We start from the raw sequence: 56,574 nt of genomic DNA on the forward strand, positions 1-56,574 counted from the left end.
TCGCGGTGGGGGGGCGGGCTCCCGGGGGGGGGGGCCGCGGCTTCGGCGGCCCCCCCGGGGGGGGGGGGGGGGGGGGGGGCGGGGGCGCCGCCCGCGGCGCGGGGGGGGGGGGGGCGGGCCCCCCCGCGGGGTCCTGCGGCGCCGCCCGCCGGGTGGCGGGCGGCGCGCGCCTCACAGGTAGTCGTCGCTCCCACCGGTCGTGGCCACCGGGTCGGGCCGCCCGGGGGCGGTGGTGCGTACGGAGTCCTCGCCGAGGGAGAGGCTCAGCCGGTCGGTGAGATCGACCCGCCCGGTCGCCGTGAGCCGCTCCCGGGTGCGGCCGCCGTTCCTGCGCAGCACCGCGCCCCCCTCGGGGCTGCGCTGCACGGCGTACCGGCCGTTGGTGCGCCGTTCGATGCGCGGGTTGCTGTGCGCCTCGGCGATGTCGAACGCGTACCACTGCTTCTGGCCGTGTCCGGCGGTGTGGACGCCGAGCACGTCGCCGTCCTCGGAGAGTAGATGGAGCGTCAGCCCGTGCGGGTCGCGGCGGCCCCGCCGCTGCCGGAGCCAGGCCAGCGCCACCAGGACGCCGACGACGATCAGCGCGACGGCGCCGACCAGCACCCACCAGTACCGGTCCAGCAGGCTGGGTTCGGGGGTGACCTGGACGGACAGCGGGGTGCGCACGAGGGTGCGGTCGCCGTCGGTGGCGTCCTGGACGGTGACGGTGCCCCCGATGCCCAGGGGGCCGTCGTCGAGCCGCCCGTCGAAGGACTTCTCCGGCCCGATCCGGAGCCTGATCTCATGGGTGGAGGACGCGCCGGGCTTCACCACGATCTCGGCGGGGCTCACGGTGAGCAGCCCGGCCCGGACGTCCGCGAGGGACAGCTTCAGGGTGTGCGGGGCGTCGGTGGTGTTGGTGACGGAGAGGTTCGCGGTGACCGTGTCCCCGGGGTGGCCGTCGCCGCGGACCGGGCCGAGGGCGGTGGTGACGGGCAGGGCCCCGGGGGCGACCTGGCCGCCCTCGCTCCGGGTGTCGGCGCTGAGCCCGGAGGCGGTGAGGGTGCCGCTGACCTTCAGGGCCCCGTCGGCGCTCTTCGGGACGGTGACCGTACCGCTGAAGGAGCCGTCGCTCCTGGTGGGGTCGGGCCCCTTGCCGTCGTCGGTGAGCCGCAGGGGCAGCGGGGCGAAGCCGTCGCCGGTGAGGCTGCTGCTGACCTTCAGTCCGGCGTAGTCGGCCGGGTCCTTGATCTCGTAGCCCTCACGGGTCTGGAGCCGCATGGTGACGGTCGCCTTCTCCCCGGCCTGCGGGGAGGGCGGGTCCATCGTGATGGAGCCGCGCAGCTCCCCCTGCCACAGGACGCTGACGCCGACGGGCAGCGAGCGGTGGCCCTCGGGGGCCTTCACGTCGACCTTCCACCGGCCGGGCACCGGGTCGACGATCTTCAGCGCCTCCACGGTGCCGCCGCCGCCCGCGAGTTCGAAGGTGGAGTCCTCGAACTTCCCGGCGGTGGGCACCTTGTTGCCGAGCGGGTCGGTGTAGGTGACGGTCACCTCGGGGGTGCCCTTGTCGACGACGATGCTGCCCACGGTCGCCAGCGGCGAGATGGTGATGGGCAGGGTGGCGGGCGGGCGCTTGCTCGGACCCGCCTCGTAGCGCAGGCAGTGCGCGGCGGCGAAGATCTTCTCCAGCGCCCGCCCGACGTCCTTGGCCCCGGAGACCTTGCGGGCGGTGGGGCGGGCGGACGGCAGCTCGACGCAGCCCTTCTGGAAGCCGCCGGCGGCGATCTTGTCGAGCTGCTCCTTGTCCGGGTCGGGACCGAAGCCCAGCGGCCAGATCTGTACGTTCTTGGCGGCGGCGTTCTTCAGCTCCAGCTCCAACTGCCGCTTCCCCTCGGCCTCGCGGTGCGCCGGGTCGCCGTACTGGGGGCTGCCGGTGACGTCCATCTCCCCGTCGGTGAGCAGGAACAGCACCCGGGGGACCGACGGGTCGGTGCCCGAGCTCAGTTCGTGCACGCCTTGGCGGATCGCGCTCGGGAAGTCCGTCCCCGTGCCCTCGCTCTTCTTGCGGCCGCGCAGTTTCTCCACGCAGCCCCCGACCGACTCCCGTCCTGCCGCGTCCAGTCGGGTACGGGGGCACACGGGGTCCACCGCCCGCTGGTCGGCGGATTCGGCGGCGGCGAAGCCGAACACGCTGATGTGGGAGGTCGCCGAGACGTCGCCGAGCGCGATCCGGGCGGCGGCGGCCTTCTCCGCCTTGATGTCCGCGGGCGCGAGGCTCGCGGACTGGTCGACGGCCACCGCGTAGTTGACGGAGGCGAAGGCGGGCGCGGCGGCCGCGGCGGGCTCCGGATCGGCGGCGGCCGGTGCCGTCAGGGAGGTGAGCAGGGCCGCACCGGCCAGGACGGCGAGCGCCGCCCGCCCGGCCCGGCCGGTGCCGGTCGGGCCTCTTCTTCGGTCATTTCGCACGACCGTCCCCTTTTACTGTCGTTGCCGTGTCTGCGTGTCTGCGTGTCTGCGTGTCTGCGTGTCTGCGTGGCGTGTCTGCGTGCCTGGTGGTGTCGCCAGGTGCTTGCATGATCACTCTGTGTAGTCGTCGGTGGTGTGCCCCTGGACGCGGCACACCCGTGCGGGGCGGTCAGCGCCCGGCCAGGCTCCAGGCGAGAGCCAGCGCGGCCGCCGGGGCGAGCGTGGCGACCGCCCAGCGGATCGCCCGGTACTTGGCGGACAGGATGGCGCTGACGTCCACGGCCTGGACGAGCAGCCAGCCGACCGGGTCGCGGCCGGCCTCGGTGACGCGTGCGGTCAGCACGTCGTAGTCGAACGGGGCCAGCAGGTCCCCGAAGTAGGTCACCCCTTCCCGGTCGCGGACCGTGCCCGTACGCGGCAGGAGCGCGCGGACCAGGGCGGCCACCGCGACCACCCACAGCACGCCCGCGGCCACCAGCGCCAGGTCGCCGGGGCCCCGCCAGTCGGGCGAGCCGTGCCGCCCGATGAGGAAGGCGGGCAGGGCGAGCGCCCCCGAGAGCAGCACGGCCGCCTTGGAGTCGGCCCTGCCGAGGTCCTCCCGGACGGTGACCAGGAGCCGTTCCGCGATGCGTTCCCCCGCCCTGTCCGGCCCGTGCTGACCCCCGTCCGGCACCGGCACGGTCGGGGCGGGGGAAGTCCGTGTGGTTCCGTCGGCGCTCATCCGTCGCCCTCCACCCAGCCCCAGCCGTCGTCGCGGTTGCGGTCGCGCGGCGCGGGCGGTTCCGGTTCGGCGTCCCGGACGGGCGGGCGGGGCTGCCGCACGGGAGGCTCGTCCGACACCCACTCGGGCGTGAACGGCTCGTCGCGGGCGGGCGCCAGCTGGCGGGGGGCGCGGCGGGCGGGCCGGGTGCCGATGGCACCCTGGATGCCGAGGTGCTGCCGGCTGAGGTCTTCGAGTACCTGGGTCTCGATCCCGTCGGAGTGGATCTGACCGTTGGCGATCATGGAGATGAGCCGGTCGACGCGGTCCTTCTCGTCCTGCCGGCCCTCCTGGCGGATCTTCTCCAGGAAGTTGTTGGCCTCCTTGGGGTTCGCGGCCAGAATGTGGCTGAGTTGGTCCAGATCACCGCCGCGCAGCATCCTGAGGTAGTTCTCCTGCCGCATCCGCGCCAGTTCGTCCTCGCTCCGCTGGCTCCGGACCTTCTCCTCGTGGCCGATCGTCCGGTCGTCCACCCGCAGCCGTACGTACAGGCGCACCCGCAGTCCGAGGTCGGTGCCGAGGTCGTTCCATTGGCCGGAGACGCACGCCTGGGTGATGGCGGTGCGGGCCTGCTCCGCCTGGTGCACCGGGTGCTGGGCGGAGATCTCCCACAGCCGCTCCAGGGTCGGCGCGGTGAGCCGCTCGGCGACGTCGGTGACCACCTGCACCGCCACCAGGTGCGGGTCCTCGACGGTCCACTGGATGTCCACCTCGGCCTTGAAGAACGTCGCGCCCCCGGACGCGGGCAGCTCCATCTTCAGGGTGGTGACGAAGGTGCCGGTGGCGATCTCGCAGATGGTGTGCGGCCGCGCCAGCGGCGGCTTGTCGTAGTGGTCGATGCCGGAGACACCGGCCACGCTGTAGCCCCGCCGGTAGAACAGCACCGACGTGGTGCGGGCGCCGCCCTGCCGGAACGGGCCCGTCGGCGTGTACTCCCGCAGGAACGGGCCCGCGGGCCGCGAGGGGTCCACCGCCCCGTTCTCCGCCCCGCCGTTCTCCTCAGCCATGACTCTCCTCCTCTTCGGACCGCCGCTGCCGGGCGGGCACGGCGAGCCGCCACAGGGCGCGCGCCCGTTCCTCGGCGAGCGGACGGTCCTGATCCCTCATCATTCGGCGCAGCAGCCAGTCCAGCCGCCGCCGGTCCTGCTCCTCGGCGGTCAGGGCGGGCAGCAGCACGGCCAGCCCCTCCCGCGTCCACGCGCGGCCGTCCTTGCGCGAGGCGGAGCGCAACAGGGTCTCCAGGGCGTCCAGCGCGACGTCCCGGGACCGGGCGGTGTTGAGCGCCGTCCAGAACAGGTCGGCCAGCTTCCCGGTCAGTTCGGGCCGGGTCGCGGCCAGCGCGAGCAGCAGTGGCCAGTCGCCCCGGTCGCCCAGCGGGGTGCCGGGCTCGTCGTCGAGGACCTCGTCCACGTCGGTCAGCGCCAGCCGGACGATGCTCACCAGCGCCAGGTCCTGGTACTCCTCGCCGCGGTGCCCGGTCCAGTCGGCCAGCCGCCGCAGCACGGTGGCGCACTCCGGGAGCGTCAGCAGCCGGACGACGTTCAGCGAGGCCACGGCCAGCTGCTCCCCGTCGTCGCGGACCCCGATCCCGGCCAGCGTGTCCAGGGTGTCGTCCATCGAGTCGGCGGAGCGGCCGTAGCCCAGCGCCATGGCCGCCGTCCAGCGCAGGGCCGGTGTGCCGTGCCGCGACCAGTTGTCGACCACCTTGCGCACCGCCCGGCGGTGCGAGGCGTGGCCGGCGGCCTGGTCCAGCGCGGTGGCGGCGAAGACCCTGCGGCGGGGCGAGGGAGCTTCGGCGAGCGGCCGGATCAGCTCCGCGTACCCGTGCTCGAAGTCGCGTACGGACAGCTCCCCGGCGGCCACCGCGGCGCGCATCGACACCTGGGGCCGGGGGTCGTCGGCGAGCAGGCGCAGCCAGCGGACGACCGGGGCGCGGACGGGGAAGTGCCGGTCCCAGAGCTCGGCGAGCACGGCGGCGGGCAGCGCGGCTCCCCGGTAGAAGATCAGCCGCCCCGTCACCTCGCTGCCCGCCACGTCGACGACCCCGTCGGCCGGACGGGCGCGCGAGAGCGCCAGGTCGGATTCCGGATCGTCGCAGAACAGGGGGCGCGCGGGGGTGCTGTCCGGATCGCTCTGTACGGACAGTTCCCAGGTCAGCAGGTGGGCGGCGGCGGACACCGCGCTGTGCGACGCGCCGCCGAGGACCGCGAGCGCGATCCGGAACGCCACCGGGTGGAACAGGGCGGCGGTTCCGGAGCGCACGGGCGTCCGGCCGTCGCCGGGCGGCGGGGCGGCCAGGGCCCGGTCCACCCCGGCGAACCACTCGTACGCCTGGACGGCCGCGAGACCGCGGCAGCCGGACAGCAGCTCCTCACGGCCGACGGAGCCCAGGAGATGCCCGGCCAGCAGCGAGGCGAACAGCTCGGCCTCGGCGGGCCGCAGGTCGTCGAGGCCCACCGCCTCGGTGACCTCGGGATCCTCACGGAGCTCCGCCGCACGCTCCAGCAGCCGGGAGAGCGACCCGTCGTCGTCGGGTCGGCGGCCCTGGCTGCGGCCTCCGCCCTGGCTGCCGTCCAGGCTCCGGCCGCTGTCCCCGCCCTGGCTGCCGTCCAGGCTCCGGCCCCGGTCCCCGTCCCGGTCGGCGTGCCCGTTCCGGCCGCTGTCCCCGTCCCGGCCCCGGGCGGAGTCCCGGTCCCGGGCGCTGCCCCGGGCGGAGTCCCCGTCCCGGTCCCGCTCCCGGGCGGAGTCCCCGTCCCCGACCCGGTCCCCGTCCCGGCCCCGGCCCCGGGCGGAGTCCCCATCCCGGTCGGAGTCCCCGTCCCGGTCCCGGTCCCGGCCCCCGTCCCGGTCGGCGTGCCCGTTCAGGCCGCTGCCCCCGTCCCGGTCCCGGTCCCGGTCCCGGGCGGAGTCCCCGTCCCGGTCCCCGTCCCGGTCGGACTCCCCGTCCCGGTCCCGGGCCCCGTCCCGGGCGCCGCCCCCATCCCGTGCCGGATCGCCGTGTTCCTCCTCCAGCCGCTGGCGCAGCCGGACGGCGACCAGTTCACGGGTGGGGGCGGGCGGGCAGATCGCCCCGTACCGCCCGGCCAGCAGCGGGTTGGCCGCCGAGCCGACGCTCACCACGACCACCGCGTACGAGCCCTGCTCGGCCAGCGCCGAGGCCAGCTGGTCCAGGTCCATGCCGTCGGGCGGCAGGGTGCCCGGCCGGTCAAGGGACGCCTCCAGCAGATACCCGGTGCCGCGCGGCCGGCCGCCCTCCCCGCCCACCACCTGCGTGGTCAGCCCGCGAACCCCTCGCTCCGGGTCGGCACGGCGCACCCGCTCGCTGTTCTGCCCGCCCCCGCCGTCGCGGGTGACCTCCTCCAGGAGCGCCAGCGCGGTGCTGGCCCGGCCGGTGCCGGGGGCCCCGCCGAGCACCAGCAGCCGACGGGCTTCCAGCGCCCGGCGCAGCCGTACGTACCCCTCCGGCTCGATGTGGGTCCGGCGGATCCGCAGCAACTCCTCCTCCAGGACCGGGCCGTCGCGCATCGAAAGGCCCGAACGGCGGGCGTCGAGGCCGATGTTGATGTCGCCGATGTGGAGCCGGCCGACGTCGGAGCGGTCGAAGCCGATGAGGTCCCGGCCGCTGGCGAGGAGCTTCTGTCCGGACCGCCGGGCGCGCGTGGCGGCGGCGGCGTCGGTCGGCTCCTCCTCCCCCTGCTCCTCGGCGAGCGGGTCGCGGGTCCGGTCCTTGAAGCGGTCCGCGGCGCGTTCGCGCTCCTTCTCCCGTTCGGCGGCCTCGTCGTCGGCGGAGTCGGACGAGCCGGACGAGCCGGACGAGCCGGAGGCGTCGGAGGCGTCGGAGGAACCGGGCGCGTTCGGGCCGTCCGGGGCGTCCTTGGCCTTGTCGTCCCCCCGCGCCCCACCGCGCGGCGGGGCCTCGGGGGAGCGGGCGTCCTTCGCCTTCGGTGCGGCGGGCTCGGCGGGACGCTCGGCCACTGCTTCGTCGGCCATGCTCAGTCCTTCCGGGGGTCGGCGCCGGTGACGCGGCCGATGTGCACGGGCTGCTGGTAGACGTTGTGCTGGTGCACGGACAGGTCACCCCGCGCGGTGTACCGGGCGGACGCGTCCCCGTCCTCGTCCTCCTCGTCGTCCCGGTCGTCCCGTGCGCGTTCCGGAGCGGCGGCGGCCGGAGAGGCGTCCGCCCCCGCGGCCGGAGCCCCGGCCGGTCCGGATGCCGTCGGGCCCGGCTCCTCCGGGGCGATCGGCCCGATGCCCGGCGCGGGCCGACCCGGCAGGTGGAACCAGGCGGAGACCTCCCCCTCCTTCAGGGCGAGCCGCGCCCGGGAGAAGCGCGCGGGCTCGATGAACTTGCCCCCGGCGGAGACCACGTCGACGTAGAGGGAGTCGGAGACGGCGAGCACCAGATCGGCCTGTTCGCGGTCCAGCAGCTGCCGGGCGACGGACGAGTCGGCGAGCCGGCAGGTCAGATCGACCGCACGCCCGCTGATGCCCCGGCTGTCATGGCGTACGGGACCGACGTGCATGGCCACCCGCAGCCCGAGCGGCACGAGCAGGGAGCGGTTCTCCTCCCGCAGGTTCTCGTGGACCTCCACCATCCACAGGCCGAGCAGCCGCGTCACCGCGATCCGGCCCGGGACCGACACCAGCACGCCGTCCCCGCGGTCCTCCATGTGGACGGCGTCCCGGCCCACCCCGGCCTGGGCGAACGCGGTCTCCAGGACCCGGTAGATCCGCTCCCTCATCCGCGGCTTGTCCGCGTCGCCGTACTGCCCGGAACGTCTGGCGTCCACGCTGATGACCAGCTCGTAGCGTGCCTCTCCGGCATCCAACGCGTCGTGCTCCACCGCGTGTCCCCGTTCTCTCTGCGCTTGCCGTCCCGTACAGCTTCCGGCCCGGGACGAAGGCCGTCTGTAGCCGTTTACACACGGCGGGGCGTTCAGTCCCGGTGTCCCTCCGCGAGGAGAGCGAGCAGCGCGGGGTCGAGGATCTCCACCATGCGCGTACCGGTGCGCACGATCTTCTGGGTGCGCAGCAGCCGCAGCGCCTTGGCGACCGCTTCACGGGTCGCCCCGACGGTGGCGGCCAGTTCGTCCTGGGCGAGGTGGACGACGGCGCCGGTGGCCCCGGGGCCGGGTGCGGACGGCGCGTAGGGGCCGGTGGGAGCGGTCCGGGAGAGCTCGTTGAGCCGGCTCGCCAGGCGCTGGAGGACGGTCAGGGAGGCGAGGGCGGAGCGCTCCTGGTCGGCGCTGCGCAGCCGGAAGGTCAGCTGCCGGATCACCAGTCCGCTGACCCGGGGGTGGGTGGCGAGGAACCGGCGGAACGCGTCGCCGCCGATGACGGTCGCCTCGACGGTCCCGAGGGCCCGTACGGTGGCGCTGCGGGGATGCTGGTCCAACGCGGCCATTTCTCCCAGGAGTTCCCCGGGGCCCCGTAACCCGAGTATGAGCCGGGGGGCGCCGCGGTCGGTGACGTGCGAGACGGTCACCCAGCCGCGCTCCACGATGACCACATGGCCGGTCCGGTCGCCCTCGGTCAGGAGCGGGGTGTCGGCCGCGTACTCCTTGCGGTGTCCCAGGGCCATGACGCTCTCGTACTCCGGGGCGGTCAGAGCCCGCCCGAACGCCAGCTCATCGCCGAGCAGCCCCATGGCCACTCCCCCCGCGGCGGTATGTATGGCCCGATCTCGTTGGCGTAGATGTTTGCAGAACCACCCCTTGAGGGGAGTGAATTGCGCCACACGTGCACTACGCATGAGTAACCGATGCGTTGCCTGGTCGGCGGCGGTGTCCGCCGAAAGTGCCTTCTCCGCATCCGCGTGGTGGAGGGGAACCGCCCGTGGGGCCCCGGACACCGTGGGTGCGCCGGGTCGAGTCCCTGACCGGCGGAGTCGTGGCGGGGCGGGGGCGCGGCCACGGAGCCGCGGTGGGGCGGGGCCGGGGTTACGGGTGCACGGGCGAGTTGGCGAGAACTAAGGTTTCGTCCCGGCATGCCGACGGCCCCGGGAACACCTTCCCGGGGCCGGCGGAACGTACGGTGCGGAGCGCTTCAACGCGCAGCTGGACAGAGCTAGTTGGCGTCCACCAGGTGGTGGGCGGGGACCTTCACGGTGCGGGCGCCCTTCTTCCCTCCGAGGACGACCTTGCGCAGCGCGCTGTTGTTGTTGTGGTTGGTCTCCTTGAGCCGGTTCTCCGGGTTGGCGAGGACCTGGATGTAGTACGTGCCGTTCGGCAGGTCCGTGATGTCGAAGGACTGGCCGGGCAGGTCCTGGGTGTAGGTGTCACCGGAGCCGACGTCGAGCACCTCGCGGACGGAGATCGAGTTCTCCTGGCCGCACGCGGTGGACAGGTCGGTGTTGTCCGGGTGCCAGTTGGCGTTCTTCACCGTGTAGTCGACGGCGTCGGTGTTGGCCAGGCAGAACGCCTCCTTGCCGCTGCGCACCGACTCCTTCTGGTCGGCCTTCAGCAGCCGGTAGCTGGCGAAGTCCGTGAAGTGCCAGTGCTCGTGGCCGGGGCGCGGGTCCCACTCCATGGTGCCGGTCGGGGTGTAGCCGACCTGCTTGCCGGCGGCGTCGTAGAAGTACTGGTAGGCGTCCATCAGCTCCTTGCCCGGGGAGCGGAAGCCGTCCACGACGAGCTTGGCCGGGCCCGCGTTCCACACGTTGGCGCTGAAGGCGAGGTAGTCCTTGCCGGGCACCTCCTCGTAGCCGTCGCTGACGGTGATGCCGTACGCGGGCAGCGAGCGCAGGTCGGGCTTGGGCACGTCGGGCACGGCCGCCTTGCCGGTGGGCCGCTTCGCGTTGGGGCGGGCGCCGGGCGCCTGGCGCGACCCGTCGGTCTGCCCGGCACGGTCGCCGACCTTGGCCGCGGCGAAGGCCTCCCGCTGGAGCGACTCCTTCTTCAGTGCCCAGGGCAGGGCGGCCGGAGCCGGCGGGTAGGGCCCGTGGCCGACGTTGAACGTGGAGCCGGCGCCGGTCGTCCGGGCGGCGGGGGCCTCGGTGCGGGCCGGGGCGCCGTGCGCGTGGGCGGAGGGCGCTGCGGGCGCGGCGGCCTTCCTGTGCCCTTCGTGCCCTTCGTGTCCTCCGCTCTCCCCGTGACCCTGGTGCGCGGACGCGGCGCTGCGGCTGCCGGCGGGGACCGGGGGCGGCTCCTCCCAACTGCGCTCGCGCACGGTGACCTTGACGGTCCGCGTCTGGTCGGCGATGCCGAAGAGGTCGCGGTACTTCTTGGTCACGTTGATCTTGGCGGTGTACGTACCGGCGGCCAGCTGGACCGGCTTGGAGTAGTAACCGGCGTAGGTGTTGGACGCCCAGCCGTTCTCCACGCCCCACACCGAGCCGAGGGTGAAGGGGTTCACCGGACAGCTCTGCGGATACTTCGAGTTGGCGGGGGCGTCCGGCCGGACCCGCCCGGAGGCGTTGTTGGGGCAGAACGCCTCGGTCTGGCTGAGCACCGTCTTGCCGGCCGCGTCGGTGAGCTTGATCTGCGCGAAGTCCGGCAGCCCGGAGAAGTCCTTCACGAGCCCGGCGGGGAGCGCCTTGGTCGTGGTCTTCTTCCCGTTCCGGAAGACCTGCGAGGCGACGACCGGGTCCTTGTAGGACTTCCGGGTCACCTTGAGCTCGAAGGCGCCGTTCTCGGAGGTGAGATACGTCCCGAGATCCAGATAGACGCCCGGATCCTCTTTCCAGGAGTCGAGCGTCACCGAGGTGGAGGCGGCGATCAGGCTGAGCTTCGGCGTCGGCTCCGCCGTCTTGGCGTCGGGCGCGGCGGCGACGACGCCCGCGGTCACGGCGACGGCCGCGGCCACGGCGATCGAGGGGCGGGTGAGACGGTTCGTGCGGCCCTGCGGGGATCTGGTCATCATTCCTCGTACTTCCGGCTTCCGGGTGCGTGACGGAACGTGGACGAGCAGCACGGCCCCAACTCACCTGTGGCGACGCTGTGTCCGGACTGTGAGAGGCGGCACGGTGCCCCGCAGGTTGTCTGCACTCACCCGGGCGGCCCACAGTTGTCCGAAAAGTACCGTCCGGGTCTCCGTAGCGGAGCCCGGCGGGAAGCCTCGGCGTGGCTACTGCGCAGCGGCTCTGCCGGACGGCACCCTCACGCGCTTTTCGGCCAGGGGTGCCGGCAGCGGACCGGCTCGTTTCGTGCGGCGCTGGGTCACGGCGCTCTCGATGCGGGTGATGCCGTGCAGTGCGGCCAGCTCATCGGTCACGTAGGTGTGCAGACCGCTCACGCTGCGGCACTCCACCATGACGAAGACGGAGCTGGGCCCCGTGGTGAGGGCGGCGAACGCGACCTGCGGGTGCCCGGCCAGCGCCTCGGCGACCGCCCGGAGCCCGGCCGGAGGCACATCGAGCCACAGGAGCGCCTCGACGGGGTGGCCGAACAGGGCGGGGTCGATCTCCACCTCGAACGCGAGGACCCCGGAGTCCCGCAGCTGCCCGATGCGCCGCCGCACGGTGGATTCCGAGCACCCCGTGGCCGCCGCCAGCTGACCCAGGTCGGCCCGCGCGTCCTGCGACAGGGCGCGCAGCAGAGCGGTGTCGGTCGAGCTCAGCACCGGTACGGCTGCCGCCGGGTCGGCCGGGGCCGCCCGGGGCGGCAGCAACAGGCGTTGCTCCGCCTCGCCGAGGGCGTCCAGCCGCCCCGCCCACCCTCCGACACCGGCGACGGGCCGCAGCACGCACGCCGCGGCGACGTCACGGACCCCCGCCGTGCGGGCCAGCTGCTCGAAGAACGAGCGCCGGCCGTCGTCGCCGGGCGGCGGCGTACGGACCATGCAGGTGAGTTCGGTGCCGCCCACCAGCGGAGCGATCCACGACGTGTCCTCCCGCCGCGCGAGCAGCACGGCGAGCGTCTCCACCGCTTCGGGCGCACAGCGGACCCTGACGATCCAGTCCAGCATCCCGGTCCGCCCACCGTCGACCAGCCCCACGACCCGAAGGGCCAGGCGCGACCGGAGCCGGTGGTAGCGGCGGGCCACGGTGCGCTCCGGTACGCCGACGGCGGTGGCGATGCGGCTGAAGGGCAGACGTCCGTCGAGCTGGAGGGCGTGAATCAGCCGGCGGTCCAAGGCGTCGAGCGTGACGGTTTCCGTCAACGGGCCCCCTCCTCGTGTCCGATTCCGGCGAACTCCGCCCCGAACGCGTCCCGTTCGGACTGCCCCGGGCCGACACTGCCGGTGACCACGGGCCCGTACGCCCACCCGGGAAGCGCGGAAGCGCGGAGAAGGAGAACCACCACGATGCTGACCGTACTCCCGATCCGGTACGTCGCCGACGTGGCCGCGTCACGACGCTTCTACACGGGCCTCGGCCTGGCCCTCCGCCCAGAGCCGATCGTGGACGTCTGGGTCCAACTGTCCGCCGCGGCGGGTGCGGTGGGAATCCACGACGCCGCGGTCTCCCAGGGCCGCCCGCCCGGTACCACCGAACTGGGCTTCACCACCGACGAGCCCCTGGAGGCGGTGGCGGACCGCCTGACGGAAGCCGGTTACGCGTACGACCTGGTCGACGAGAACTTCGGCCGCAGCATCCGCGTCACGGACCCGGACGGCGTGATCGTCCAGATCCAGGAGATCGACAGGGACACGGTCCGGCGGGCGGCGGAAGGAAGGCGCGAGCCCCGCCCCTGACGCGACCGGCACAGCCCGACCCGCGCGCGAAGGACGCGGCGCCGCCCACCAGCACGCCCCGGAGGTGACGCTGCCCCCGCCGGCGGGCGAAAGAGGCGGTGCGGCCCCACCCGCCGTCCCGACAGTGCATCCGTCTCACCACCCACTCCCGGAAGGGATGCCCGCCCCATGGAACCTCTCGTCGCTCTCGTCGGCACGACCTGCCTGGCGCTGATCATCGGAGCGTGCGGGGTCCACCGCCTCCGACGGCTGCCCACCGCCCTGCGTGGCGGACTGGCGGTCATGTTCCTGCTGACCGGTGGAGCCCACTTCATCGGCATGCGTGACGAACTCGTCGCGATGGTGCCGCCGGCCCTTCCGGCCCCCGGCCTGCTGATCACGGTGACCGGCATCGCCGAGATCGCGGCAGCCCTGGCCCTGCTGCGGGGCAGGACGGCCGCCCCGGCCGCCGGGCTCCTCACCTTCCTGCTGATCGCGATGTTCCCGGCCAACGTGTACGCGGCGGACACCGCCGAGACCTGGTGGGACGAGCTGATCCCGCGCACGCTGACGCAACTCGTCTTCCTCGCGGCGACGACCACGGTGCTGGTGGACCAGGTCCGTGCGGAGCTGTCGAGGAGGCGGCAGGGCCTCAGGCCGCCGTCCGACGCTCCGCGTTCTTCTGCCACTCCCGGCCGATCGATCGCATCAGGGCCGGATAGACCCCCAGGTACCTGAAGGGTTTGATACCCAGCATGTACAGGGAGCCGAGCCGGCCGTTGGGCTTCACCAGGACGGCCAACTGACCGCGAAAGCCACCGTTTCCGTCGGGGACCCAGCCGATGTGCAGCACCCCGTGCATGGTCCTGTTGGCGCACTCGGCGGCCCACTCGTCGTGCGTCCGGAACACCGAGGTGAAAGGCGCCGTGCTGAGGTCGGGGCCGCGCGGCCCCTCGCGCAGGTCGTCGGGCAGCCGGTCGCGCAGCGTCGTCACCCGGCCGCCGACGCCCGCGTCCGGCTTGTCCCACCCGAGGAGCGCGCCGAGCTTCCACCGCACCGCGAAGAGGAAGCGGCCCACGGGGTTGCCGCCGTCCGGACCGTCCTTGCCGTTCGCCATCTGGTCGACCAGGTGGTGCAGGTCGTCCGGGCCGCCCGGTGTCGGCAGCGCCCACACGTCCTCCAGCCGGAAGTCGCCGGCGATCTCGTGGATCCGCCAGGGGCGGGACGTATGGTCGCTCGGAGGAAGGCGCAGGTCACTCATGACGGTTTCCTGTCTATACGGTGGCGTATAGAACGAGCATAGACTCATCTGTACGGCTCCGTATATTGGGCGGGGTGTGTGAGGAGGGACACGGCATGGGCGCGATCCGTACGCCACGCGACAGGTGGATCGAGGAAGGGCTGCGCATGCTCGCCGTCGGCGGCCCCGAGGCGGTCCGGGTCGAGGTTCTCGCGCAGGCGCTCGGTGTCACCAAGGGCGGCTTCTACGGCTACTTCCGCAACCGCGCCGCCCTGCTGGAGGAGATGCTCGACACCTGGGAGCGCGAGGTCACCGAGAGCGTCATCGAGCGGATCGAGCGCGACGGAGGCGACGCCCGTGAACGGCTCGGCCACCTCTTCGACTTCGTGGGGTCGGGCGGGACTTTCGCGACCGGCGCCGGGGTCGAGCTCGCGATCCGCGAGTGGGCCCGGCGCGACGAAGGAGTCGCGCGCAGGCTCCGCCGGGCCGACAACCGCCGCATGGACTACCTGCGTGAGCTCTACGGGGCCTTCTGCCCCGACGAGGCCGACGTCGAGGCCCGCTGCCTGATCACCTTCTCGCTGCGCATCGGCGACCACCTCATCGCGGCCGACAACGGCCCGCGCGACCGCGCGGACGTACTCGCCGCGGTCAGGGACCGGTTGTTGAGCTGAGCCGGTACGCCGGAAGGAAGCCGAGTCATTCGGCGAAGCGCGGGACCACCAGGCCGGACTCGTAGGCGATGACCACCGCATGGGTCCGGTTCTGCGCACCGAGCTTGGTCAGCACGTTCCCGACGTGGGTCTTGACCGTCTCCAGGCTCACCGTGAGGGACTCCGCGATCTCCGGATTGGTGAGCCCGGTGGCCATCAGGCGCAGCACCTCCTCCTCCCGGCCGGTCAGGGCGGCCTGCGGCAGGGCCTCCGCGGAGCCCAGCGGGCGGGCGGCGACCATACGGCCCAGTGCGGCCGGAAAGAGAACCGCTTCGCCTGCCGCCACCACCCGGACCGCCTCGGCGATCCGGCGGACCGGGAGCCGTTTGAGGACGAAGCCGCTGGCACCCGCGCTGAGGGCGGCGGTGACGTAACCGTCGTTCTCGAAGGTGGTGATCACCACGACCTTCGGCGGGTCGGCCGCCTCGGCCAGCAGTTGCCGGGTGGCGTCGATCCCGTTGCGACGCGGCATCCGCACGTCCATCAGGACCACGTCCGGCCGCAGGCTCAGCGCACGGTCGACCGCCTCGACGCCGTCGGCGGCCTCGCCGAGCACCGAGATCCCCGGCTGTGCGGCGAGCAGCATGCTCAGACCACTGCGGGTCACCTCGTCGTCGTCCGCGACCACGACGGTGACGGTGGGGCCGGCGGGGGCAGCGGGGCCGGCTTCCGCAGGGAGGGCTCTGTCCTGGTCCGCGTGGGATTCCCTCACGCGGACGCCCGTACCGGCAGCCGGACAGCCAGCCGCCAGTGCCCCGTCCCGTCCGGACCGGACCCGAACTCCCCGTGCAGCAGCCGGACGCGCTCGGCCAGTCCGGGCAGGCCGTGGCCGGACGTCGAGAAGGATCTGCCGTGCGGCGGCCTCTCCTGGGGCCACGGCGGCAGCTTCCCGGGGTACGAGACCCGCGGCGGCGTCACCGCCGACGGCCGCGCCGCCCACATCACGGTCACCGAACAGCTCACCGGCGAGACGGCCCGCAGAACCCTCGAACGCGCGGTGGACACCGCCTTGTGCCGCTGAACCGGGCCGAGGCCGTTCCGAGAACGCAGAAGGCCCCGCAGCGAGCTGCGGGGCCTTCGACGTATTGCCCGGTGAGAGCGATGGCGGAGGATACGAGATGCGAACTCGTGAGGGGTTGCCCCCAACACGCTTTCCACATGTTCGTATGGGGGTTCGGCGGGGGTCATGTGCGTCCTGACCTGTGGCGGAGCGGTCCACGGATGGGCTGTTGGACGGCCCCGTACGTAGGCGAACGAGACCAGAACTGAGACCACGGATGGGCCGTCGGACACCTGCTGCGATCAGCTGTACCACTCAGGCCCGGCTGTGGACCATGCACCACCGGGCCTTGGCCCGCCAGGAGGAGACAGTTCGCGCGTGCGTCGCCTGCCCCCTCGTGCCCAGCGCGCGCCCGCGCCTTCGCGGGCCTTGATGGCAATACAGAACTGAGACCGGAGGCCGGTCATACCTTCTTGACGACGATCGACTCCGGAACCAACCTCTCCAGGGCGTCCACATCCGAGGTGAAGACGGTGACCTGCCCCTTCTGCTGGCGCGCGATGACGGCGAGTATCGCGTCGATCGCGTACTTGTGGCCGTGCAGATTGGCATCCGCCATCAGGCGGCGGGCCTGGCGGGCCTCGTCCTTCCCGATGTCAGCGACTTCGAGCCGGGAGAGTACCCAGTCCCAGCGCTGCTCGGTGGTTCTGCCGTCGTACGCCTCGACCAGCGTCATCGGAGACGTGACCACCTCGGCCTCACCCCGGGCTGCGAGGTCGAGCCACGCGATCATCTTCCGGTCGCCGCGTACGGCCAGGGACAGGGCTTCGCAGTCGAGTACGAAGACGCGTAGCGGCCGCTGCCCGGGTTCGCCGGACCGCTTCCTCACGCGGCTTCTCCGGCGCCGCGCGTTCCGGCGGCGCGCCGGCGCTCATGCTCGGCGTCGAGGCCCTCCAACTCCTCGAACGCTGTGGTGCGCTCTTCCTCGGTCAGAGGACCGTGTTCCTCCTGCAGCCAGTCCGACAGCTCCCGCAGCCGGTCCCGGTCGCGCTTGAAACGCAGCGCCTCGGCGACGTACGCCGACATCCCCCGTTCTGCCGCCTCCGCACGGATCTCGTCCAGGAGATCCTCGGGAATCGTCACCGTTACCTTCTTCGTCGCCATACAAGCGACCATACTCTTGGTATCACACTCCTTACCAGTGCACTTCTCGTGACCGCCAGGTCGGCGGTCAGGCGGTCGTGGCGGGGCGTGGGCTGCCGTAGAAGACCTGGCTGGTGTGCCAGGAACGGTGGGCGGCGGCGATGGGGCGGACGCCCGGCTGGGGGCCGATGAGCGGACGGTCGGCGAGCGTGATGACGTGCTCGCGGGCGGCGGTGCTGTGGCCGACGAAGCTCTGCGAGACCAGGATGCGGTGGCCCTTGCCTTGGCCTTCGCCGAGACCGAGTACGCCTTTGTCGAACAGCTTGTGGTGCAGCGAGCACAGGCACAGCCCGTTCTCGACGTCGTCCGGTCCGTCGAACGCCCACCAGCGCACATGGGCGGCCTCAAGCCCGACCGGCACCGCGCCGATCCTGCCGTCGTACCCGCAGAAGGCGCACTGGTACTCGTACGCCGTCAGGACCATCTCCCGCATCCGCCGGTCCCGTTGCCTGCGCGCGGACGAGAGCAGTGCGGTCTCGGCCTCCTCCAGCTCCAGGCCGACGGCTTCGCACAGCTCGCCGTGGAGGGAGGGCGGGAAGTTCAGATCGAGCAGCACCCGTGTCATCCGGCCGAGAAGAGACGGCTCCCGCCGCAGCGCCGCCCTCAGCTCCGGCGTCAGCCGCCCAGCGGCGCCGGTCGCGCGCAGTTCCCTGACCCCGGTCCCGGGGCTGCCCGGCCCGCGCTCGGTGCGCACCTCCCACACGCCGTCACTCACCAAGTGATGGAAGGGATAGGCGGGCGTCGTCCGGTTACCAGGACCGTATTCGGCGAGCAGTCCCCGCAGGTCCTCCTCCACGGCGCTGTACCGCAGCTCGTCATCGGCGTCCTGCTGGAACCGACTGAGCGCGTACAGGAACAGCAACGGCTTGTGCGGAGCCCGCGTCCCGCTCCTCGTCCACTGCCTCAACTGTGCTGTGCGCTCGACCCAGTCCATGGTCGGCGATCGTAGTGGCGGCTCGTCGCAGCGCTTGGTCGTGGGGCATCGCCGCAGTGGCCGGCCGAACACCGAGCCACGACGCGGATCCCGACTACCCGGGCATGACGCCGTGGATGCGGGAGAGGGTGAAGACCCGTTCGTCGTCGCGCAGGTGGCACCACGCATACAAGTAGGGCGGGTCGAGCACGAGCTCGCTGAGGGTACGTACGGTCCGGTTGCCCGAGGCGGCGACGTACTCGACCGTGATGGCTGTGCCGGCGTCGATGGCATGGGTGAGACCCAGAATGGCGGATCGCGGGGGACGCTTGCGTCCTGAGTCGGCAGAGACCCGCTTCTGGGTGAAGGCGATGTCCTGTGACTCGACCAGGCGACGGCAAGCCGGCGGAATGAAATGTCTCTTATGTCGGAAATGAATGAGACTAGAACTGAGACCACCAACGTCGAAGGCCCCCGCAGCGAGCTGCGGGGGCCTTCGACGTATTGCCCGGTGAGAGCAATGGCGGAGGATACGAGATTCGAACTCGTGAGGGGTTGCCCCCAACACGCTTTCCAAATGTTCGTCTGGGGGTCCGGGGAAGATCAGGAGTGTTCTGACCTGCGGTGGAGCCAGTGATCGGCGGGACTCTGAACGGTCCCGGACGAAGGCGAACGAGACCAGGACTGAGACCACGGAACTGAGTCTTCTTGCCAGCTCATTGGACCGATTCTCCAACCGACCACGGGGCTGCGGTGACCACATCGGCGGTCCCCTGCTCGCACAGATTTTCTCACTGACAGTAAGACATTTTGCGGATCTCCCCAGGGGATAGGGACATGCGATGGGGCAGCGCCCCACGATGCTCTGGAGGGGAGCTGCATGTCGAAAGCTGAGCTTGGGGCGCTCATCTTCACTGCTTGGACGATGTCGTTATGGGCCCTGGCCATGACGGCTACGTCACAGCGCCGAGGTAACAAGACGCTCTTGGAACGGATCTGCTGGGTACGCGGGCGGGCACATGCAAGACGACGCCGCGCTCACCTGGTGCGTCAGGTCCGCGACAGCTCCTTGGCGACTCGCCCAGACCGTCCGACGCTGGACTACTTGCAGCGCGAAGATGTCCTGTACCAGGTGTCAAGGAGGGCACTCGCCCTCAAGATGATCGTCCCCATCGCAACATCGGTCTCAGCGGGTGGTGCCCTCGCAACAGCCATTGAACGCACAACCTGGCATGTCTGGCGAGACGTCCTCGTCATGGGAGCCCTGGTGGCACCTATGTTGATCACTGCCGTGATTGCATCGCTTGTCACGAACCAAGGCATGCAACGGTGGACGACCGAGGCCGTGACGGTCACAGTGCGGAGGGCCTACGAGGCACTTCTCAAGCCTCTTGAATTGGAAGGGCGGGAGCCACCCAGGGCATCGCCCTTCAACGCCCCACACGTTGCGGCAGTCCGAGCGTTGGAAGACTTCGCCATCGCGTTGGAGAGGTATGCCGTGCAGCGCGCGCTTCCTGACGGCCGCAACCCCATGCCCCAGGTTGTCGCCCGGCTTGCCACAGCTGCTGCCCTCGTGCGTGAGCTTCGGGACGGGGTTGAGCTTGATCGGATCGACGGTGCGAAGCATGCTCTGCTCGAAGTGGAGCGAATCCTGAAAGTGCTCGCCAGTGGTCGGCTGCAAGACCTCGCATCTGGGGACGTATCCGCCGATGGTCTGTTGCAAAGTCGCCGCGAGCGCAGAGCTTGGCGGCAGCAGATGCTGCGGGGATCTGCGTTCACCTTGTGTCTCGCCGGCATCGTCTTTGCCCTGGCTTCGTCAGCCGTGGGCGTTGCCCTGGCCACGGCCGCTGCGGCGGGCCTGGTGGTCACCTGGGAAAAGATCCTTCGTCTCTCCACCAACTCGGACGCGAATAGGTGAGCAAGTCCCTGACCGCTGATGGCCGACTCGCAATATGGGGGTCCGGCGGGGGCCGTCGGGGGCAGCCCTGACCTGTGCGGAGCGGCCTGTTAGCCGAGCTCTAAACGGCCAGGACGTGGGTGAATGTAACCGAAACTGCACCAGAAGGCCTGACCTCCCGGGATGAGCGAAGGTCGGTTGCTAAGCAGATCCAGCCTGGCTTGCGGCCGCTGAGGACGAGCGGGCGGTCGAGGGTGGAGGGGTCGCCCGGGCGGTGACGGCCGGGCCAGCACCGCCGTCGGCGCGAGTCTTGTCCACGATCTGCTGGACCGCGCCGAGCACTGCGGTGCCGGCCTTCCCGCCGACGGGAAAGGGCAGGCCAGCGGCGGGGCCAGGTTCCAGCTGTAGAGGGCGGCTTCCTACAGGATGATTGCTGCGGCGTCGGTCGCGGAGTAGGTACTGGCGCTGGGGTCACGCGGACGAGGTCAAGTCCCTGGTCTCCATCCCAGATTGGCAAGGCACTCAAGCCGCCTATGAATAGTGCTAGTTCGTGGTCCGCGAGAGGACGGCGGCCCTTATGATCGATCCGCAGGGGTCCAAGGCAGAGGAGACGCCACCGTTGAGTCCGTTGCAGCTCGCTATCACCGCGATCCTCACTGTCGCTGGCGTTGCCCTGCAGATCTGGTCATCCGCGCCGAGTCGGGCCGAGCGGCAGTACGCCCTCCAACTTCCTTCCGTTCTACTGTATTCGCTTGCCGCCGCGCTCTTCCTCTTCTCAGTTTTCCCGGATTCGCTGACAGAAGGCAAGGCGTTGGGGTTCGGCCTCAGCGGTGCGGCGGGATTCGCCGCTTTCCTCATGCTGATCTCCTTCGCCTGGCTCGCAAAAACCCGTCGACGGGACGAATTGACAGCCCAGCTGAAGAAGGTCAAGCTCGAAAACACCGCCCTGCGACGGGAGTTGTCGGGTAGACGCCTCTCGGAAGAAGAGCCGCGCCCACTCGCACAGTCCACCCGGTACGACGTTCCTCTTCGCGGCAGCAGGCGGCACCGAATCGGAGTGGTTACCGGAAATCTCGCGAATGTGCTCGGCATCGATGTGTGGGTCAACCCGGAAAACACTCGCATGGAGATGTCCCGTGTCGACGAGCCGACCGTCTCCGCTGCAATCCGTTACCATGGAGGCCGTCGGGACGAAGCTGGATATTTGATCGGCGATGCCATTGCCAAAGAACTCGCCGAGCGTATGGAAGGTCGGCAGCACGTATCGGCGGGCCAGGTGGTGGTTACCGGGCCGGGTGAGCTACTGGAGAGCCATCAGGTTCGGAAGATCGTGCATGTTGCCGCGGTCGAGGGGGAACCAGGGTCTGGCTACCGCCAGGTGATGGATCTGGCGCGATGCGCTCGCAACATCCTGCTAGAGGTTGACCGGATCGCCGAGGCCGGGGAGCCGCTGCGTTCAGTTGTCGTGCCTCTGCTGGGAACCGGCGGGGGCAATAGTGATTTGCGACGCACCGCGGATACTTTGCTGGCGGCCATTGTGGGGTACTTCGAAGCCCATCCGGCATCTCGTATCCGGGTCGTTTATCTACTGGCCTACACGGATGTGCAGGAGGCCGTCTGCCGGATCGCTCTTGGCACACGTCCCGAGCTCTCGACGGGGACCTGAAATCCCGGCGCGAATGCATAGGTCGGAGGACAGGCCGGGGCTGCCGCGAAGTCCGATGGATTGTCGAAATGCCGGTGGCCGTCCGCCCCGTTTCGGTGAGCAGGCCCCGTCGACGACTTCGCAGGTTGCGTGTGCAGGCACAACCTGTGTAGTGGGAGGAGGACTTCACGGTGCGGTACCCGTGGAGTGGTATGCGTAGCTGCCGGGGCCAGCCCGGTGCTGCCCAGGACTTCCCAGATAAACACGAGACCCGACCGGAATCCTGGCGAGTCACCAGCAATGGACCTTGCCAACTCTCAGATCCCTGAAGAGTCAAGCTAAGCGTGCCGACGACAGGCGCAGTTCCCGGCGGCTGGCCGTGCAGAGGAGCGGCACGACCAGCCGACGGCGCGAAATCAACGGCCCGGCCGAAGAGTTGGATCAAGCCCAGATCGCCTGCCACTGCGAGGAAAGTTGCTCGGCACGTCGCGCTGACTCGAAGTTCTCCTCGCCGACCAGCGAGATCCTCAAGCCGCTATAGGTGCGCTCCCAGTCCTCCTTGAGCTCTACAACCGACCCGACCGGCGATCCGTCCTGAACCTTGCCCTGCCAAGGCACCACGAACTTGGCCAGGTCCAGGCCTGCGGTCAGGTAGGCAAATACAGTGATTCTGTTTCCGCTTTCGCGCTCCATGGCAATAGCAAATTCTGCGCGGCCTCTCGTATAGAACTCGTGCCAGGTCGGGCTCTCCAGTGACGCGAAGCTCGCAGCCTTGTTGATAAGGATGGTTCCGTAGGTCGTCCTTGTGAAAGCGTCGTCGTAGAGCCCGACTGCTCGTGCTGCGAACGATTCGGCAGTTGCCCAATTGCCGCGCACCTTCGCGTAGATTGCTCGTTGCTCCCAAAATCGGCCGTTCCAGTCGCCGAAGAGGGGCCGCATGAGGTCATAGAATTCTATGTCGAGGTCGACATTTGGAAAGTTCTTCTGTAGCTGCTTGGCGGTCATCAGGTAGCCAACCAACTGCACTGGACGGTTGCGCTGCTGGAGGCTGTGCCTAGTAGCCAGTGGGGCGAGATTCTCGACCATCTCTCGCACTCGCGCGATGGCTCGGTCTGGGCCGATCTCGTTGACGATTGCCTTGATCGCATACTCGCGCTGCCGTGCGACCAGTTGAGGTGCAACCTCTTCGACGACAGCACTGAGATGTTTGTCCTGAAGAATCTCCCGAGACATGCGATCGGATGGCTGGCCGACGGCGATTGCAGCCTCCACGATGCCCACCTGACGGGCGCCTTGCGCAGCGATCGACAACAGTAGGAGGAGGTCTCGCTTCCAGGGCGTGTCTAGTGCATGGACTTCGCCCTCAAGGCGCTTTCGGAAGCCGATAGCATGCTCGACCTCCATCAGGGCAGAGAAGACGTCGCGGCCCTTGAAGTGTCTGATCCGGCTGTTCGAATTCTCCAGTTCTAGCGAGCCAAGCCGAGCAAACTCGTCTAGCTTTTTAGCCAGTGCACTGGCTGCCTTGTGGTCGAGGCGAGCTGGGATCCGGGTGATTTTCTTCTGGTAGCCGCCCCCAAGTCTTCCCTCCAGGCGGAGATCGTTCTGTGGAGACTCCGTGACTACGACATAGAGGCTGGCATCGCTCGTAGCAGCCTCGCGCAGCAGCTGATCTATGTCGTTTGAAAAGTCCGCGCCGGAATCGATGACAATGACCGCCGGGCGCTTTCCGCTTCGCGCCCGCAGTACAGCTGGGACGCTGAACCGCGAGGACTTGTCGAATGAGAAAACGTCGACGTGCATGCCGGCGAATGCTCTCGACGCCATCAGGAGACCGCTGGAGACACCCGACATGCGTCGACCGTAGATGACGTGGAGTGTTGGTTCGTTCGCGCCTTTGTCAAGCCACTGCTTCAGCTGGTCTACGACGTCGGTCATCCAGGGGAATAGTGCAGGACGACGATCGATGATGTCTTTCCAGACTGGTGCGTCGCCGCCGAAGAAGTCATGAGAATGAGGAACTGGTGCGACCCGATTGGTTTGGAGCTTCACGAATTGTGGGATCGAGAGGATCTCTGTCTCCTCGAGGCTCCGCACGCTCTCCTCGTCCAGTCCCATGGACTCCTGCCAGGCATGGAGGAACTCTTCGCCAGTCATTCGGAGGACCTTGTAGCCCAGTTGCTCGAGCTCCCAGCGGTTTCCGTCCCCGATGAACGGATCCACCACGAAGGAGGGCGCCAGAGCTGCAGGCCGGTTGGCCAGGAGCAGGGCTTCCACGTCGGGGTCGCCCAGAATGCTGGCACCAAAGACAACAAATGGATCGACACCTATGGCACCGGCCAGCACCTGATTCCATACCGGCTTCACACTTGCCATGGCCTGGTACTCGGAGAATGAGAAGACCAGCTTTCTGGACTCGCTTCCAAGGATGTGCCCGTGTAGGTGGACTACCTCGAGGTCGCCAGTCTGGATGTAGGGATCGTCCCAGCTGATAGTCCGCAGGCTTCGTTTCCCAGTATCGGTACCACCATGATATGAGTTCTCGAAGGCATCATCGACGTTCAACGTCCAAACTCGCGACCAGGGAAGTCCCGCCAGCGTCTCGAACCACTCCTGGTGTTTAGCGCCTCCGAAGATCTCGGAGAGGGTGGCCCATACGTGGTCTGCCGAACTCACCATTAGCGAACGCTGGTAGGCCCGCGGGAGAGGGTCACCTGCACTGATCGGGGCTTTCGGATAACGGTCTTTGAGGATCGTTACGAGGTCCTTCGCCAGCGGAATCGGGCCATAGCTACTGACTGCACCTACGCTGGCGCCGGCACCCAGCAGCATCTGGTACTGACCACCACGCGCTGCGTTCCGTGCAGCAAAGAGCTTCTTCTTCTCCAAACCGAGCGCGTCACTATCGTGCATGGCCATGACTGGCTACTCCCGCAATGTTAGTGGGCCGGTTTTGCCCCAACTGAGCTGTGGGACGCCATGCTACGGAGGAAGCGGGTCGTCGGTGAGGGATTCGGTCAGCGTCTGAACACTGTGCATCATGAGCTGCTGGTCATGGGCCTGGCTCGATCCGGCAGCGATGATCGCTGCTGGTTGAGGGGCTTGGCTCATCCCGTTTTTCCAGGTGGGCCGAGGGCAAGATCTTCGCGTGTCGCTGCGGCCGCGCCGGATTCGACGGGTCCAGGGTGGCGTGTCCGCTCCGCCCCAGGTGTCGTCGAGGTCGTGATCGTTTGTCAGGCCACGGTCGGCAGCCGTCAGCGTTGACGGGCGTGCTTCGGGAGGCGGGCGTATAGGTGGTAAACGCGGAAGCGCATCGTGTCCGGCTCGGCGTCCGCGATCACCTCGCGCTGTGGAACAAGGGCGCCTCGTTGCTGTCGCTCGGCACGGTGAACAGGCTGGGGCAAAGGGACCGGCAGCACCGGGAGCGGTGGAGGAAGACGTACGAAGAGGAGGGCTTCCCTGCGGGGTTAGTGGCTGGGGCGCGTCCACTTACGGAGAGGTCGCTGCAGGCCAGGTGCCGCTCGTTGATGGGCCGGCAGAAGGCGCAGCTCGGCGAAGGGCCAGGGCGTCTTCGCGGCGGTGGTGAAGGCGGCGGGACCTTCTGAGAGGTGAGTGAGGACACCGAGGAAGAGGGTGTGGGAGACGGCCAAGATGGAGTCGTGGCGCCCGGCGGTGTGGTGGAGGAAGGCGGCGCAGTGGCGGGTGCGGGTGTGGAGGTCGGTGAGGCTTTCGCCGTCTTCGCAGCGTAGGGAGGGGTTGGCGAGGCGCCGAGCTCGCCAGGCGCGGTAGGCCGGCGGGTAGGTCTCGGCCGTGCGGCCGAGGACGATGCTCGGGGCACGCCATTCGGCAAGGAGGCCGGAGGTGCCCACGATCGGCAGGCCCGTGAGGTGCGAGACGAGGGTGGCGGTCTGACGGGCGCGGGGGATCGGGCTGGTGACGATCGCGGTGATGCCCTCGGGGAGGGGCAGGGAGCGGCGTACCTGCTCGCGGCCCTCCTGCGTGAGGGCGGCTTCGTGCGGGGCGTGGTAGCCGGGGCGGTGGCCTTCGTAGGCGCCGTGGCGCATGAGCCAGATGTCAGCCAAGGATCCAGCCTCCGTCGACGCGCAGGGTCTGGCCGGTGATGAAGCCGGCGTCCTCGGCGGCGAGGAAGGCGACGGCCGCGGCGATGTCCTCTGGGCGGCCCCGGCGCTGGACGCACTGGCGGGCGAGTTGCCGGGCGCTCATGGCTTCCGGATCGTCGACGACGGTGTCCTCAGCGGGGACGCGGATGGAACCGGGGGCGACACAGTTCACGGTGATGCCGACTGGGCCGAGTTCGCGTGCGAGGGCACGGGTGAGTCCTTCGAGGCCGGCCTTGGCACTGATGTAGCCGGCGAGGTCGTGACGGCCCGCCGTGGCGAGGACCGAGCCGATGGTGATGATCCGGCCCCAGCCGGCGGCCGTCATGGCAGGGGTCAGCTCGTGGGCGAGAAGGTAGTGGCTGGTCAGGTTAGAGGCCAGAGCCTCGTTCCAGTAAACCGGCGTTGTTTCCGTCCACGGGCGGCGGGGGTAGGCGCCGGCGTTGCTGACCAGGATGTCGATCGGGCCGAGCTGGTCGTGGGCCTGGTGACAGAGGGTGCGCACGGCCTCGGCGTCTCGGAGGTCGGCTGCCAGTGAGATTGCGGCGCCGCTGCTGCCGGTGATGTGGGCGGCGAGCTCGGCTACGGCCTGGTCCTCGTCGAGGTGTGCAAGGGCGACGGAGGCGCCCTCGGCGGCGAGACGGCGGGCGATGGCCGAGCCCAGGCCGCCGGTCGCTCCGCTGACCAGGGCGGTGCGACCGTTCAGGGGGCCGGGCATGGCGACTCCAGCGGGCAGAAGTAGGTGGTCGGGTCGAAGGTGGGGCTCATGGCCTCGGCGAGCCGGGCGAGGAGGATGAGCCGGTCCTCGGAGGCCAGGTCGGCCAGGTTGTAGACGCCGAGGATGCGCATGGCGAGGTAGGGGCGGAGCAGGTTCGCCAGGTCCTCGCCGGGCCAGAGACGGTCCGCGACTGGTCTTACGAGCTTGTTCCAGTACGCGGTCACGGCGGCTCGCCGGGGTGCAGAGAGGCGCGGCGTGTAGTCGATGTGGATGGTGCTGGTGGTGTGGTCGATCGCCGCTCGTCGGATCTCGGGGGTGTTGGCCGGGACGTGGGTGAAGGCGGCGGGGTGGTCGGCGAAGGCGGTCGGGTTGTAGGTGGGTACGAGCCAGCCGCCGAGAGCAGAGGCGTACCAGAGGAAGTTGGCGAACTCGCCGGGGATGCTGTTCATTCCCGCGGTGTCGTAGTCGAACCAGGCGAGCGGATGGGCGAGGTTGACGTCGGTGGGGTCGCCCTGGGTGAGGGCCGCCCAGACCGGCTCTGCCGAGGCGAAGTGCGCGCGCAGCCAGCGAAGGGTGGCGGCCCAATCCAGGTGTTGTCGGCGGCCGTTGATCTTCAGGGCGTAGGTGTTGAGGCGGGATACCGGGATGTCGACGAGGCCGTCGGCGATCAGGAAGTCCTTGCCGGCGTAGTACGTGTCGAGTCGGCCGCCGGGGGCCGCGCGGTCCCAGTACAGCTTGCGGACGACGTGCGCCGGATCGGCCGGCCATGCCGTTGTGAAGATGACCTCCTGGTACGCGGCCGTGAGCTGGTCCATGTAGGTGTGGAGGTGGCTGGTCGGCCCGTCTGTGTTGAGAAGGTCGAGCAGAAGTCCCTGGTCGGTGCCGCTGGGCAGGCGTTCGTACGCGAGGAGGCGTCCGCCCGGGACGCGCAGGTGGGCGTGGAGGGCGGGGACGCGGTAGTGCCGGGCCAGGCGGGCGCGGCCGCGGATCTCCTCGCGAGCCTCGGCCGGGTTGCGGGTGTACTTCAGGAGCAGCGAGTGGCCGAAGAGGTCGACCGGGCAGAGCAGGTTGCGGGTGAAGCGCCGCACCGGTCCGACCCGAAGGAGGGTCTGGGAGGTCATCGCCCCACCTCGTTGAGTAGTTCGAGGCCGACCGGGGCCAGCGTGGCGGGCGGGAAGGCGTCCATGTGCACGTCCGTGTCCGGGGCGATGGCGTCGCGGACGGGGCAGAGGTCGCCCTGGTGCATGCGGTCGGACAGGTTGGCGGCGAGGGCGTGGTGGTGCGGCAGGCCGGTGCGCCACTTGCTGTGGCTGTGGCGCGCGTACAGGCCGATGACCGGCGGGCCACCGCGATCCTGGCCGCCGCGCGCCATCGCGGCGAGGTGGGTGAGGCCGGTGTCGTTGCCGACGATCAGGTGGCAGTGCGGGAAGAGGTCGACGAGGCCGTCGGCTGGCATCCCGTCGATGTGGAGGGCTTGCACGTGGCGCCGGGGAGCCTCCGCCGTGACGCGGAGGCCGTGGCCTGGGTTGCCGCCGATGAGCAGCAGCCGGGCCTGGGCCTGCTCTGCCTCGGCGATGTGCTCGGCAAGGGCGATGTAGCGCTGGGCGGTGTAGTCCTTGCGCTCCGGCCAACTGGTGGCGGTGATGGCGGCGATGGTCAGACCGCCCAGCCAGCCCACCGAGCGCAGTTCCTCCACGAGCTTGTTCGGCCCGGTCGCGAGGGTGGGAGCGAAAGGAGCCGTGCGGGGCAGGCGGATGCCGAGGCGGCGCTCCAGAGCCAGGTAATGGCGGGCGGGCAGGTCCGCGTGGGCGCGGCCGTCGCTCGACCAGCACGGCGGGGCGGCTGGGTCGAGCACCAGGCTCACCGCCGCCTCCGAGCCGTGTGCCTCAACACCCGTGCGGTCGCCGATCACGGCCCGCCAGCCGTTGGGCGTGGTGGCCTGGGGCTGCGTGATCAGCCCAGTGCGGGCGATCAGCCCCGCGTACGGCCCCACCGCCCGGACGGCCAGGCGTACCGACCGCAGCCGCAGCCAGTCGAGGACCGCGCGGACCCCCGACAGTGCGAGGAGTGTGTCACCGAGCTTCCCCTCGAAGGCCACGACGATCTCGCCGCACCCGCTCAGGCGGTGGACGAGCTCGGCGGAGGCGGCCAGCGGGAGCGGTGCGCCGATGGGGACGCTGTCCCGGTCGTACCCGAGCGGGGTGGTGTGGACGGCCCCCGCGGGGATGACCAGGGAGCCGTGGTGAAACTGGATCCTTGCCGGAGCGACCGCTGTCATGCCGTGCCCTCGATCGTGGTGAGCGAGACGAGCGGCAGGCCGAGGTCGGTGAGCAGGTCGCGGCCTCCGCGAGTCGTGTCCTCCACCAGGCAGGCCGCCGCCAGCGGGACGGCGCCGGCCTCGCGGAGGCGGCGGGTGAGGTCGGCCAGGGTCCGGCCAGTGGTGATCTCGTCGTCCACGATCACGATGCGCTGTTCGGGAGTGATGCCGTACGCGAAGACGTCGGTGCGCATCGCGTGGGGCTCGCTGAAGCGGACCGCCCCGTCGAGCGGGAGGTGCAGCTTCCAAGCGATCTTGTACGGGAGCTGGGCGGCACCAGCGAGGGAGACGGTCGGCAGGATGCCGCCGGCGTCCAGGCCGAGGAGGAAGTCCACGGAGCCGAGCCCGTCCGGCACCTGCTCCTGAAGCAGACGCCACAGGTCGGCTCCGGTGGTGGCGAGGGTATCGGGGTGGACCGGGTGCTCCAGGCCGTCCAGGGAATGGATGACGCGCTCGCGGCGGCTCGTAGCTCCGACGCTGAGCCGTTCGACGATCCGGGCGGTGAAGGACGGCACGGCGATGGTTTCGGGCATGGCGAAGCTCCTGGCGGACGGAGGACGAGGAAGGAGAGAAAGCCTGTTCAGGCGGCGAGCTGGACGGCGTACCAGGTGAGGAGCTGGTCGACGGCCATGGTGACGGGCTTGAGGACGAGCTCGGCCTCGCCGTCGCGCCAAGCGCTGGAGATCTCGGCCAGAGAGGGCACCGAGAGAGCCGTCAGGCCCGGCATGTGGGAGGCCGCCGCGAGGATCCGATCGGGGCCGGACTCCCACTGGTTGTGCTCGCGCAGGAGCAGGCGGCAGGCGAGCACAAGGTGCTTGTAGAGCGGCCGCAGTGCGGTCGGCCCCGCGTCGGCGCGCAGACGGCGCATGGTCAGGATGACCTGGGGGAGTTCCCGGACAGCGGCGAACGCCAGCTCGCCTCGGCTGATCGTCGGCAGTTCGAGGCTGGGTGCGGCATGCAGAACAGGGCTGCCCTGCTGGAGCTGGTGGAGGACGAACGCCAGGCGCGGGGTGAGGCGCCGGGCGGTCAGTTCGCCGGGGGTGACGAGGGTGGGGCCGAGGGAGGCCGCACCGCCGAGGGCGGTCCGGTACTGCTCCAGGGCCTCGTGTACCCGGCCGATGGCCTCGTGCTCGGCGATCACGAGGAGGTCCAGGTCGGACCAGCCGGCGATCCAGCTGCCCCCGCCGGGACTGCCGGTCAGTGCGGCGAGCCGTACGCCGGGGCCGTAGGCCCGTACCGCGTCGGTGAAGTCGGCCGTCGACGAGGCTACGGCGGCAGGCAGTCCCAGCCCGTACGGAGTGGCCGCGCGCAGCGCCGTGGATGCGGGCGGGGCCGCGATGCGCCGGAGCCGGGCGCGGAGGGCGGCGATGCTGCCGGTGTTGTCGATGACGTGGTCGGCGAGCGCGGCTACCTGGTGGGCGCCACGGCTCATCTTGATCTCGTCCTTCGCGGCGACGGCCTGTGCCGGAGTGCCGGACCGCTCGACGCGAAGGGCGAACGAGGCGTCCAGGTAGACGATCTGGAGCGCGTCGCCCATGAGTCGCTTGAGCTCGGCGATCGAGGCGTCGTCGTGGACGGACTCGATGGTGAACAGCTCCGTGTCGACGTGCGCGTCCGCGAAACGGTTCAGCTCACCGAGCAGCAGCTCGGCCTGCCGACGGGCCGACAGGGCGTACGGGTCTGCGAGGCCCTCCCGGTGGGCCGCCTGCCGCAACAGGAAGCCGATCTTGAAGCGTTGCGCACCGCAGGTGCGCTGGACGAACTCGGCGCTGGTGCTCTTGCCGCACTCGCTCAGTCCACCGAAGGCGAGGACCCGGCGCAGCCGCCGACTCGGCTTGATCTCTGCGGGAGCGGCGTCGTCCCGGCCGTACAGCTTGAAGCGAGCCGGTACGGGGAGCCGGCGGCGGCCTGCGACGACGTCGGAGACCAGCGCGTCGAGGGCGGCGCACAGTTCCTCCTGTTGGCCGTGGAGGGCGGGGACACGTCGGCGGGCCAACTCGTCGCGGGCAGCCGCCCGTTCGCTGTGCCAGATCCTCAGTGTCAGCACCGAGAGGCGGTCGACGACGGAGGCGAGCGTCTCGGTGTGCAGCGGTGCGTCGGCGCGGCCTGCGTCGGCCAGTGAGCCCAGGACCTCGTCAGCCCGTTCGGCGAGCAGGTTGCGTTCGGCGTTGAGCTGGTCGATCTCGCGCTTGCAGTCGGCGACCTGGGCGGCGGAGAGTAAGGCGCCGCGCACCCGGTCCTCGGTGTCCCACAGGCGCCCGTTGACGGTGTGGAGCCGGGTGATGGTGTCGTCCAGGCGGTTCCGGTCCTTGTCCGGGAGCGCTGCCACGGTGCGGGACAGACTGGGCGGTAGCACCAGGGGCGGGGAGTGCTGCGTCATCGGGGACTCCCGTCGGTGAGTCGGCTGAGGCCGAGGCGATCGAGCACGTCGCTGTGCACGGCCTCCAAGGGGCGGTCCTCGCAGTCGACGACCGCGGTGAACTCGCCATGGTCGACCTGGTGGAGCAGAACCGCATGCAGCGTCTTCTGGTACTCCGGGTAGATCCCGGTCCAGGGGCGGCCCTCGCGGGCGCTGGTGATGGCGTAGCTGCGTTCGGCGTCGGATGACGGGAGCAGGAGGATGGACGTCTCGGGTGTGGCAGCCCGCGAACCGGCGATTCCCGTCACGGTCCTGAACGCCTCGCCGACGGTCAGCCCGTCCTTGACCACGCAGGTCGCAGCGGCCACGGCGAGCAGCATGGGCAGGCCCCGGTCCAGCAGACCCGTACGCCCGGTCTCGCGTGCGGCGGCCCGCTTGGCATGACCGGCGAGCAGCATCTCGGTCAGCTCGACGGTCGTGGATGTCTCGAACCACCACCGGGCGTAGTCGCCGGCGGCCACCCGTGCCCAGGGTTCGGGATCGTGCTCGTGGACCGCGCCCAGCGGCTGGAAGCGGTCCCAGCGTTCGGCCAGCCGCACCAAGTGGGTCGTCTTACCGACGTTGTCAGGGCCGTTGAGGCTGACGAAATCCGGGGCTTGCGTCATTGCTCACGCCTCGCGGATCGGGGTGTCGAGGACGGAGGTGATCGCGCACGTGTTGGCGGCGATGAACTCGGCGAGCTCCGGGGGCATCAGGTTCAGTTCGCGGACCGCCTCGCCGGTGAACGGGACGCGTACCACCTCGTACTCGCCCCGCTCCGGCTTCGCGAACTCCGTTCCCGTACGCGCGGCCAGGTCCATCGACTCCAGGCGCGCGGCGAAGATGTGCTGGACGCCGACGCCGCCCTCCAACTGGTCGGTGATCAGGTGGACCAGTTCGGCGCGCGCCAGTTTGCCGCCGAGCTCCTCGAACACTTCGCGGTGCAGAGCCGACTCGATGGTCGCGTCTTCCGCCTCGACCCCTCCGCCGACAGTCACCCAGTACGGCTCCCTGCCCGGCTTGGTGCGCTTGATCAGGACCAGTTCGTCGCCGTCGAGGAGGATGGCGCGTGCGTTGCGCTTGACGATGTCGGTCATGCCGGTGCTCCTTCTGGTGGTGGTACAGGAGAGAACGGCGGAGGGGCCGCCTGGCAGTGGCCGGCCCCGACGCAGTGGATTCAGCATGGAGCAAGACGGTTGCGGAGTGTGATGTACGGGCGCTGCAGCAATGCCGCAGCACTGCTGAACAAGGCTGGCTACGCTGGTCGTTCGGTCGTTCCACCGGGTGATGGACAGGGGGTGCCACGGTGGTCACGGTGCAGAGATGGTCCGGCCGGGAAGCCCGGCTGCTACGCGACGCCCTGCGCATGAGCCTGCGGGACTTCGCCGCGTACCTGGGGGTCAGCGACCGCACTGTGTCGAACTGGGAGGCAGGCGGTGCCGGCTACCAGCCTCGCGCCGAGTCTCAGGGAATTCTCGACACCGCGCTCGGTCGCTCACCCGAGGACGCGAGAACCCGGTTCGCGGAAGCGCTGGGAATGAGTGACGCGGCTGCACCTGTCACAGGGCGGATAGAAGTCGACTCCCACAAGTTCCTGCCGGTCTTCATCGGTGTCGAGCGCGCCGGCCGGCTCCGGGAGCATCTGACACCGAGCGAGGGCGCTCAGTGGCTGGAGTCCTCCTCGACCCGACTGGACCACCCCGAGGCGCAGAGCTGTGTCCTGCACGTCTTCGCCTGCGGGGTAGCCGTCTTCCACCTTGTCCAGCCGCACGAACCTGCCGCGCTGACCGACCTGGCCGTCTGGCGCTACCGCTCCTACGCGTCCGACCTCCCCTGGGCCCGGGACAAGATCCGCGAACTCCTCGAAGGCGACCACGCCGGGGCCCCCAACCCCGAATACGTCCTTTCCCTCTACTGCCTCACCTCCGGCCCGTGGGCCGGAGACGCCTACGACACCGCGCTGCGCCTGCTCTCCACTCCCTCGGTTCTGGTCGACCGCGGGGCGCCGGGTGGTCCCGCGCCCCTGGCCTGCACGGTCGAGGAGTCGCTTCTTGCCACCGGCTTCGACCACCCGGACATCGTTTCCTTCGGCGTACGGGGAGTGTCCACCGCCTACGCCGGCTGGTCCGGCGTCGCCTACGCCTCCCACTCCAGCGAGCGCAGCCTCACCACCGATGAGCTGGTCGCCTGCGAGCTGACCGTCCAGGCCCTGTGGTGTTTCACCCGCCACATCCAGCAGATGGTCGAGGACGGCCAGGACCCCTCCATGCCGGAGCGGTACGGCTGGCGATTCCTGCGTGCCGCCGCTTCCCGGCTCACCACCGCCCGTGCTCAGGAGACCGCGCAGCACGTCCTGATGCGGGAGGCCATCATGAAGACCAGCGGATTGGCCGAACGGCTGCGCACCGCGCAGGAAGCTCTGCGCGAGAGCGCCGGCTGAGAACGGGCAGGAGTGAGAGCCGATGGACATCAGCAGTGCCGCACTGGTCGTGATCGACATGCAGAACGGCTTTGTGAACCACCACAGTCGCCACGTCGTGCCCGCAGTCGCCGACCTCGTCGCCAGATGGTCCGCCGCCGGGCGCCCTGTCGTCTTCACCCGGTACTTCAACTATCCCGACAGCCCCTACGAGCGCTTCTTCCAATGGCGCCGACTCCAGGAACCACCCGAGACCGACATCGTTCCCGAGCTCGCCGAGGCGGCGGGCCACGCGCACGCAGGCGTCGACAAGACTGGATACACGCTCTTCACACCCGAGGCCGCAGAACTGATGCGACGGGCCGGCTGGACCGACCTCGTCTTCTGCGGAATCGCCACCGAGAGCTGCGTTCTGAAGTCCGCCGCAGACGCCTTTGAGCACGGATACGCACCCTGGATCGTGACGGACGCCTGTGCCAGCGACGCCGGCCCGGACGTCCACGACGCCGGTCTGCTCGTCGCCCGGCGCCTGATCGGAACAGGCCAACTCGTGGACGTCGAGCATGTGATGGGCCAACTCGATACGCGTGTTGCCGACCCGGTGCTGGAATAGCCTCATGGCCGACACACCACTCGACACCGACCTGATCATCATCGGCGGAGGACCGGCCGGCTGCGCCGCGGCCCGCATGGCCGCCGGCGTGGGCATGCGCACGATCCTGGTCGAGCCGGACCGGCTGTGCCGCAATCTCTACCGGATCCCGGCCCTGAACAACGTCCTCGGCGGCCACACCAACGGCCCCGACCTGGCCGACGCCATCGTGGCGGAGCTGATGGGCACCGAGCTGTGCCGCCTCGAACTCGGCAGGCGTGTCACTGAACTCCGCGCCGATGACGACCGGGTGACCGTCACGGTCGACACCGGTGCGCGTCTCACGGCCCCGTACGCTGTCGTCGCCACCGGCGTCGGCCCCCTCCAGCCCCACGACGTCACCTGGATCACTGCCCCCGGCTCCCTCTCCCTGCCCCCGCTCTGGGAGGCCGAAGCTGACGACGCTCAGGGGCGCACCCTTCTCGTCCTGGGCGGTGACCGCCCGATCGGCACGTTCCTGCGCGCCCACCCGACCACAGACACTCGCCTGCTCGTGGCGTACCCGGCAGCTGACGCGTACAAGATCGAGGAGATCCGGGACGATTCCCGGGTCACCCTCGTTCCCGTCGAGCACCTGACGTTGAAGGCCGCAGAGGGCACCCCGGTGTCGGCGGAAGCAGTGGGCCAGGACGGCACGCGGCGGACGATCACAGCGGATTCGGCCTACCTCAGCATCGGCAACGCCCCGACCGCCCCGCTTGGCGATGTCACCCGGAGCCCGGACGGATACTGCCCGCCGACCGACCAGCACCCCCGCGTCATCGTGGCCGGCGACCTCCGCTCCGCCCGCTTCCAGCGGATCATGACCGCACTGGGGTCAGGCAGCGAGGCCGCACTGCACGCCTACTACGCGGCCAGGGACGTGCCCACCAAGGGCTGAGACCACAGCGGTGGGATACGCGCGACGACCTACGCACTCGGGAAGGGATGTCCATGACCACTGCGGTCAATCCGGCGGTCGCAGCCGCCGTCGTCGTGCAGGACGGGCGGGTGCTGCTCGTGCGACGGCGCGTGTCGGAGGGCGCGCTTTCGTGGCAGTTCCCGGCAGGGAAGATCGAATCCGGCGAGAGTGCGGGGGAGGCGGCGGCGCGCGAGGCCCGGGAGGAGACCGGGCTGCTGGTGACTCCCCAGATCGTGCTCGGGCAACGGGTTCACCCCATGACCGGCTGGGAGATCCACTACATCGCGTGTAGACGCTCTGGCGGCGAAGCGGGCATCGCGAGTCCGGACGAGGTAGCCGATCTGGCTTGGGTCGCGCACGGCGAGATCCCGCACTACGTGCCCTACGGACTGTTCAAGCCGGTACGGGACTATCTCGATGAGGCTCTACTCTCGTTATCCGGGCCAAGCCGGACACCGCCCCTTCGGCGTTCATCCAGCTCGGGAACGTAAGGCTCTCTGAGGCCAGCGCATTCCGTGCCGGCACCCAAGGGGTTCAGGCGTGTTGAGCCTGGTGATCAAGGCTTGCGCAAGGGAGCGTGCTTCTGGTGCGAGGCCGTGGAGAACGTCGCGGGCGCAGGGGGTGTCGGGTCGGGCGGCGAGATCCTGGACAGCGGCCCATTTCTCGGCGATTACAGTAGCGAGGATCACATCGAACCGCTCGAGCGTGCCGTCCGCCTCCGTGAACCGCGGATCCTTCAGGGTGTCGCCGACCTCGACCTTGAACTGGGTGAGGTTGTGCATGAAGAGGTTCATGCGGGCCACGCCCGCAGTCTCCGCTACGGCCTCCTGCCCGTTCAAACTGAGCGTGTAGCCACGCCCACCGCGTGACTTCAGCAGGTTCGCGGAGGCGATGAGCATGCCCCCTGACCCACAGGTCGGGTCGTACACCGACTCGAAGCTCTTGGGTTCCAGAACTTCGACGATCAGTTCAACGACCTCGCGGGGGGTGAAGAACGGGCCGGCGCGAGTACCCGACCCGTCGGAGAAGCGCTTGAGCAGGTACTCGTATGCGCCGCCGAGCACGTCGTGGGACAGGTTGCCCTCGTGCATCTTCGGGGTGCGGTCCATCGCCTGCATCACCGCTGCCAGAACCTCCCTCGACAGCACTTCCTCGGAGGCCCACGTCATGTTGCCGAACAGGCGGGAGAACTTGTCAGGGTTGGACGTCTCGATGGCCTGCAGGGAGGCGCGGACCCGCTGACCTAAGCCAGGCTGGGTGATGGTGACGAGGATGGATGACCAGGAGACTGAGGTTGACCTCTCTGCTGGCCGGTTGGCCGGCTCGGGTCGGTGCGGCTCGGCCGTGGCCGCCGAGCCTCAGGCTGGTCGCCCAGGAAGATCTTGGTCTCGACGCGGCCTACGATCAGGGCCCCTGATCGTAGGCAGAGCCGAAACGTGTCCGTGAAGGTCCATGGCCGTCCGCCCTGCGCAACTGAGACCAAAACTGAGACCACACACGTCGAAGGGCCCCACCGCAAGCGGTGGGGCCCTTCGACGTATTGCCCGGTGAGAGCAATGGCGGAGGATACGAGATTCGAACTCGTGAGGGGTTGCCCCCAACACGCTTTCCAAGCGTGCGCCCTAGGCCACTAGGCGAATCCTCCGCCGCAAACAATACAAGACGTTGGAGGGTGCTCGCGAACACGTTCGCCGAAGATCGTCCGGAGAGGGGCTGAGGGGTGGTTCGGCGGGGCGGGCGGGTGGACCGGAGGGGGTGGGGATCCGCTAAGGTGGGCGTCAGCCCCTCACGTGGCGCTATCTGACTGAACTCCCCCAGGGCCGGAAGGCAGCAAGGGTAGGTCGGCTCTGGCGGGTGCGTGGGGGGCCCTTTGCGTTTCTGGGGGGTGTCGCCCGGGCGGCCCCGGACGGTTTCGGGTGGAGCGGCGCCTTGTGCTTGCGGAGGCCCGAGGGTGAGGGCTCGGGCGGTGTGGGGCCGGTTGTCAGTCGGCCCCGATAACCTCGTAGGTGTGTCGTCCCTTGCGCTGTACCGCCGCTACCGCCCCGAGTCGTTCGCCGAGGTCATCGGTCAGGAGCATGTCACTGACCCGCTCCAGCAGGCCCTGCGGAACAACCGGGTCAATCACGCGTACCTGTTCAGCGGGCCGCGCGGCTGTGGAAAGACGACCAGCGCGCGCATCCTCGCCCGATGTCTGAACTGCGAGCAGGGGCCCACGCCGACCCCGTGCGGGGAGTGCCAGTCCTGCCAGGACCTCGCGCGCAACGGGCCGGGGTCCATCGATGTGATCGAGATCGACGCCGCCTCGCACGGTGGTGTGGACGACGCCCGTGATCTGCGCGAGAAGGCGTTCTTCGGGCCCGCCTCCAGTCGTTACAAGATCTACATCATCGACGAGGCGCACATGGTCACCCCGGCGGGCTTCAACGCCCTGCTGAAGGTGGTCGAGGAGCCGCCGGAGCACCTCAAGTTCATCTTCGCGACGACCGAGCCCGAGAAGGTCATCGGGACGATCCGGTCGCGTACGCACCACTATCCGTTCCGGCTGGTGCCCCCGGGGACCCTCCGCAGTTATCTCGCCGACGTCTGCGGGCGGGAGAACAGCCCCGTCGAGGACGGCGTCCTCCCGCTCGTCGTGCGCGCCGGGGCCGGGTCCGTGCGTGACTCGATGTCCGTCATGGACCAGCTGCTGGCCGGTGCGGGCGACGACGGTGTGACGTATGCCATGGCCACCTCGCTCCTCGGATACACCGACGGCTCCCTGCTCGACTCGATCGTCGACGCCTTCGCCGCCGGCGACGGGGCCGCCGCCTTCGAGGTCGTCGACCGGGTCATCGAGGGCGGGAACGATCCGCGTCGGTTCGTGGCGGATCTCCTGGAGCGGCTGCGCGATCTGGTGATCCTCGCCGCCGTGCCGGACGCAGGGGAGAAGGGGCTCATCGACGCCCCCGCCGATGTCGTCGAGCGCATGCAGGCCCAGGCCTCCGTCTTCGGCGCCGCCGAGTTGAGCCGCGCCGCCGACCTGGTCAACGACGGGCTCACGGAGATGCGGGGGGCCACCTCGCCGCGGCTCCAGGTGGAGCTGATCTGCGCCCGGGTCCTGCTGCCCGCCGCCTACGACGACGAGCGGTCGCTGCAGGCCCGCCTCGACCGGCTGGAGCGCGGGGCCTCGGCCGCCGCTGCCGCCGGGTTCGCCGCCCCGCCCGCCGCCGCTGCCCCGATGGGGTACGCACCGGGCCCCGACGTGCATGCCCCCCAGGCTCATGCCCCCCAGGCCGCGGGTCCGGACGCGGCCCGTGCCGCCGTACGGGGCGAGGCGCCGCCCGCCGCCCCCGCCTACACACCGCCCGCCGCTCCCGCCTACGCGCCGCCCGCCGCCGAGCCCGCCCCGCAGGCCCCCGCAGAGGCCTACCCGGCCGCCCCGCCCGCCGCCGAGCCCGCCCAGCGGCCCGGGTCCTGGCCCGCCGCGGCCGGCGCGGACCAAGGTCGTCGCCCCGGCGGCTGGCCCACCGCGTCCGCCCCCGGCAGCGGCCCGGCCCCCGCCGCCACCTCGCCGCCCGTCGCCGCTCCGGCCACCCCGGCGGCCCCCGCCGCCCCGGCCGCACCCGAGGGCGGTCAGAGCATGGCCCAGGGCGCCGCCCAGGTGCGGAACATGTGGCCGGACATCCTGGAGGCGGTCAAGAGCCGCCGGCGCTTCACCTGGATCCTGCTCAGTCAGAACGCCCAGGTCGCCGGGTTCGACGGGACGACGCTCCGGATCGGCTTCCTCAACGCGGGAGCCCGGGACAACTTCGCGAGCAGCGGCAGCGAGGAGATCCTCAAGCAGGCCCTCGTCGAACGGTTCAACGCCCAGTGGCGCATCGAAGCGGTCATCGACACCTCCGGTGGCGGCGGGGCGCCCCCGGGCCCCGGCGCGGGCGCCGGGCGCCCCGCCCCGCAGTACCAGCCCGCCCCGGCAGCCCCCGCCGCCCCGGTCGCGTACGAGCCCCGGCCCCAGCACTCCGCCCCCCAGCAGTCCGCACCCTCGCCGCAGGGGCAGCACGCGCCACCGCCCCAGCAGCAGCCGCCTGCCTCCGCGCCGCCGCAGGGCCGGGAGGCCACGCCCGCTCCCGAGTCCTCCCACAGCTCTTACGGGGCGGAGCCGCCGCGTAACGTCGCCCCCGAGGACGACACCCCGGAGGCCGACGATCCGGATCTCGTCGACTCCGCCCTCTCCGGCCATGAGCTGATCGTCCGCGAGCTGGGCGCCACGGTCGTCGAGGAGTTCACCAACGAGCAGTGACGAGGAGCGGCGGGCAGTGACGAGGAGTGGCGAGGAGCGACGAGCACTGACGCGGTGACGCGCAGGACGCGGTGACGCGCAGGACGCATTGACGGGCAGGACGCGCTGACGCGGTGGCGGCGAGAACGGGAGGCCGCCCGTCCACGGACCGGCGGCCGTCGGGGCTCCCCGCGCCCGGCGGCTAGGCTGCACCCCGTGAAGGTCCTCGTCATCGGCGGCGGCGCCCGCGAACACGCCCTGTGCCGCTCTCTGTCCCTCGACCCCGATGTCACCGCTCTGTACTGCGCCCCCGGCAACGCCGGCATCGCAGAGGTGGCCGAACTGCACCCGGTCGACGCGCTCGACGGTGACGCCGTCGCGCGCCTCGCGACCGAGCTGGGCGCCGGGCTGGTGGTCGTCGGCCCGGAGGCGCCGCTCGTCGCCGGGGTCGCCGACGCCGTGCGCGCGGCAGGCATCCCCTGCTTCGGTCCCTCCGGCGAAGCGGCGCGGCTGGAAGGCTCCAAGGCGTTCGCCAAGGACGTCATGGCCGGCGCCGGCGTTCCCACCGCCCGCAGCTACGTCTGCACCACCCGCGCGGAGATCGACGAGGCCCTCGACGCCTTCGGCGCCCCGTACGTCGTCAAGGACGACGGCCTCGCGGCCGGCAAGGGTGTCGTCGTCACCGACGACGTCGCCGCCGCCCGCGACCACGCGCTCTCCTGCGACCGTGTGGTCATCGAGGAGTTCCTCGACGGCCCCGAGGTCAGCCTCTTCGCGATCACCGACGGCACCACCGTGCTGCCGCTCCAGCCCGCCCAGGACTTCAAGCGCGCCCTCGACGGCGACGAGGGCCCGAACACCGGCGGCATGGGCGCCTACTCCCCGCTCCCGTGGGCGGACCCCAAGCTGGTCGACGAGGTCCTCCAGACCGTGCTCCAGCCGACCGTCGACGAGCTGCGCCGCCGGGGCACGCCCTTCTCCGGGCTGCTCTACGCGGGCCTCGCGATCACCTCGCGCGGCGTACGGGTCATCGAGTTCAACGCCCGGTTCGGCGACCCGGAGACCCAGGTTGTGCTGGCCCGGCTGAAGACCCCGCTCGCCGGTGTCCTGCTCGCCTCCGCCAACGGCACCCTCGACGTCCTGCCGCCGCTGAACTGGCGCGACGACGCCGCGGTCACCGTGGTCATCGCCTCGTACAACTACCCGGACACCCCGCGCACCGGCGACCCGATCGACGGGCTCGCGGACGTCGCGGCGCAGGATGCCCCCGACGCGTACGTCCTGCACGCCGGGACCCGTGCCGAGGGCGATGCGGTGCTCAGCGCGGGCGGCCGGGTCCTCTCGGTGACCGCGACCGGCAAGGACCTCACGGCGGCCCGGGAGCGTGCCTACACCGCACTCGGCCGGATCCGCCTGGACGGCTCCCAGCACCGTACGGACATCGCCCTGAAGGCCTCCCGGGGCTGACCCCGCCCCGGTCATCGGCCCCCCAGGCCCCCGCAGCCCCTCCGCCCGCCCCCGTACGCCACCGGCGTACGCGGAAGGCGTGAGGGGCTGCCCCATGTCCGGGGCGCGGCAGCGAACGGTCGGCCGGGGCGCTTACCTATGGACGCGAACACGTCAGCAGCTTTGCCCAAAGCCATTCCATCGGGTGACGACTGGGCCATCCGGATGACGGCTGCCGGAGCCCCAACTAGGGTGCGGCGCAGGCGTTCGGGCACTTGGCCCACCGGCATTGCGATGTCGGTGCCGGGTGCCACAGTGGGGGAGTGAGCAACACCGTCGCGTGGCAGAGGGGGTGACGTCCGGCCGTGTCCGGTATCGATGTGGGTGAGGAGCTGGGGGCGCGGGCCGCACAGGCCCGAGCGCTCTCCCTGCTGCGGATCCGCAGCAGGGCACTGGCCGTGGCGATCCTGCCCGCGGCCGTCGCCGTCGTGCTGTTCGCGGCGGGCGCGCAGGGGCATCTGGCCGGTCCGGGCTGGGACGCCGTGCGCTGGACGGTCCTCGGCGTCGCGGTCGTCGTGCTGCTGGTGACCGTCCTGGTCGCCGTCTCGGTGGCCCGCGCGCGGCCCGCCATGAGTCCGACCGTGCCCGTGCCGGAGGAAGGGGCCCCCGACCTCTACCGCCTGGTCCGGGACCTGGCCGACCGGCTCGACGTGCCCGCGCCCTCGGCCATAGCGCTGACCCCGGACTGCGACAGCTGGCTGGAGGACCGGACGCACCGTGCGCTCCGGAGGGGCGCGGAGGCTGCGGCGGAGGCCGGGGACGCCGCCCCCGTCCTGGTCATCGGCTCACCGTTCCTGTGGTGGATGCGGGTCGCCGAGCTCCGCGCGGTCCTCGCCCCCGTGGTGGCGGGCACCGGCCCGTCCGCGCACCCCGACATAGCCGCCGCCCGCCGCTTCGTACGCGGCCTGGACGCCTCGATCGCCGATGCCGCCGCCCCCGGTCGGGGCACGGTGCGCGGGGCGCCGCTCGCCTTCGCCGGCTGGGTCTCCCGGCTGCTGCTGCGGGCCTGCCGGGGCCATGCCGCCGAGATGGAGCGCTGTGTGGCGGCCGCCGCGTCCATGCGGGCCCAGACGGTCGACCACGGGCTGCGGATCTCCGCCCAGGAACAGGTCGGCCTCGCCTATGCCGGCTGGGACCGGCTGCTGACCCGGGTGGCGCTGCCCGCCTGGCGGATGGGCCGCTGGCCCTCCCGGCTGGACGCCGGAGTCGTCTCCGCGCTCACCGAGCTGTCCCGCCGGGACCGGCTGGCCGACGGCTTCGCCCTGCGCCTCGGCGAGCGGCCCGCCTGCGACCTGCTGGAGGAGCCCGGGGTGGCCGACGAGGCGGCGTCCCTGCTCGCCGCCCGGCTCTTCCACGGCGGCCCCGCCGAGAGCGGCCCGGGCTGGGCGCCGGTGGACTGGCAGCAGTATCCCGACGAGGTCGTCGACCGCAAATGGCGTACGGAAGCGGCCCGGCTGCACCGGGTCCTGGACACCCTGGGTGTCCCCCGGGCCTCCGCCGCCGACCCGGCCGTCCCCACGCTGGCCCGGGTCATGGAGCATCTGTCCGGTGCCGGCGGACCCGGCGGTCCGGGCGAGGAGCTCGCGGCGGGCATCGGCGCGGCGGTCGCCCGTGAGGAGGCCGAAGCGCCGGGGCACGGCGGCCCGGAGCACGGCGGCCCCGGTCACGGCGGTACGGGGTCCGGCGCGGCCGACGACCCCCTCGACCTGTGGGGGCCGGGACCGCTGCCCCTCTTCCCGCTCCAGCCGCCGCGTACGGGCACCGAGCTGCTCGCCGACCACGTCGCGGCCATGGTCTGCTGCGCGGCCGTGGACACGGCGGGCGCGGCCCCCGGCCTCGACTGGCTGGACGGCCCCGCCCTGCTCGTCGGCGGCGAGCGCCGGGCGGACCTGGCGACCCCGGTCCTCAGCCTCGTCGAGGACGGCGATCCGGACCCATTGCTGTCCTGGCTCGCCGAGGTCGGAGTGCGCTCCGACAAGCCGGTCCGGCTGGTCTGACCACAAGGCCGACCGGCCCGACCCCCACAAGGCCGACCGCCCCCCACAAGGCCGCCCCCCCACGAGGCCGACCAATCCGACGCGACCGGGACCGACCGGCCCGACGACCGGGACCGACCGGCCCGACGACCGGGACCGACCGGCCCGACGACCGGGACCGACGGTCCGACGACGGGCCTCCGGCCGGTACGACGAACAGGTTTCCCAGGCCGCACCGCCAGGGCCCGGCCGGGGCGGCCTCTCGGTCTCCGGTCCCGCCAATTAGCGACGAAGGGTGACGAACCGCGTGCGTTATGTGATGTGCTGGGGATCGGCGCTGACATTCGGCGCACCAGAGTTGTCCGGGGGATCCTCCAGAGCTGTCCGGGGGATCCGAGGGAGGGGCGCGGCATGGGGGCGGAGCAGATTCGCCGGTGGGAGTCGGGCGCCCTCGCGCACGCGGTGAGCGATCCCTTCGGGCAGGGCCCGCTGCCCTGGCTGCGCGGCAGTGAGAACTACTTCGACGACACCGGCCAGGTGGTCCCCTGGTACGCCGACCTCGCCCGCTCCACCGGCGGCGGCACCCGCACCGCGGACGACGTGCACCGTCAGATCAAGGGCTTCGTCTCGCCCGGCGCGGCGGCCCCCGGTGAGGCCATCGACTTCCACATCACCGTGGACCCGCCCCAGCAGTTCTCCGTCGACATCTACCGGATCGGTCATTACGGTGGCGACGGCGCGTCCAAGATCACCACGAGCCCGCGGCTCTCCGGCATCGTCCAGCCCCCGCCGCTCGCCGCCGACCGGACCGTCTCCTGCCACCACTGGTGGATGTCCTGGCGGCTCCAGATCCCGAGCTACTGGTCGGTCGGCGCGTATGTGGCCGTCCTGACCACGGCCGACGGCTACCGCTCGCACATCCCCTTCACCGTGCGCCACGACCACCCCGCCGACCTGCTGCTCCTGCTGCCCGACATCACCTGGCAGGCGTACAACCTCTATCCGGAGGACGGCCGCACCGGCGCCAGCCTTTACCACGCGTGGGACGAGCGGGGGCGGCTGCTCGGCGAGGAGGACGCCGCCGTCACGATCTCCTTCGACCGCCCGTACGCCGGGGCCGGCCTGCCGCTGCACGTGGGACACGCGTACGACTTCATCCGCTGGGCCGAGCGGTACGGCTACGACCTCGCCTACGCCGACGCCCGCGACCTGCACGCGGGCCGCGTCGACCCCAGCCGCTACCGGGGCCTGGTCTTCCCCGGCCACGACGAGTACTGGACGCTGCCGATGCGCCGGGCCGCCGAGCGTGCCCGGGACTCCGGCACCTCGCTCGTCTTCCTCTCCGCCAACACCATGTACTGGCAGGTGGGCCTCGCCCCGTCGGCCTCCGGCGAGGCGGACCGGCTGCTGACCTGCCGCAAGCGCCGGGGGCCCGGCAAGTCCGCCCTGTGGCGCGAGGTGGACCGGCCCGAGCAGCAGCTCCTCGGCATCCAGTACGCGGGCCGGGTGCCCGATCCCCGCCCGCTCGTCGTGCGCAACGCCGAGCACTGGCTCTGGGACTCCACGGGCGCGGTCGAGGGTGACGAGATCCCGGGCCTGGTCGCCGGTGAGGCCGACCGCTACTTCCCGCGCACCAGCCTGCCCGAGCACGACAACCGGATCCTGCTCGCCCACTCCCCGTACGAGGACTCCGAGGGCGCCACCCGGCACCAGGAGACCTCGCTCTACCAGTCCCCCTCCGGCGCGCTCGTCTTCGCCTCCGGCACCTTCGCCTGGTCCCCGGCCCTGGACCGACCCGGGCACACGGACCCCCGGATCCAGCGGGCCACGGCCAACCTCCTCGACCGGATCTGCAAGCGGGACTGACCAGGGTCCTCGAAATACGCGACCGGTCACCGGGCCCCGGGCGCGGACCCGGCCGCGGATACGGGACAATCGGAACCGCTCCTGGATCAATCTACGCGGAGGCACCGTGTCCGGTTTTGTAGAAAAGCCCGAGCCCGTACAGGTTCCGGGCCTCACCCACCTGCACACCGGCAAGGTGCGTGACCTGTACCGGAACGAGGCGGGCGACCTCGTCATGGTCGCCAGCGACCGTATCTCCGCGTACGACTGGGTCCTGCCCACCGAGATCCCCGACAAGGGCCGGGTCCTCACCCGGCTCTCGCTCTGGTGGTTCGACCAGCTCGCCGACCTGGTGCCCAACCACGTGATCTCCACCGAGCTGCCCCCGGGCGCCCCGGCCGACTGGGCGGGCCGCACCCTCATCTGCAAGTCGCTGCGGATGGTCGAGGTCGAGTGCGTGGCCCGCGGTTATCTGACCGGTTCCGGACTCGTCGAGTACGACGCCACCCGTACGGTCTGCGGCATCGGTCTCCCCGAGGGCCTGGTCAACGGGTCCGAGCTGCCCGGCCCGATCTTCACCCCGGCCACCAAGGCGGCCGTCGGCGACCACGACGAGAACGTCAGCTACGAGAACGTCGCCCGCGAGGTCGGTGCGGAGACGGCCGCCGAGCTGCGGCGCACGACGCTCGACGTCTACCGCCGGGCCCGGGACATCGCGCACGGGCGCGGGATCATCCTGGCCGACACCAAGTTCGAGTTCGGCTTCGAGACCACCGAGGACGGGACCGAGCGGCTGATCATCGCCGACGAGGTGCTGACCCCGGACTCCTCGCGCTTCTGGCCCGCCGCCACCTGGGAGCCCGGCCGGGCGCAGCCCAGCTACGACAAGCAGTTCGTGCGCGACTGGCTTACCTCGTCGGCCTCCGGCTGGGACCGCGCGAGCGAGCAGCCGCCCCCGGCGCTGCCGCAGGAGATCGTGGCGGCGACCCGCGCCAAGTACATCGAGGCGTACGAGGTGCTGACCGGCGCCAACTGGTCGTAACGGCAGCCGGATACGCAGGAAGCCCCGGTCCGAAAGGACCGGGGCTTCCTCCATCTGGAGCGGACGACCAGGTTCGAACTGGCGACCTCAACCTTGGCAAGGTTGCGCTCTACCAACTGAGCTACGTCCGCAGTGCGCCGAAGCGCGATGCCTACTATACCCAACCCCGCTCGCGTGCGAGACGCACTGCCGTGTGCCGGTTCTCCGCACCGATCTTGGTGGCGGCCGACGACAGGTAATTGCGTACGGTCCCCTGGGACAGCGAGGCCCGCTCCGCGATCTCCGCGACCGGAGCCCCGTCCGCAGCCAGTTCGAGCACCTCGGCCTCCCTGGCGGTCAGCGGGGAGTCCCCGGCGGAGATGGCGTCGGCCGCCAACTCGGGATCCACGTAGCGGTTTCCGGCGTGGACGGTACGGATGATCTCCGCCAGCCGCCGGGCGCTGACCGTCTTCGGCACGAAGCCCCGTACGCCGGCGGCCAGGGCCCGCTTGAGGTGCCCGGGGCGGCCGTGGCTGGTCACGATCATGGTGCGGCAGTGGGGCAGCTCGGTCCGCAGCGATGTGGCGACCTTCACACCGTCCGCGCCCGGCATCTGGAGGTCCAGGACGGCGACGTCGGGCCGGTGCGCCAGGGCCATCGCCAGGGCCTCGGGGCCGCTCGCCGCCTCCGCGACCACGACGAGGTCCTCCTCCAGGGCGAGCAGTGCGGCCAGCGCGCCCCGGATCAGGTGCTCGTCGTCGGCCAGCAGGACCCGCAGGGGCTGCGCGGTGGTCATCGTTCCTCCGGGAGGGCGGAAGGGGCGGGGGAGGGTTCGGGGGGCGGTGCGAGGTGGCCGTTCGCGTCCGGGCGGGGAGCCGTGAGCGGCACCGTCGCCGTCACCCGGAAGAGGTCGTCCCCGGCGGCTCCGGCGGTGAGCGATCCGCCGAGCGCGCCGAGCCGTACCCGCAGCCCGGCCAGGCCCGAACCGCCGCCGTCGTCGTCGTCCGCGCCGCCGAGCGGGCGGGTGGCGCCGGCCCCGTCGTTCTCGACCTCCAGGACCACCGCTTCCCGCGTCCGGGCGAGCCGGATCCAGCAGTGGCGCGGGTCACCGTGGCGCAGGACGTTCGTCGCGGTCTCGCGGACCACCCAGCCGAGCGCGGCCTGGACGGCGGCGGGGGCCCCGATGCCGGCCGGGCCGTCCGCGCCCTCGACGGTGCAGGTGATTCCGGCGGCCTGCAACACACCCCGCGCGCCCATGAGTTCGGTGGGCAGGTCGGCCTCCCGGTAGCCGCGCACGACATCGCGCACCTCCTGCTGGGAGGCGCGCGCGATCCGCTGCACCTCCACCATCTGGTCCATCGCCGCGGGGTTCCCGCGCTGGGCCAGCTCCACGGCCAGCTCGCTCTTCAGGGCGATCACCGACAGGTTTCGGCCCAGCACGTCGTGCATGTCCCGGCCGAACCGCAGCCGCTCCTCCGCCACCGCGAGCCGGGCCTGCATGTCCCGCGCCTCCTCCGCCTGCCACATCACGGACAGGCTCCAGACGCTCGGCCGGGCCGAGACGAGGACCAGCAGGGTGACGACGACCAGCGAGACGACCGCTCCGAAGAGCAGCCCGCCCGGCACCCCCACGGCCGCCAGGAGCGCCACGACGGCCGCCGAGAAGCCGGCGGCGCGGAGCAGGAACGTCCGGACCGGGATGATCAGGACGTAGGGGATGGCGAACGCCACGGGCAGGTCCAGCACCAGCAGTACGAGCCCCTCGTCCTTCACGCCTCCCACCCCCGCGAGCGCCACCAGGAGGCCGGTCATCGCCACCTGGAGCGCGGCGGGCAGGCGCAACCGCCCCGGCGGGAACGGCTCCGTCCCCCGGTAGTCGTCGAAGGCGGGCGCCAGATTGCGGTTGCTCAGCACCGACTGGGTGATGTTGGCGGCGAGGAACGCTCCGGCGAGGGCCATCGCCACCGGTCCCTCGTCCAGGGCGTCGCCGAGCGGCAACAGGCCCCAGGACACCGCGAAGAACCAGGTGATCGAGCAGAGCGTCACCCGCGTGTAGAGGTCGATGCGCTGGAGCTTGCTGCGGTCGTGCCAGCCGCGCCGCCAGCCCGTTACCCGACCGATCACACCCCTCACACCCCTCACACCCCTCACATCCCTCAGCCCCTCATGTCATCCGCGCGGGTCCCAGCGGAACCACCGTCGCACAGCAAACACGCCGAAAGCGGTCCAGGCCAGCGCGGTCACCCCGGCCGTGAACAGGTCACCGCTCTCCACGCCGCCGAGCCAGCCGTGCCGGATCAGGGTCATCACGCCCGTCATCGGCAGCAGCTCGAGGATGGAGGCCAGCTTGTCGGGGAAGACCGCCAGCGGGATGAACAGCCCGGAGCCGAACATCGAGACGAAGAACAGCGGCAGGGTGGTGAGCTGCGAGGTCTGCACCGTCCGGGTGATCACGGTGGTCGCCGCCGCCAGGGCGGACATCAGGACGAAGGCCAGCAGCAGTCCGGCCAGCAGGAGGTCGGGGCGGTGCGGGGCGCTCAGGTCGAAGGCGATCGCGCCGGCCACCACCAGCAGCACGCACTGGGCGAGCGCCAGCGCGACGGACGGCAGCGCGGTGCCGATGAGGATCTCGCGGTCGGAGATCTCGCCGGTGCGCAGCCGCTTCAGGACGAGTTCCTCGCGCCGGGCGACGTACGCGGAGACGAGGTTCATGTAGACGACCTGGACGAGCACCATGCCGATGCCGCCGGTCAGGGTGGCGCCCGCGACGGTGAGCCCGGTGCCGCCGAGGTCGATCTGTTCGAGCGAGGACCGCATCGCGAAGATCATCGTGAGTGGCAGCAGCAGGGCCACGACGATCGCGGTCCGGTTGCGCAGCAGGAGGATCAGCTCGGCGCGGCCGAGGGCGGTCAGCCGCCGAGCCACGGCCGCCGCGCCCGTGGGGGAGCCGACGGACGTCCGGTCGCGGACGGGGGTCGTGGTGGTCGTCATGCCGTCACCTTCTTCGTGTTCTTCGTGCCGCCGGAGCGGGTGGAGCGGTCGTGGACCTGGCGCGGGTCCTGGTCCCGGGGCGCGTGCTGGGTCTTGGCGATGTCGAGGAACGCCTCCTCCAGGGAGGCGGAGCGGGCGTCGAGGCCGTGCAGCCGTACGCCGGACTCCCGGGCCCACTCCAGGAGTTCGTGCAGCGACTCCTGGAGGGCGGAGGTGCGGATCTCGACCCGGGACCCTTCCGCCGCCGCCCGCAGGGAGAGCGGAAGGCGCGCCGCCGGCACGGCCTCGGGCAGCACGAACCGGATCCTGGCGGGCTGCTGCGCGGTCACCTCGGCGATGGTCCCGGTCGTCACGATCCTCCCCTGATGCATGATCGCCAGCCGGTCCGCGAGCGCCTCGGCCTCCTCCAGGTAGTGCGTGGTCAGCAGCACGGTCGTGCCGTTGTCCCGCAGCGCCCGGACGAGCTCCCAGGTCTCCTGCCGGCCCTCGGCGTCAAGACCGGTCGTCGGCTCGTCGAGGAAGAGCACCTCGGGCCGGGAGGTCAGGGCGAGCGCCAGGTCGAGTCGGCGCTTCTCGCCGCCGGACAGCTGCTTGACCCGTACGCCCGCCCGGAGGGTCAGGCCGACCATCTCCAGGGCCTCGCCGGCCGGGCGTGCGCCGGTGGTGCAGGCCGACCACATGCGTACGGTCTCCATGACCGTGAGGTCGGAGGGGAAGCCGCCTTCCTGGAGCATCACCCCGGTACGGGGGCGGACGGCGGCGCGTTCGCGGTACGGGTCGTGGCCGAGGACCCGCACCGTCCCGTCGGTCGGTGGCGCCAGTCCTTCCAGGAGTTCCACGGTGGAGGTCTTGCCCGCGCCGTTCGTCCCGAGCAGGGCGAACAGTTCGCCGCGGGCCACGGAGAAGGAGATCCCGGACACGGCCTCGAAGCCGCCGGCGTAACGTCGGCGGACCCCGTTCGCCTCGATCACGGGACCGTCCACGCGGTCGCTGAGAATGTCGTCGCTGGTCATGCTTCAAGGTTTCCGCCGGAACCGGCCCGCGAGCAGTGCGCGCTGTCACCACTGCTCATGACAAACGTCATGAGGGTGGCGGGGAAGGAGAGAGGCGGGAGCACGACAAAGGCCCTGACCGAGAAGGTCAGGGCCTTTGATGCTGAGCGGACGACCAGGTTCGAACTGGCGACCTCAACCTTGGCAAGGTTGCGCTCTACCAACTGAGCTACGTCCGCAGTGCAGCCACTCGGCTTTCACCGGTGGAGCGAGCACTACTCTACCCGATCCAACGAAGTGGTTCGAAGAGTTGTGCAGAGCGGGTGACAGGAATTGCACACTGCGCCTTCCCCCTGGAAGGGGGATGTTCTACTACTGAACTACACCCGCACGCTGCGTGGGATTCGGCTTTGCGGCCTCGCCCCTCGGCGTGCTCCAGACTCTAGCCGACCTGCGGGGGTGTCGCGCAAGTCGGCTCCCCGAGGGCCCTGCGGAACGGGTCCCCGGACCCGGCCGGCGGGGCCCTCGGGGACGCCTGACGGAGCGTCCGGCTCCCGACCCGCCGCGCCCGACGGGCCGCCCGGTCCGGCCGGCCCGGAACCACCGTGGCGCGTCCCGCCGGCGCCGCCGCGGTCCGGCCGGCCGTCACCGCGGTGGCTCAACTCGCCGCGTCGAACGCCTCGTAGACCTTCTTCGGGATGCGGCCCCTGGCCGGCACCTCCATCCGGTGCGAGCGGGCCCAGGCGCGGACGGCCGCCGGGTCCGGGGCGAGGGAGGTGTGGTGGTAGACCGTGGGCGTCCTGCCGTGCTTGCTGGCATTTGTCTGCTTTCGACCGGCGGCCACGTAAGGAGCCAGGGTCCTCCGCAGTTTCTTCGCGTTGGCGGGATTGAGATCGATCTCGTACGTCTTCCCGTCCAGGGCGAAGGTCACCGTTTCCGCCGCTGCTCCCCCGTCGATGTCGTCGGAGAGCGTCACCACTACGCGCTGAGCCACGGATATCGGTCCTTTCCTACGGCACCGGCGCGTACTTCGTGCGCGGATGCCTGCCTTCCGGCTGCCAGGCGGGCGGATGTGGATCGACGAGATGTCGACTGTTCCGTTGTCCCCGGGGCAATGTTGCTTTCCCCGGTAATCATTTGTACAGCGGTGGGTACCGCATTGTGAAGCCCAGCCAATTACATCCGCGTGTCCGTGTGCAATCCGTGTGCAATCCGGACGTGATTTTTCCAGACCTTTTCCCTGCCGGTGTCGCGGCCGATATCTCGGCGTGATCTGCGCAGGGCCCCGCCATGTCCGTCCCGCCCGATATCTACCCGCGTAGAAATTTTGGCCAGGTACGCTGAGTGGACCCGCGGGGGTCTGGGGAACCCCCCGGAGAGACAGCCGCACCACACCACCACACCGGGAGTGCCAGTGGCACGCGTCGTAGTCGACGTCATGCTCAAGCCCGAGATCCTCGACCCGCAGGGACAGGCGGTGCAGCGCGCACTGCCCCGTCTCGGCTTCGAGGGAATCGCGGACGTTCGTCAGGGAAAGCGTTTCGAGCTGGAGGTCGAGGGACCGGTCGACGACGCCGCCCTCGCCCGTATTAACGAGCTGGCCGAGACGTTCCTCGCCAACACCGTCATCGAGGACTTCGTCGTGAAGGTGGAGGAGGAGAAGTGACCACCCGTATCGGCGTCGTCACTTTTCCCGGCACCCTCGACGATCAGGACGCCCTGCGTGCCGTCCGGATCGCGGGCGCCGAGCCCGTATCCCTGTGGCACCGCGACAAGGACCTGCACCAGGTCGACGCGGTCGTCCTGGCGGGCGGTTTCTCCTACGGGGACTACCTCCGCGCCGGTGCGATCTCCCGCTTCTCGCCGGTCATGGAAACCCTCATCGAGCAGGCGAAGGCCGGCATGCCGGTCCTCGGCATCTGCAACGGCTTCCAGATCCTGACCGAGGCGCACCTGCTGCCCGGCGCGATGCTGCGCAACAACCACCTCCACTTCATCTGCCGCGACCAGAGGCTGCGGGTGGAGAACGCGGAGACCGCCTGGACCTCGGACTACAGCGCCGGCCAGGAGATCAGCGTCCCGCTCAAGAACGTGGACGGCCGGTACACCGCCGACGAGCACACGCTCGACGAGCTGGAGGCCGAGGGCCGCGTCGCCTTCCGCTACCTGGACGGCAACCCCAACGGCTCGCTCCGCGACATCGCGGGCATCACCAACGCCGCGGGCAACATCGTCGGCCTGATGCCGCACCCGGAGCACGCCGTGGAGCCGCTCATCGGCACCGGCCGCACCGACGGCCTCGGTTTCTTCACCTCGATCATCAAGAAGCTGGTCAACGCATGAGCCTGGATACGGTCAAGCACGCGGCCGAGACCCCGGACGCCGAACAGCCGTGGAAGGAGCTCGGCCTCAAGGAGGACGAGTACGCCCGGATCCGCGAGATCCTGGGCCGTCGTCCCACCGGCGCCGAGCTCGCCATGTACTCCGTGATGTGGTCGGAGCACTGCTCGTACAAGAGCAGCAAGGTCCACCTCAAGCAGTTCGGCGAGAAGGTCCCCGCCAACGACGCCATGCTCGTCGGCATCGGCGAGAACGCCGGCGTCGTCGACGTCGGCCAGGGGTACGCGGTCACCTTCAAGGTCGAGTCGCACAACCACCCCTCGTACATCGAGCCCTACCAGGGCGCGGCCACCGGCATCGGCGGCATCGTCCGCGACATCCTCGCCATGGGGGCCCGCCCGATCGCGGTCGTGGACCCGCTGCGCTTCGGCGCGGCCGACCACCCCGACACCAAGCGCGTCCTGCCGGGCGTCGTCGCGGGCATCGGCGGCTACGGCAACTGCCTGGGCCTGCCCAACATCGGAGGCGAGGTCGTCTTCGACGCCTGCTACCAGGGCAACCCGCTGGTCAACGCCGGCTGCATCGGCGTGATGAAGCACGAGGACATCCACCTCGCCAAGGCCTCCGGCGCGGGCAACAAGGTCATCCTGTACGGCGCCCGCACCGGCGGCGACGGCATCGGCGGCGTCTCCGTGCTGGCGAGCGAGACCTTCGAGTCCACCGGCCCGGCCAAGCGCCCCGCGGTCCAGGTCGGTGACCCGTTCCAGGAGAAGCTGCTCATCGAGTGCACCCTGGAGATCTTCGGCGAGAAGCTCGTCGACGGCATCCAGGACCTCGGCGGCGCGGGCCTGTCCTGCGCCACCAGCGAGCTGGCCTCCGCCGGTTCCGGTGGGATGCGCGTCGAGCTGGACACCGTGCCGCTGCGTGACTCCTCGCTCTCGCCGGAGGAGATCCTCATGAGCGAGTCGCAGGAGCGCATGTGCGCGATCGTCGAGCCGCAGCACGTGGACCGCTTCCTGGAGATCTGCGAGAAGTGGGACGTCATCGCCACCGTCATCGGTGAGGTGACCGAGGGCTCCCAGCTGGAGATCTTCTGGCACGGCGAGCAGATCGTGGACGTGCCGCCGCGCTCGGTCGCCCATGACGGCCCGGTCTACCACCGCCCGTTCGCCCGCCCGTCCTGGCAGGACGCGCTCCAGGCGGACGACGCCGGCGAGCTGCCCCGCCCTTCGAGCGCCGCCGAGCTGCGCGAGCAGGTCCTGAAGCTGGTCGCCTCCCCGAACCAGGCCTCCAAGTCCTGGATCACCGACCAGTACGACCGCTTCGTGCAGGGCAACACCGTGCTGGCGATGCCCGAGGACGCGGGCATGGTCCGCATCGACGCCGAGTCGAACCTGGGCGTGGCCATGGCGACCGACGGCAACGGCCGGTACGCCAAGCTCGACCCGTACGCAGGCGCGCAGCTCGCGCTGGCGGAGTCGTACCGCAACGTGGCCGCCTCCGGTGCGAAGCCGCTCGCCATCTCCAACTGCCTCAACTTCGGCTCCCCCGAGGACCCGGACGTCATGTGGCAGTTCGCCGAGGCCACCCGCGGTCTCGCGGACGGCTGCCTGGAGCTGGGCACCCCGGTCACCGGCGGCAACGTGTCGCTGTACAACCAGACCGGTGAGACGGCGATCCACCCGACGCCGGTCGTGGCCGTGCTCGGCGTGATCGACGACGTCAACCGGCGTACGCCGATCGCCTTCGCGGAAGAGGGCCAGCTCCTCTACCTGCTGGGCGACACGACCGAGGAGTTCGGCGGCTCGGCCTGGTCCGAGGTCGTCCACCAGCACCTGGGCGGCCTGCCGCCGAAGGTGGACCTCGGCCGCGAGAAGCTGCTCGCCGAGATCCTCATCTCGGCCTCGCGCGACGGCATGATCGACGCCGCGCACGACCTGAGCGACGGCGGCCTGATCCAGGCCGTCACCGAGTCCTGCCTGCGCGGCGGGAAGGGCGCCCGGCTGGTCGTGCCGGACGGTCTGGACGCGTTCACGTTCCTGTTCTCCGAGTCGGCGGGACGCGCGGTCGTCGCGATCCCGCGCAGCGAGGAGCTCCGCTTCAACGACATGTGCGGCGCGCGCGGTCTGCCCGTCACCCGCATCGGTGTCGTGGACGGCGGGGAGATCGAGATCCAGGGCGAGTTCAGCATCCCGCTGAGCGAGCTCCGTACGGCGCACGAGGCGACGATCCCCGCGCTGCTCGCCTGAGCCGCGCGCCGACCGGCACCTCAGAAGCCCCTGCCCGGGTCCTCCGGGCGGGGGCTTCGGCCTTTCCCCTCGCCCTGTTGTCAGAGATTACGTAATTACGTAAGGTTGGTGTCATGGAGCTGGAGCAGCGGGTCGCCGAGCTGGAGAGGCGGCTCACGGCACTGGAGCGGCGGGACTCCGAGTCCCCCCGCCTGGGCGACGGCGACTTCTGGGCGCTGGACGGGCTGAAACAGCAGCTCGCCGAGGTCGGGGAGGCCGCGGCCGACGGAGGAGTGCTCTACACGGGCTCGGTACGGCTGCCCACCGGCGAGAGTTACGAGTGGCAGTACGGCGCCCTCACCGAGGCCCTGTTCGACGGGGACTGGGAGGACGCCGCCGACTCGTTCGCCGCCTTGGGCCACCCGGTCCGGCTGCGCCTGCTCCGCGAGATCCTCGGCGGCCTGAGGACGACCGCCGAACTGGCCGCGCTCGACGAGTTGGGCACCACCGGCCAGATCTACCACCACCTGCGCCAGCTGACCGGCGCGGGCTGGCTGCACGCGGCGGGCCGCGGCCGGTACGAGGTCCCGGCGGTCCGCGTGGTGCCTCTGCTGGTGGTGCTGACGGCGGCGCGGCCCTGAGCTGACCTGACCACGAGAAGACACGAAGACACGAGGCCATGGGGGAAACATGTCTGTCCGCACCGCCGTTCCGATCGCCATGCGGCTGTCCTGGCTGGCCCTGTTCGCGCTGGTGATCGGCGAGTTCGTCGCGGATCTGCCCAGACCGGGCTGGGCGACCACCTCCCTGCCCGCGGCGGTCGTTTTCGCCCTCATGGCGGCGACGACGATCCTGCAGCGCCGGGCCGCCGCACCGCGGGGCGAGCCACGGCCCTCGGTCGAGGTCGACCCACCGGTCACCGGGCGCTGGTCGGCCCTGAACAGCCCGGCGGACAAGACGCCGAGCCACGGGACGCACGTCTACGGGCAGACGTACGCGATCGACATCGTGGCCGGACCGGAGACGGAGGAGGGAGAGCCCCCGGCCCGGCCGGCGTTCCGCTGGCTCTGGCCGTTCTTCCGCCGCAACGGCGCCTTCCCGGCCTTCGGCGTCCCGCTGCTCGCGGTGGCCGACGCCACGGTCGTGAAGGCGAGCGACGGCCAGCGCGACCACCTGAGCCGCAACTCCCTGGCAGGGGTCGTCTACCTGATGCTCATCGAGGGCAACATCCGCTCGATCGTCGGCGCGCACCGGATCATCGGCAACCACGTGATCCTCGACCTGGGAGAGGGTACGTACGCCGTGTACGCCCACATCCAGCGCGGCTCGCTCCGGGTGAAGGCCGGGGAGACCGTGCGCGCCGGCCAGTTGCTCGGACGGGTGGGCAACTCCGGCAACACCACCGAACCGCACCTCCACTTCCATCTGATGGACGGGCCGGACCTGGACGACGCCCGGGGTGTCCCGTTCACCTGGCGGGGCGTGGGAGTCCCCGCCAACGGCGAGGTGTTCACGGTGGAGGGGCAGAACGCACCGGCCCGGCCGGGCGATGTCAGTGGGGCCCGCTAATCTCGGCCCCATGCCCCCGGCCAAGAAGCGCCCGCGCGCCTACGACCACCTCAGGACCCGGACGGCGGTCCTCGCCCAGTTCGCCCATGTCCGCGACGCCGTCGCCGTGTTGACGCCCGACCAGCTCGCCCGGCCGACCCGGCTCGGCGACTGGACGGTGCGCGAGCTCGTCACGCACATCGCGATAGGGCTGAGCAGCGTCGCCCGGGCCCTGGCCCTGCCGGAGCCGCCCGGCCCCAAGCCCCAGGTCACCCTGGTGGAGTGGCCGACGGTCACCGCCGCGTACGCCGCCGGGATCGCCGAGGGCGTCGAGGAGGTGGCGGCCGGCCGGCCCGACCTCGCCACGCTGTTCGAGGAGGCGGAAGAGGGGTTCACCGGCGCCGTCCCGGCCACCGGCACGGGGGAGCGGCTGCTGTCCGTCCGGGTCGGCTCCATGCGGCTGACCGACTATCTGGTCTCCCGGACCGTCGAGCTGATCGTCCACACGGACGACCTGAACGAGGCGCTGGGGCTGGAGATCCCCTACGACCGCCAGGCCCTGGCCGCCTGCACCCGGCTGCTGGCGGACGCCCTCGCGGACCGGGCGCCCGGCGGCTCGGTGGAGGTGCGGGTCCCGCCGTTCGCGGTGGTCCAGTGCATCGGCGGGCCCAAGCACACCCGGGGCACCCCGCCCAATGTCGTGGAGACCGGCCCGCTGACCTGGATCCGGCTCGCCACCGGGCGTACGGAGTGGGCGCGGGCCCTGGAGGACGCCGAGGTCAGCGCCGGCGGGGAGCGCGCCGACCTGGCCGCGCTGCTGCCGCTGATGGGCTGAGGCGGCCACCGGGAAGCGGAGCGGGCGGAACCGGATCGGCCCCCCGTTCCGTCACATCGCCATGCGCACACAACGGATGACCC

The 56,574-nt window shown here is 70.9% G+C and carries 51 protein-coding genes, 4 tRNA genes and 1 other RNA gene (1 of these 56 only partly in view); 23 read left to right on the forward strand and 33 right to left on the reverse strand.

Annotated elements, in window-relative coordinates; all coding sequences use genetic code 11:
• Positions 1–171 precede the first annotated feature (171 nt).
• From ACIQRW_RS34165 to ACIQRW_RS34205, 9 genes are all read right to left on the reverse strand, one after another.
• Entirely contained in the window at positions 172–2,448 is a 2,277-nt protein-coding gene (locus ACIQRW_RS34165; protein WP_403768100.1) for a VWA domain-containing protein, read from the reverse strand.
• Between the two features lie 169 nt (positions 2,449–2,617).
• A complete protein-coding gene (locus ACIQRW_RS34170; RefSeq protein ID WP_403768103.1) occupies positions 2,618–3,169 on the reverse strand; it encodes a Pycsar system effector family protein in 552 nt (183 codons plus the stop codon).
• Positions 3,166–4,215: a hypothetical protein gene (locus ACIQRW_RS34175; RefSeq protein WP_403768106.1), complete on the reverse strand. Its 1,050-nt coding sequence runs from the start codon at positions 4,213–4,215 to the stop codon at positions 3,166–3,168. The genes ACIQRW_RS34170 and ACIQRW_RS34175 overlap by 4 nt, the downstream gene beginning before the upstream one ends.
• Positions 4,208–7,198, reverse strand: coding sequence for a hypothetical protein (locus ACIQRW_RS34180; RefSeq protein ID WP_403768109.1), 2,991 nt, complete (start codon positions 7,196–7,198; stop codon positions 4,208–4,210). Before ACIQRW_RS34180 ends, ACIQRW_RS34175 begins: the two co-directional genes overlap by 8 nt.
• Positions 7,199–7,200: 2 nt before the next feature.
• On the reverse strand, positions 7,201–8,052 hold the full coding sequence (locus ACIQRW_RS34185; protein WP_403768112.1) for a hypothetical protein: 852 nt from the start codon (positions 8,050–8,052) through the stop codon (positions 7,201–7,203).
• Positions 8,053–8,144: 92 nt separating this feature from the next.
• Entirely contained in the window at positions 8,145–8,855 is a 711-nt protein-coding gene (locus tag ACIQRW_RS34190; RefSeq protein WP_403768115.1) for a Crp/Fnr family transcriptional regulator, read from the reverse strand.
• Positions 8,856–9,274: 419 nt separating this feature from the next.
• Positions 9,275–11,068: a lysyl oxidase family protein gene (locus tag ACIQRW_RS34195; RefSeq protein ID WP_403768118.1), complete on the reverse strand. Its 1,794-nt coding sequence runs from the start codon at positions 11,066–11,068 to the stop codon at positions 9,275–9,277.
• A gap of 204 nt (positions 11,069–11,272) precedes the next feature.
• Positions 11,273–12,307 (reverse strand): Lrp/AsnC family transcriptional regulator, encoded by a 1,035-nt coding sequence (locus tag ACIQRW_RS34200; RefSeq protein WP_403768121.1) that lies wholly within the window; start codon positions 12,305–12,307, stop codon positions 11,273–11,275.
• Positions 12,304–12,450 carry a hypothetical protein gene (locus tag ACIQRW_RS34205; RefSeq protein WP_403768124.1) on the reverse strand — a complete coding sequence of 49 codons (147 nt, stop codon included), beginning with the start codon at positions 12,448–12,450 and terminating at the stop codon, positions 12,304–12,306. Before ACIQRW_RS34205 ends, ACIQRW_RS34200 begins: the two co-directional genes overlap by 4 nt.
• A 1-nt stretch (position 12,451) precedes the next feature.
• Here ACIQRW_RS34205 and ACIQRW_RS34210 point away from each other — a divergent pair, with 1 nt between their 5' ends.
• Entirely contained in the window at positions 12,452–12,841 is a 390-nt protein-coding gene (locus ACIQRW_RS34210) for a VOC family protein (RefSeq protein WP_403768127.1), read from the forward strand.
• Positions 12,842–13,009: 168 nt separating this feature from the next.
• On the forward strand, positions 13,010–13,558 hold the full coding sequence (locus tag ACIQRW_RS34215; protein ID WP_403768130.1) for a DoxX family membrane protein: 549 nt from the start codon (positions 13,010–13,012) through the stop codon (positions 13,556–13,558).
• On the opposite strand, the gene ACIQRW_RS34220 is transcribed toward ACIQRW_RS34215, so the two are convergent.
• Positions 13,473–14,081 (reverse strand): DUF2867 domain-containing protein, encoded by a 609-nt coding sequence (locus ACIQRW_RS34220; RefSeq protein ID WP_403768133.1) that lies wholly within the window; start codon positions 14,079–14,081, stop codon positions 13,473–13,475. The genes ACIQRW_RS34215 and ACIQRW_RS34220 overlap by 86 nt on opposite strands.
• A 95-nt stretch (positions 14,082–14,176) precedes the next feature.
• Between ACIQRW_RS34220 and ACIQRW_RS34225 the strand changes: the two genes are divergently transcribed.
• Positions 14,177–14,734: a TetR/AcrR family transcriptional regulator gene (locus tag ACIQRW_RS34225; RefSeq protein WP_403768136.1), complete on the forward strand. Its 558-nt coding sequence runs from the start codon at positions 14,177–14,179 to the stop codon at positions 14,732–14,734.
• Between the two features lie 25 nt (positions 14,735–14,759).
• On the opposite strand, the gene ACIQRW_RS34230 is transcribed toward ACIQRW_RS34225, so the two are convergent.
• Entirely contained in the window at positions 14,760–15,485 is a 726-nt protein-coding gene (locus ACIQRW_RS34230; RefSeq protein WP_403768139.1) for a response regulator, read from the reverse strand.
• On the opposite strand from ACIQRW_RS34230, the gene ACIQRW_RS34235 reads away from it, so the two are divergent.
• Positions 15,471–15,794 (forward strand): hypothetical protein, encoded by a 324-nt coding sequence (locus ACIQRW_RS34235; protein WP_403768142.1) that lies wholly within the window; start codon positions 15,471–15,473, stop codon positions 15,792–15,794. The genes ACIQRW_RS34230 and ACIQRW_RS34235 overlap by 15 nt on opposite strands.
• 442 nt (positions 15,795–16,236) lie before the next feature.
• Here ACIQRW_RS34235 and ACIQRW_RS34240 read toward each other — a convergent pair whose 3' ends face one another.
• From ACIQRW_RS34240 to ACIQRW_RS34250, 3 genes are all read right to left on the reverse strand, one after another.
• A complete protein-coding gene (locus ACIQRW_RS34240) occupies positions 16,237–16,662 on the reverse strand; it encodes a type II toxin-antitoxin system VapC family toxin (RefSeq protein ID WP_403768145.1) in 426 nt (141 codons plus the stop codon).
• Entirely contained in the window at positions 16,659–16,937 is a 279-nt protein-coding gene (locus ACIQRW_RS34245) for a CopG family transcriptional regulator (RefSeq protein WP_403768148.1), read from the reverse strand. The genes ACIQRW_RS34240 and ACIQRW_RS34245 overlap by 4 nt, the downstream gene beginning before the upstream one ends.
• A 67-nt stretch (positions 16,938–17,004) precedes the next feature.
• Positions 17,005–17,910, reverse strand: coding sequence for a phosphorothioated DNA-binding restriction endonuclease (locus ACIQRW_RS34250; RefSeq protein WP_403768151.1), 906 nt, complete (start codon positions 17,908–17,910; stop codon positions 17,005–17,007).
• Between the two features lie 1,084 nt (positions 17,911–18,994).
• Between ACIQRW_RS34250 and ACIQRW_RS34255 the strand changes: the two genes are divergently transcribed.
• Both ACIQRW_RS34255 and ACIQRW_RS34260 read left to right on the forward strand, forming a co-directional pair.
• Positions 18,995–19,807 (forward strand): hypothetical protein, encoded by an 813-nt coding sequence (locus tag ACIQRW_RS34255; RefSeq protein ID WP_403768154.1) that lies wholly within the window; start codon positions 18,995–18,997, stop codon positions 19,805–19,807.
• Between the two features lie 556 nt (positions 19,808–20,363).
• On the forward strand, positions 20,364–21,452 hold the full coding sequence (locus ACIQRW_RS34260; RefSeq protein ID WP_403768157.1) for a macro domain-containing protein: 1,089 nt from the start codon (positions 20,364–20,366) through the stop codon (positions 21,450–21,452).
• Positions 21,453–21,872: 420 nt separating this feature from the next.
• Here the strand turns inward: ACIQRW_RS34260 and ACIQRW_RS34265 are convergent, their stop codons facing one another.
• The 9 genes from ACIQRW_RS34265 to ACIQRW_RS34305 form a co-directional block, all read right to left on the reverse strand.
• Entirely contained in the window at positions 21,873–24,347 is a 2,475-nt protein-coding gene (locus ACIQRW_RS34265; protein WP_403768160.1) for an SIR2 family protein, read from the reverse strand.
• A gap of 548 nt (positions 24,348–24,895) precedes the next feature.
• Entirely contained in the window at positions 24,896–25,510 is a 615-nt protein-coding gene (locus ACIQRW_RS34270) for a histidine phosphatase family protein (protein WP_403768163.1), read from the reverse strand.
• Positions 25,503–26,264, reverse strand: a complete 762-nt coding sequence (locus tag ACIQRW_RS34275) for an SDR family NAD(P)-dependent oxidoreductase (RefSeq protein ID WP_403768166.1) — start codon at positions 26,262–26,264, stop codon at positions 25,503–25,505. Before ACIQRW_RS34275 ends, ACIQRW_RS34270 begins: the two co-directional genes overlap by 8 nt.
• Positions 26,249–27,385 carry a hypothetical protein gene (locus tag ACIQRW_RS34280; protein ID WP_403768169.1) on the reverse strand — a complete coding sequence of 379 codons (1,137 nt, stop codon included), beginning with the start codon at positions 27,383–27,385 and terminating at the stop codon, positions 26,249–26,251. Before ACIQRW_RS34280 ends, ACIQRW_RS34275 begins: the two co-directional genes overlap by 16 nt.
• Positions 27,382–28,542 (reverse strand): glycosyltransferase family 9 protein, encoded by a 1,161-nt coding sequence (locus ACIQRW_RS34285; protein WP_403768171.1) that lies wholly within the window; start codon positions 28,540–28,542, stop codon positions 27,382–27,384. Before ACIQRW_RS34285 ends, ACIQRW_RS34280 begins: the two co-directional genes overlap by 4 nt.
• Entirely contained in the window at positions 28,539–29,114 is a 576-nt protein-coding gene (locus ACIQRW_RS34290) for a phosphoribosyltransferase domain-containing protein (RefSeq protein WP_403768174.1), read from the reverse strand. Before ACIQRW_RS34290 ends, ACIQRW_RS34285 begins: the two co-directional genes overlap by 4 nt.
• A 47-nt stretch (positions 29,115–29,161) precedes the next feature.
• On the reverse strand, positions 29,162–30,961 hold the full coding sequence (locus tag ACIQRW_RS34295; protein WP_403768176.1) for a DUF4254 domain-containing protein: 1,800 nt from the start codon (positions 30,959–30,961) through the stop codon (positions 29,162–29,164).
• Positions 30,958–31,605, reverse strand: coding sequence for a hypothetical protein (locus tag ACIQRW_RS34300; protein WP_403768179.1), 648 nt, complete (start codon positions 31,603–31,605; stop codon positions 30,958–30,960). The genes ACIQRW_RS34295 and ACIQRW_RS34300 overlap by 4 nt, the downstream gene beginning before the upstream one ends.
• 3 nt (positions 31,606–31,608) lie before the next feature.
• The gene (locus ACIQRW_RS34305) at positions 31,609–32,076 is read right to left on the reverse strand and encodes an NUDIX domain-containing protein (RefSeq protein WP_403768181.1); all 468 of its coding nucleotides are present in this window, start codon (positions 32,074–32,076) and stop codon (positions 31,609–31,611) included.
• 209 nt (positions 32,077–32,285) lie between these two features.
• Here ACIQRW_RS34305 and ACIQRW_RS34310 point away from each other — a divergent pair, with 209 nt between their 5' ends.
• The 4 genes from ACIQRW_RS34310 to ACIQRW_RS34325 are packed head-to-tail and all read left to right on the forward strand — an operon-like array spanning position 32,286 to position 35,442.
• Positions 32,286–33,419, forward strand: a complete 1,134-nt coding sequence (locus ACIQRW_RS34310; RefSeq protein ID WP_403768184.1) for a helix-turn-helix domain-containing protein — start codon at positions 32,286–32,288, stop codon at positions 33,417–33,419.
• Between the two features lie 22 nt (positions 33,420–33,441).
• Positions 33,442–34,011, forward strand: a complete 570-nt coding sequence (locus ACIQRW_RS34315) for an isochorismatase family cysteine hydrolase (RefSeq protein WP_365080055.1) — start codon at positions 33,442–33,444, stop codon at positions 34,009–34,011.
• 4 nt (positions 34,012–34,015) lie between these two features.
• A complete protein-coding gene (locus ACIQRW_RS34320) occupies positions 34,016–34,930 on the forward strand; it encodes an FAD-dependent oxidoreductase (protein ID WP_403768187.1) in 915 nt (304 codons plus the stop codon).
• A gap of 53 nt (positions 34,931–34,983) precedes the next feature.
• Entirely contained in the window at positions 34,984–35,442 is a 459-nt protein-coding gene (locus ACIQRW_RS34325) for an NUDIX domain-containing protein (protein ID WP_403768190.1), read from the forward strand.
• Here the strand turns inward: ACIQRW_RS34325 and ACIQRW_RS34330 are convergent.
• Positions 35,422–36,120 (reverse strand): class I SAM-dependent DNA methyltransferase, encoded by a 699-nt coding sequence (locus ACIQRW_RS34330; RefSeq protein ID WP_403768193.1) that lies wholly within the window; start codon positions 36,118–36,120, stop codon positions 35,422–35,424. The genes ACIQRW_RS34325 and ACIQRW_RS34330 overlap by 21 nt on opposite strands.
• Positions 36,121–36,508: 388 nt before the next feature.
• Positions 36,509–36,596 (reverse strand) — tRNA-Ser (locus tag ACIQRW_RS34335).
• Positions 36,597–36,729: 133 nt separating this feature from the next.
• On the opposite strand from ACIQRW_RS34335, the gene ffs reads away from it, so the two are divergent.
• The 6 genes from ffs (at position 36,730) to ACIQRW_RS34365 (ending at position 45,578) form a co-directional block, all read left to right on the forward strand.
• Positions 36,730–36,824: signal recognition particle sRNA small type (gene ffs, locus ACIQRW_RS34340), an RNA gene on the forward strand.
• A 135-nt stretch (positions 36,825–36,959) separates the two neighbouring features.
• Positions 36,960–39,230, forward strand: coding sequence for a DNA polymerase III subunit gamma and tau (locus tag ACIQRW_RS34345; RefSeq protein WP_403768196.1), 2,271 nt, complete (start codon positions 36,960–36,962; stop codon positions 39,228–39,230).
• Positions 39,231–39,425: 195 nt separating this feature from the next.
• Positions 39,426–40,676, forward strand: a complete 1,251-nt coding sequence (gene purD, locus ACIQRW_RS34350; protein WP_403768199.1) for a phosphoribosylamine--glycine ligase — start codon at positions 39,426–39,428, stop codon at positions 40,674–40,676.
• Between the two features lie 344 nt (positions 40,677–41,020).
• On the forward strand, positions 41,021–42,712 hold the full coding sequence (locus ACIQRW_RS34355) for a hypothetical protein (protein ID WP_403768202.1): 1,692 nt from the start codon (positions 41,021–41,023) through the stop codon (positions 42,710–42,712).
• Positions 42,713–43,102: 390 nt separating this feature from the next.
• Positions 43,103–44,557 carry a N,N-dimethylformamidase beta subunit family domain-containing protein gene (locus ACIQRW_RS34360; RefSeq protein ID WP_403768205.1) on the forward strand — a complete coding sequence of 485 codons (1,455 nt, stop codon included), beginning with the start codon at positions 43,103–43,105 and terminating at the stop codon, positions 44,555–44,557.
• Positions 44,558–44,663: 106 nt separating this feature from the next.
• Positions 44,664–45,578 carry a phosphoribosylaminoimidazolesuccinocarboxamide synthase gene (locus tag ACIQRW_RS34365; RefSeq protein ID WP_403768208.1) on the forward strand — a complete coding sequence of 305 codons (915 nt, stop codon included), beginning with the start codon at positions 44,664–44,666 and terminating at the stop codon, positions 45,576–45,578.
• A 55-nt stretch (positions 45,579–45,633) separates the two neighbouring features.
• Here the strand turns inward: ACIQRW_RS34365 and ACIQRW_RS34370 are convergent.
• The 8 genes from ACIQRW_RS34370 to ACIQRW_RS34405 all read right to left on the reverse strand — a co-directional run bounded on the left by ACIQRW_RS34370 (position 45,634) and on the right by ACIQRW_RS34405 (position 50,534).
• Positions 45,634–45,709: transfer RNA gene (locus tag ACIQRW_RS34370), tRNA-Gly, on the reverse strand.
• A 23-nt stretch (positions 45,710–45,732) separates the two neighbouring features.
• A complete protein-coding gene (locus tag ACIQRW_RS34375; protein WP_003968028.1) occupies positions 45,733–46,353 on the reverse strand; it encodes a response regulator transcription factor in 621 nt (206 codons plus the stop codon).
• Positions 46,350–47,699: a sensor histidine kinase gene (locus ACIQRW_RS34380; RefSeq protein ID WP_403768211.1), complete on the reverse strand. Its 1,350-nt coding sequence runs from the start codon at positions 47,697–47,699 to the stop codon at positions 46,350–46,352. Before ACIQRW_RS34380 ends, ACIQRW_RS34375 begins: the two co-directional genes overlap by 4 nt.
• 27 nt (positions 47,700–47,726) lie before the next feature.
• Positions 47,727–48,548, reverse strand: a complete 822-nt coding sequence (locus ACIQRW_RS34385) for an ABC transporter permease (RefSeq protein WP_403768214.1) — start codon at positions 48,546–48,548, stop codon at positions 47,727–47,729.
• Positions 48,545–49,561 (reverse strand): ABC transporter ATP-binding protein, encoded by a 1,017-nt coding sequence (locus ACIQRW_RS34390; protein WP_403768217.1) that lies wholly within the window; start codon positions 49,559–49,561, stop codon positions 48,545–48,547. The genes ACIQRW_RS34385 and ACIQRW_RS34390 overlap by 4 nt, the downstream gene beginning before the upstream one ends.
• 145 nt (positions 49,562–49,706) lie before the next feature.
• Positions 49,707–49,779, reverse strand: a tRNA-Gly gene (locus ACIQRW_RS34395).
• A 79-nt stretch (positions 49,780–49,858) separates the two neighbouring features.
• A tRNA-Gly gene (locus ACIQRW_RS34400) sits at positions 49,859–49,930 on the reverse strand.
• Between the two features lie 268 nt (positions 49,931–50,198).
• Positions 50,199–50,534: an Lsr2 family protein gene (locus tag ACIQRW_RS34405; protein ID WP_403768220.1), complete on the reverse strand. Its 336-nt coding sequence runs from the start codon at positions 50,532–50,534 to the stop codon at positions 50,199–50,201.
• Positions 50,535–50,954: 420 nt separating this feature from the next.
• On the opposite strand from ACIQRW_RS34405, the gene purS reads away from it, so the two are divergent.
• The 7 genes from purS to ACIQRW_RS34440 all read left to right on the forward strand — a co-directional run.
• Positions 50,955–51,206 carry a phosphoribosylformylglycinamidine synthase subunit PurS gene (purS, locus tag ACIQRW_RS34410; protein ID WP_003968034.1) on the forward strand — a complete coding sequence of 84 codons (252 nt, stop codon included), beginning with the start codon at positions 50,955–50,957 and terminating at the stop codon, positions 51,204–51,206.
• Positions 51,203–51,883 (forward strand): phosphoribosylformylglycinamidine synthase subunit PurQ, encoded by a 681-nt coding sequence (purQ, locus tag ACIQRW_RS34415; RefSeq protein WP_403768223.1) that lies wholly within the window; start codon positions 51,203–51,205, stop codon positions 51,881–51,883. Before purS ends, purQ begins: the two co-directional genes overlap by 4 nt.
• Positions 51,880–54,129, forward strand: a complete 2,250-nt coding sequence (gene purL, locus ACIQRW_RS34420; protein ID WP_403768226.1) for a phosphoribosylformylglycinamidine synthase subunit PurL — start codon at positions 51,880–51,882, stop codon at positions 54,127–54,129. The genes purQ and purL overlap by 4 nt, the downstream gene beginning before the upstream one ends.
• A 113-nt stretch (positions 54,130–54,242) precedes the next feature.
• Positions 54,243–54,749: an ArsR/SmtB family transcription factor gene (locus ACIQRW_RS34425; RefSeq protein ID WP_403768229.1), complete on the forward strand. Its 507-nt coding sequence runs from the start codon at positions 54,243–54,245 to the stop codon at positions 54,747–54,749.
• 49 nt (positions 54,750–54,798) lie between these two features.
• Positions 54,799–55,677, forward strand: coding sequence for a M23 family metallopeptidase (locus ACIQRW_RS34430; protein ID WP_403768232.1), 879 nt, complete (start codon positions 54,799–54,801; stop codon positions 55,675–55,677).
• A 10-nt stretch (positions 55,678–55,687) separates the two neighbouring features.
• On the forward strand, positions 55,688–56,491 hold the full coding sequence (locus ACIQRW_RS34435; protein WP_403768234.1) for a sterol carrier family protein: 804 nt from the start codon (positions 55,688–55,690) through the stop codon (positions 56,489–56,491).
• A gap of 61 nt (positions 56,492–56,552) precedes the next feature.
• Positions 56,553–56,574, forward strand: partial view of an META domain-containing protein gene (locus ACIQRW_RS34440; protein WP_403768237.1) — the beginning only. It continues 827 nt past the right edge of the window; only the first 22 of its 849 coding nucleotides appear in the window; the start codon lies at positions 56,553–56,555; its stop codon lies off the right edge, out of view.

The organism is Streptomyces sp. NPDC091287, from assembly GCF_044768525.1.
Taxonomy (GTDB): domain Bacteria; phylum Actinomycetota; class Actinomycetes; order Streptomycetales; family Streptomycetaceae; genus Streptomyces.

Bases quoted from the DNA above. Each gene is read 5' to 3' on its own strand.
- ACIQRW_RS34170 (WP_403768103.1), bottom strand. From the start codon at position 3,169: ATGAGCGCCGACGGAACCACACGGACTTCCCCCGCCCCGACCGTGCCG.
- ACIQRW_RS34175 (WP_403768106.1), bottom strand. From the start codon at position 4,215: ATGGCTGAGGAGAACGGCGGGGCGGAGAACGGGGCGGTGGACCCCTCG.
- ACIQRW_RS34180 (WP_403768109.1), bottom strand. From the start codon at position 7,198: ATGGCCGACGAAGCAGTGGCCGAGCGTCCCGCCGAGCCCGCCGCACCG.
- ACIQRW_RS34190 (WP_403768115.1), bottom strand. From the start codon at position 8,855: ATGGGGCTGCTCGGCGATGAGCTGGCGTTCGGGCGGGCTCTGACCGCC.
- ACIQRW_RS34195 (WP_403768118.1), bottom strand. From the start codon at position 11,068: ATGATGACCAGATCCCCGCAGGGCCGCACGAACCGTCTCACCCGCCCC.
- ACIQRW_RS34210 (WP_403768127.1), top strand. From the start codon at position 12,452: ATGCTGACCGTACTCCCGATCCGGTACGTCGCCGACGTGGCCGCGTCA.
- ACIQRW_RS34215 (WP_403768130.1), top strand. From the start codon at position 13,010: ATGGAACCTCTCGTCGCTCTCGTCGGCACGACCTGCCTGGCGCTGATC.
- ACIQRW_RS34220 (WP_403768133.1), bottom strand. From the start codon at position 14,081: ATGAGTGACCTGCGCCTTCCTCCGAGCGACCATACGTCCCGCCCCTGG.
- ACIQRW_RS34225 (WP_403768136.1), top strand. From the start codon at position 14,177: ATGGGCGCGATCCGTACGCCACGCGACAGGTGGATCGAGGAAGGGCTG.
- ACIQRW_RS34245 (WP_403768148.1), bottom strand. From the start codon at position 16,937: ATGGCGACGAAGAAGGTAACGGTGACGATTCCCGAGGATCTCCTGGAC.
- ACIQRW_RS34250 (WP_403768151.1), bottom strand. From the start codon at position 17,910: ATGGACTGGGTCGAGCGCACAGCACAGTTGAGGCAGTGGACGAGGAGC.
- ACIQRW_RS34260 (WP_403768157.1), top strand. From the start codon at position 20,364: ATGATCGATCCGCAGGGGTCCAAGGCAGAGGAGACGCCACCGTTGAGT.
- ACIQRW_RS34265 (WP_403768160.1), bottom strand. From the start codon at position 24,347: ATGGCCATGCACGATAGTGACGCGCTCGGTTTGGAGAAGAAGAAGCTC.
- ACIQRW_RS34275 (WP_403768166.1), bottom strand. From the start codon at position 26,264: ATGCCCGGCCCCCTGAACGGTCGCACCGCCCTGGTCAGCGGAGCGACC.
- ACIQRW_RS34280 (WP_403768169.1), bottom strand. From the start codon at position 27,385: ATGACCTCCCAGACCCTCCTTCGGGTCGGACCGGTGCGGCGCTTCACC.
- ACIQRW_RS34285 (WP_403768171.1), bottom strand. From the start codon at position 28,542: ATGACAGCGGTCGCTCCGGCAAGGATCCAGTTTCACCACGGCTCCCTG.
- ACIQRW_RS34290 (WP_403768174.1), bottom strand. From the start codon at position 29,114: ATGCCCGAAACCATCGCCGTGCCGTCCTTCACCGCCCGGATCGTCGAA.
- ACIQRW_RS34295 (WP_403768176.1), bottom strand. From the start codon at position 30,961: ATGACGCAGCACTCCCCGCCCCTGGTGCTACCGCCCAGTCTGTCCCGC.
- ACIQRW_RS34300 (WP_403768179.1), bottom strand. From the start codon at position 31,605: ATGACGCAAGCCCCGGATTTCGTCAGCCTCAACGGCCCTGACAACGTC.
- ACIQRW_RS34305 (WP_403768181.1), bottom strand. From the start codon at position 32,076: ATGACCGACATCGTCAAGCGCAACGCACGCGCCATCCTCCTCGACGGC.
- ACIQRW_RS34315 (WP_365080055.1), top strand. From the start codon at position 33,442: ATGGACATCAGCAGTGCCGCACTGGTCGTGATCGACATGCAGAACGGC.
- ACIQRW_RS34320 (WP_403768187.1), top strand. From the start codon at position 34,016: ATGGCCGACACACCACTCGACACCGACCTGATCATCATCGGCGGAGGA.
- ACIQRW_RS34325 (WP_403768190.1), top strand. From the start codon at position 34,984: ATGACCACTGCGGTCAATCCGGCGGTCGCAGCCGCCGTCGTCGTGCAG.
- ACIQRW_RS34330 (WP_403768193.1), bottom strand. From the start codon at position 36,120: ATGACGTGGGCCTCCGAGGAAGTGCTGTCGAGGGAGGTTCTGGCAGCG.
- ACIQRW_RS34360 (WP_403768205.1), top strand. From the start codon at position 43,103: ATGGGGGCGGAGCAGATTCGCCGGTGGGAGTCGGGCGCCCTCGCGCAC.
- ACIQRW_RS34375 (WP_003968028.1), bottom strand. From the start codon at position 46,353: ATGACCACCGCGCAGCCCCTGCGGGTCCTGCTGGCCGACGACGAGCAC.
- ACIQRW_RS34385 (WP_403768214.1), bottom strand. From the start codon at position 48,548: ATGACGACCACCACGACCCCCGTCCGCGACCGGACGTCCGTCGGCTCC.
- ACIQRW_RS34390 (WP_403768217.1), bottom strand. From the start codon at position 49,561: ATGACCAGCGACGACATTCTCAGCGACCGCGTGGACGGTCCCGTGATC.
- purL (WP_403768226.1), top strand. From the start codon at position 51,880: ATGAGCCTGGATACGGTCAAGCACGCGGCCGAGACCCCGGACGCCGAA.
- ACIQRW_RS34425 (WP_403768229.1), top strand. From the start codon at position 54,243: ATGGAGCTGGAGCAGCGGGTCGCCGAGCTGGAGAGGCGGCTCACGGCA.
- ACIQRW_RS34430 (WP_403768232.1), top strand. From the start codon at position 54,799: ATGTCTGTCCGCACCGCCGTTCCGATCGCCATGCGGCTGTCCTGGCTG.
- ACIQRW_RS34435 (WP_403768234.1), top strand. From the start codon at position 55,688: ATGCCCCCGGCCAAGAAGCGCCCGCGCGCCTACGACCACCTCAGGACC.